Origin of the sequence: Georgenia sp. 311, from assembly GCF_006151955.1 — a bacterium.
Taxonomy (GTDB): Bacteria; Actinomycetota; Actinomycetes; order Actinomycetales; family Actinomycetaceae; genus Oceanitalea; species Oceanitalea wutianyii.
In genome coordinates, this window is the sequence record NZ_VDFS01000018.1 from 11496 (window position 1) to 68232 (window position 56737).

General features: G+C 72.2%; 52 protein-coding genes (1 of these 52 running past the window's edge). 28 read left to right on the forward strand and 24 right to left on the reverse strand.

Translation table 11 applies throughout. The annotated features are described in order from the left end of the window. The 5 genes from FHE66_RS02975 to FHE66_RS02995 all read left to right on the forward strand — a co-directional run. The coding region (locus tag FHE66_RS02975; protein ID WP_176554621.1) for a glutamine synthetase family protein at positions 1–791 on the forward strand (791 nt) is incomplete at its 5' end. Positions 792–798: 7 nt separating this feature from the next. Next, positions 799–3924 carry a bifunctional [glutamine synthetase] adenylyltransferase/[glutamine synthetase]-adenylyl-L-tyrosine phosphorylase gene (locus FHE66_RS02980; protein WP_139071508.1) on the forward strand — a complete coding sequence of 1042 codons (3126 nt, stop codon included), beginning with the start codon at positions 799–801 and terminating at the stop codon, positions 3922–3924. A gap of 224 nt (positions 3925–4148) precedes the next feature. Further along, on the forward strand, positions 4149–4820 hold the full coding sequence (locus FHE66_RS02985) for a histidine phosphatase family protein (RefSeq protein ID WP_139071509.1): 672 nt from the start codon (positions 4149–4151) through the stop codon (positions 4818–4820). A 97-nt stretch (positions 4821–4917) separates the two neighbouring features. After that, complete coding sequence (locus FHE66_RS02990; RefSeq protein ID WP_139071510.1) at positions 4918–5517, forward strand: GNAT family N-acetyltransferase; 600 nt, start codon at positions 4918–4920, stop codon at positions 5515–5517. A gap of 9 nt (positions 5518–5526) precedes the next feature. After that, positions 5527–6042: a metallophosphoesterase gene (locus tag FHE66_RS02995; RefSeq protein ID WP_139071511.1), complete on the forward strand. Its 516-nt coding sequence runs from the start codon at positions 5527–5529 to the stop codon at positions 6040–6042. A 45-nt stretch (positions 6043–6087) separates the two neighbouring features. Here FHE66_RS02995 and glnA read toward each other — a convergent pair whose 3' ends face one another. From glnA to FHE66_RS03010, 3 genes are all read right to left on the reverse strand, one after another. After that, entirely contained in the window at positions 6088–7512 is a 1425-nt protein-coding gene (gene glnA, locus FHE66_RS03000; protein WP_139071512.1) for a type I glutamate--ammonia ligase, read from the reverse strand. A 108-nt stretch (positions 7513–7620) separates the two neighbouring features. Continuing rightward, on the reverse strand, positions 7621–7989 hold the full coding sequence (locus FHE66_RS03005) for an RDD family protein (protein ID WP_139071644.1): 369 nt from the start codon (positions 7987–7989) through the stop codon (positions 7621–7623). Positions 7990–7997: 8 nt separating this feature from the next. Beyond that, positions 7998–8723: a DUF4191 domain-containing protein gene (locus FHE66_RS03010; RefSeq protein WP_139071513.1), complete on the reverse strand. Its 726-nt coding sequence runs from the start codon at positions 8721–8723 to the stop codon at positions 7998–8000. 114 nt (positions 8724–8837) lie between these two features. Between FHE66_RS03010 and FHE66_RS15965 the strand changes: the two genes are divergently transcribed. Then, positions 8838–10310: a protein kinase gene (locus FHE66_RS15965; protein WP_304364096.1), complete on the forward strand. Its 1473-nt coding sequence runs from the start codon at positions 8838–8840 to the stop codon at positions 10308–10310. Positions 10311–10361: 51 nt separating this feature from the next. Here FHE66_RS15965 and sucB read toward each other — a convergent pair whose 3' ends face one another. Together sucB and lpdA are read right to left on the reverse strand one after the other, a co-directional pair. Then, positions 10362–12173, reverse strand: coding sequence for a 2-oxoglutarate dehydrogenase, E2 component, dihydrolipoamide succinyltransferase (sucB, locus tag FHE66_RS03020; protein WP_139071515.1), 1812 nt, complete (start codon positions 12171–12173; stop codon positions 10362–10364). A gap of 27 nt (positions 12174–12200) precedes the next feature. After that, positions 12201–13583, reverse strand: a complete 1383-nt coding sequence (lpdA, locus tag FHE66_RS03025) for a dihydrolipoyl dehydrogenase (RefSeq protein WP_230976378.1) — start codon at positions 13581–13583, stop codon at positions 12201–12203. A 137-nt stretch (positions 13584–13720) separates the two neighbouring features. Here lpdA and FHE66_RS03030 point away from each other — a divergent pair, with 137 nt between their 5' ends. Next, the gene (locus tag FHE66_RS03030; RefSeq protein WP_139071517.1) at positions 13721–14047 is read left to right on the forward strand and encodes an oxidoreductase; all 327 of its coding nucleotides are present in this window, start codon (positions 13721–13723) and stop codon (positions 14045–14047) included. 73 nt (positions 14048–14120) lie between these two features. Here FHE66_RS03030 and FHE66_RS03035 read toward each other — a convergent pair whose 3' ends face one another. After that, positions 14121–15599: a leucyl aminopeptidase gene (locus tag FHE66_RS03035; protein WP_139071518.1), complete on the reverse strand. Its 1479-nt coding sequence runs from the start codon at positions 15597–15599 to the stop codon at positions 14121–14123. Between the two features lie 85 nt (positions 15600–15684). Here FHE66_RS03035 and FHE66_RS03040 point away from each other — a divergent pair, with 85 nt between their 5' ends. After that, positions 15685–16038, forward strand: coding sequence for a hypothetical protein (locus tag FHE66_RS03040; RefSeq protein ID WP_139071519.1), 354 nt, complete (start codon positions 15685–15687; stop codon positions 16036–16038). Continuing rightward, the gene (locus FHE66_RS03045) at positions 16035–16490 is read left to right on the forward strand and encodes a hypothetical protein (RefSeq protein ID WP_139071520.1); all 456 of its coding nucleotides are present in this window, start codon (positions 16035–16037) and stop codon (positions 16488–16490) included. The genes FHE66_RS03040 and FHE66_RS03045 overlap by 4 nt, the downstream gene beginning before the upstream one ends. Position 16491: 1 nt before the next feature. Here the strand turns inward: FHE66_RS03045 and FHE66_RS03050 are convergent, their stop codons facing one another. Next, complete coding sequence (locus tag FHE66_RS03050; RefSeq protein WP_218013601.1) at positions 16492–17514, reverse strand: quinone-dependent dihydroorotate dehydrogenase; 1023 nt, start codon at positions 17512–17514, stop codon at positions 16492–16494. Then, complete coding sequence (locus FHE66_RS03055) at positions 17511–18095, reverse strand: DUF3043 domain-containing protein (RefSeq protein ID WP_139071522.1); 585 nt, start codon at positions 18093–18095, stop codon at positions 17511–17513. The genes FHE66_RS03050 and FHE66_RS03055 overlap by 4 nt, the downstream gene beginning before the upstream one ends. Positions 18096–18208: 113 nt before the next feature. On the opposite strand from FHE66_RS03055, the gene FHE66_RS03060 reads away from it, so the two are divergent. The 9 genes from FHE66_RS03060 (at position 18209) to FHE66_RS03105 (ending at position 26694) form a co-directional block, all read left to right on the forward strand. Next, the gene (locus FHE66_RS03060) at positions 18209–18958 is read left to right on the forward strand and encodes an MBL fold metallo-hydrolase (protein ID WP_139071523.1); all 750 of its coding nucleotides are present in this window, start codon (positions 18209–18211) and stop codon (positions 18956–18958) included. A 38-nt stretch (positions 18959–18996) separates the two neighbouring features. Then, entirely contained in the window at positions 18997–20355 is a 1359-nt protein-coding gene (locus tag FHE66_RS03065) for a dipeptidase (RefSeq protein WP_139071524.1), read from the forward strand. A gap of 67 nt (positions 20356–20422) precedes the next feature. Next, on the forward strand, positions 20423–21595 hold the full coding sequence (locus FHE66_RS03070) for a glycerate kinase (RefSeq protein WP_139071525.1): 1173 nt from the start codon (positions 20423–20425) through the stop codon (positions 21593–21595). Positions 21596–21671: 76 nt separating this feature from the next. Further along, a complete protein-coding gene (gene erpA / locus FHE66_RS03075) occupies positions 21672–22034 on the forward strand; it encodes an iron-sulfur cluster insertion protein ErpA (protein ID WP_139071526.1) in 363 nt (120 codons plus the stop codon). Positions 22035–22264: 230 nt separating this feature from the next. Next, positions 22265–23083: a cytochrome c oxidase subunit II gene (gene coxB, locus FHE66_RS03085; RefSeq protein WP_230976377.1), complete on the forward strand. Its 819-nt coding sequence runs from the start codon at positions 22265–22267 to the stop codon at positions 23081–23083. Next, positions 23083–24900, forward strand: a complete 1818-nt coding sequence (ctaD, locus tag FHE66_RS03090) for a cytochrome c oxidase subunit I (RefSeq protein WP_139071528.1) — start codon at positions 23083–23085, stop codon at positions 24898–24900. Before coxB ends, ctaD begins: the two co-directional genes overlap by 1 nt. Next, positions 24900–25358: a cytochrome c oxidase subunit 4 gene (locus tag FHE66_RS03095; RefSeq protein WP_139071529.1), complete on the forward strand. Its 459-nt coding sequence runs from the start codon at positions 24900–24902 to the stop codon at positions 25356–25358. The genes ctaD and FHE66_RS03095 overlap by 1 nt, the downstream gene beginning before the upstream one ends. 218 nt (positions 25359–25576) lie before the next feature. Next, on the forward strand, positions 25577–26146 hold the full coding sequence (locus FHE66_RS03100; RefSeq protein ID WP_139071530.1) for a hypothetical protein: 570 nt from the start codon (positions 25577–25579) through the stop codon (positions 26144–26146). After that, the gene (locus FHE66_RS03105) at positions 26143–26694 is read left to right on the forward strand and encodes an OmpA family protein (RefSeq protein WP_176554623.1); all 552 of its coding nucleotides are present in this window, start codon (positions 26143–26145) and stop codon (positions 26692–26694) included. Before FHE66_RS03100 ends, FHE66_RS03105 begins: the two co-directional genes overlap by 4 nt. A gap of 205 nt (positions 26695–26899) precedes the next feature. On the opposite strand, the gene FHE66_RS03110 is transcribed toward FHE66_RS03105, so the two are convergent. The 5 genes from FHE66_RS03110 to FHE66_RS03130 form a co-directional block, all read right to left on the reverse strand. Then, positions 26900–27529: a superoxide dismutase gene (locus tag FHE66_RS03110; RefSeq protein WP_139071532.1), complete on the reverse strand. Its 630-nt coding sequence runs from the start codon at positions 27527–27529 to the stop codon at positions 26900–26902. A 101-nt stretch (positions 27530–27630) separates the two neighbouring features. Further along, a complete protein-coding gene (locus FHE66_RS03115) occupies positions 27631–29397 on the reverse strand; it encodes a cytochrome bc complex cytochrome b subunit (RefSeq protein WP_139071533.1) in 1767 nt (588 codons plus the stop codon). Further along, positions 29394–30467: a ubiquinol-cytochrome c reductase iron-sulfur subunit gene (locus FHE66_RS03120; protein WP_230976376.1), complete on the reverse strand. Its 1074-nt coding sequence runs from the start codon at positions 30465–30467 to the stop codon at positions 29394–29396. Before FHE66_RS03120 ends, FHE66_RS03115 begins: the two co-directional genes overlap by 4 nt. Beyond that, entirely contained in the window at positions 30464–31243 is a 780-nt protein-coding gene (locus tag FHE66_RS03125) for a c-type cytochrome (protein ID WP_139071534.1), read from the reverse strand. Before FHE66_RS03125 ends, FHE66_RS03120 begins: the two co-directional genes overlap by 4 nt. A gap of 55 nt (positions 31244–31298) precedes the next feature. Continuing rightward, positions 31299–31952: a heme-copper oxidase subunit III gene (locus FHE66_RS03130; protein ID WP_139071535.1), complete on the reverse strand. Its 654-nt coding sequence runs from the start codon at positions 31950–31952 to the stop codon at positions 31299–31301. Between the two features lie 277 nt (positions 31953–32229). On the opposite strand from FHE66_RS03130, the gene FHE66_RS03135 reads away from it, so the two are divergent. The 3 genes from FHE66_RS03135 (at position 32230) to FHE66_RS03145 (ending at position 34080) form a co-directional block, all read left to right on the forward strand. Further along, positions 32230–32661, forward strand: a complete 432-nt coding sequence (locus FHE66_RS03135) for a response regulator transcription factor (protein ID WP_139071536.1) — start codon at positions 32230–32232, stop codon at positions 32659–32661. Further along, positions 32658–33734: an anthranilate phosphoribosyltransferase gene (trpD, locus tag FHE66_RS03140; RefSeq protein WP_139071537.1), complete on the forward strand. Its 1077-nt coding sequence runs from the start codon at positions 32658–32660 to the stop codon at positions 33732–33734. The genes FHE66_RS03135 and trpD overlap by 4 nt, the downstream gene beginning before the upstream one ends. Positions 33735–33798: 64 nt before the next feature. Further along, a complete protein-coding gene (locus FHE66_RS03145; protein WP_139071538.1) occupies positions 33799–34080 on the forward strand; it encodes an Lrp/AsnC family transcriptional regulator in 282 nt (93 codons plus the stop codon). 297 nt (positions 34081–34377) lie between these two features. Here FHE66_RS03145 and FHE66_RS03150 read toward each other — a convergent pair whose 3' ends face one another. Beyond that, positions 34378–36147 carry a DEDD exonuclease domain-containing protein gene (locus tag FHE66_RS03150; RefSeq protein ID WP_369692751.1) on the reverse strand — a complete coding sequence of 590 codons (1770 nt, stop codon included), beginning with the start codon at positions 36145–36147 and terminating at the stop codon, positions 34378–34380. 88 nt (positions 36148–36235) lie between these two features. Here FHE66_RS03150 and FHE66_RS03155 point away from each other — a divergent pair, with 88 nt between their 5' ends. Further along, a complete protein-coding gene (locus FHE66_RS03155; protein ID WP_139071540.1) occupies positions 36236–36481 on the forward strand; it encodes a hypothetical protein in 246 nt (81 codons plus the stop codon). Here FHE66_RS03155 and FHE66_RS03160 read toward each other — a convergent pair. Beyond that, positions 36478–38307 carry a long-chain fatty acid--CoA ligase gene (locus FHE66_RS03160; protein ID WP_139071541.1) on the reverse strand — a complete coding sequence of 610 codons (1830 nt, stop codon included), beginning with the start codon at positions 38305–38307 and terminating at the stop codon, positions 36478–36480. The two genes, FHE66_RS03155 and FHE66_RS03160, sit on opposite strands and share 4 nt — an antisense overlap. Before the next feature lie 125 nt (positions 38308–38432). Here FHE66_RS03160 and FHE66_RS03165 point away from each other — a divergent pair, with 125 nt between their 5' ends. Continuing rightward, positions 38433–39371: an ROK family glucokinase gene (locus FHE66_RS03165; RefSeq protein ID WP_139071542.1), complete on the forward strand. Its 939-nt coding sequence runs from the start codon at positions 38433–38435 to the stop codon at positions 39369–39371. Between the two features lie 81 nt (positions 39372–39452). Here the strand turns inward: FHE66_RS03165 and FHE66_RS03170 are convergent, their stop codons facing one another. Further along, positions 39453–39920, reverse strand: a complete 468-nt coding sequence (locus FHE66_RS03170; protein WP_139071543.1) for a hypothetical protein — start codon at positions 39918–39920, stop codon at positions 39453–39455. Between the two features lie 70 nt (positions 39921–39990). Between FHE66_RS03170 and FHE66_RS03175 the strand changes: the two genes are divergently transcribed. From FHE66_RS03175 to FHE66_RS03190, 4 genes are all read left to right on the forward strand, one after another. Beyond that, positions 39991–40854, forward strand: a complete 864-nt coding sequence (locus FHE66_RS03175) for a 1-acyl-sn-glycerol-3-phosphate acyltransferase (RefSeq protein WP_218013597.1) — start codon at positions 39991–39993, stop codon at positions 40852–40854. A 120-nt stretch (positions 40855–40974) separates the two neighbouring features. After that, positions 40975–42204, forward strand: a complete 1230-nt coding sequence (locus FHE66_RS03180; protein WP_139071545.1) for a pyrophosphate--fructose-6-phosphate 1-phosphotransferase — start codon at positions 40975–40977, stop codon at positions 42202–42204. Positions 42205–42301: 97 nt separating this feature from the next. Next, positions 42302–43654 (forward strand): class II 3-deoxy-7-phosphoheptulonate synthase, encoded by a 1353-nt coding sequence (locus FHE66_RS03185; RefSeq protein ID WP_139071546.1) that lies wholly within the window; start codon positions 42302–42304, stop codon positions 43652–43654. A 22-nt stretch (positions 43655–43676) separates the two neighbouring features. Further along, positions 43677–44279, forward strand: a complete 603-nt coding sequence (locus FHE66_RS03190) for a molybdopterin-dependent oxidoreductase (RefSeq protein ID WP_255303586.1) — start codon at positions 43677–43679, stop codon at positions 44277–44279. Between the two features lie 118 nt (positions 44280–44397). Here the strand turns inward: FHE66_RS03190 and FHE66_RS03195 are convergent, their stop codons facing one another. The 8 genes from FHE66_RS03195 to FHE66_RS03230 form a co-directional block, all read right to left on the reverse strand. Beyond that, positions 44398–46086 (reverse strand): FAD-binding oxidoreductase, encoded by a 1689-nt coding sequence (locus FHE66_RS03195; protein WP_255303587.1) that lies wholly within the window; start codon positions 46084–46086, stop codon positions 44398–44400. Continuing rightward, a complete protein-coding gene (locus FHE66_RS03200) occupies positions 46083–46835 on the reverse strand; it encodes a lysophospholipid acyltransferase family protein (RefSeq protein WP_139071548.1) in 753 nt (250 codons plus the stop codon). Before FHE66_RS03200 ends, FHE66_RS03195 begins: the two co-directional genes overlap by 4 nt. Next, a complete protein-coding gene (locus FHE66_RS03205; RefSeq protein WP_139071549.1) occupies positions 46832–47647 on the reverse strand; it encodes an SDR family oxidoreductase in 816 nt (271 codons plus the stop codon). Before FHE66_RS03205 ends, FHE66_RS03200 begins: the two co-directional genes overlap by 4 nt. Beyond that, entirely contained in the window at positions 47644–49911 is a 2268-nt protein-coding gene (locus FHE66_RS03210) for an HAD-IB family hydrolase (RefSeq protein WP_139071550.1), read from the reverse strand. The genes FHE66_RS03205 and FHE66_RS03210 overlap by 4 nt, the downstream gene beginning before the upstream one ends. Positions 49912–49963: 52 nt before the next feature. After that, positions 49964–50725 (reverse strand): anaerobic ribonucleoside-triphosphate reductase activating protein, encoded by a 762-nt coding sequence (locus FHE66_RS03215; protein WP_139071551.1) that lies wholly within the window; start codon positions 50723–50725, stop codon positions 49964–49966. Beyond that, the gene (locus FHE66_RS03220; RefSeq protein WP_139071552.1) at positions 50722–52581 is read right to left on the reverse strand and encodes a ribonucleoside triphosphate reductase; all 1860 of its coding nucleotides are present in this window, start codon (positions 52579–52581) and stop codon (positions 50722–50724) included. Before FHE66_RS03220 ends, FHE66_RS03215 begins: the two co-directional genes overlap by 4 nt. Before the next feature lie 156 nt (positions 52582–52737). Then, positions 52738–54648 (reverse strand): Stk1 family PASTA domain-containing Ser/Thr kinase, encoded by a 1911-nt coding sequence (gene pknB / locus FHE66_RS03225; RefSeq protein ID WP_255303588.1) that lies wholly within the window; start codon positions 54646–54648, stop codon positions 52738–52740. A gap of 348 nt (positions 54649–54996) precedes the next feature. Next, complete coding sequence (locus FHE66_RS03230) at positions 54997–56448, reverse strand: lytic transglycosylase domain-containing protein (protein ID WP_255303589.1); 1452 nt, start codon at positions 56446–56448, stop codon at positions 54997–54999. Between the two features lie 154 nt (positions 56449–56602). Here FHE66_RS03230 and FHE66_RS03235 point away from each other — a divergent pair, with 154 nt between their 5' ends. After that, positions 56603–56737: the 5' end (the start) of an Rv2175c family DNA-binding protein gene (locus FHE66_RS03235; protein ID WP_139071554.1), read on the forward strand. The gene runs 243 nt beyond the window's last position; 135 of the gene's 378 nt are visible here — the first part of the coding sequence; its start codon is at positions 56603–56605; its stop codon lies off the right edge, out of view.

Sequence of the window (56737 nt, forward strand, 5' to 3'; positions counted from 1 at the left end):
ACTCCCACCACGAGGCCGGCCCGGGGCAGAACGAGATCGACCTGCGCTACGCCGACGCGCTGTCCACCGCGGACAACATCATGACCTTCCGCACCGTGGTCAAGGAGGTCGCACTCCAGCAGGGCATCATGGCCACCTTCATGCCCAAGCCGCTCATCGAGGCGCCCGGCTCGGGCATGCACACCCACTTCTCCCTCTTCGAGGGCGACCACAACGCCTTCTACGACCCCGCCGGGCAGTACCAGCTGTCGAGCACCGGGCGGTCCTTCATCGCCGGCCTGCTCCACCACGCCGCGGAGATCACGGCCGTCACCAACCAGTACGTCAACTCCTACAAGCGGCTGTGGGGCGGGGGAGAGGCGCCGAGCTACGTGTGCTGGGGCCACAACAACCGCTCCGCGCTCGTCCGCGTCCCGCGCCACAAGCCGGACAAGGGTCCCTCGACCCGCGCCGAGTACCGCGCGCTCGACTCCGCGGCCAACCCCTACCTCGCCTTCGCCGTCCTCATCTCGGCCGGCCTCAAGGGCATCGAGGAGGGCTACGACCTGCCCGACGGCGCCGAGGACAACGTGTGGGCCCTGTCGGACTCCGAGCGCAAGGCGATGGGCATCAAGCCGCTGCCCGGCAGCCTCGAGCAGGCCGTCGAGGTCATGGAGTCCTCCGAGCTCGTCGCCGAGACCCTCGGCGAGGACGTCTTCGAGTTCTTCGTGCGCAACAAGATCCAGGAGTGGACGGCGTACCGCTCCCAGGTGACCCCCTTCGAGCTGCGTAGCCTGCTGCCCGGCATCTGAGGCGTCCGTGCGCGCGACCCCCACGCAGGAGCTCATCCGCCTCGGGTTCACCGACGCCCGGCGCGCGGAGCGGCTGCTCGCCGACCCGGTGCTGGCCGAGGTCGTCGCGCGCGCCGAGGGGGCGGGCGCGCCGTTGCCCGCCGCGCTCGGCGAGGTCGCCGACCCGGACCTCGCCCTTCTCACGCTCCTGCGCCTCGTCGAGGCCGCCGGCCCTGCTTCCGGCTCCCAGCCGCCCTCCCCGGCCGCCGGAACCCCACCCCCCGGCACCGCGCCCCCCTCCCGCCGAGAGCCGGATCCTGCACAGCCCGGGTCCGCCCTCGTCGACCTCCTCGCCGGTGACACCGCCCACCGCCGCCGCCTGCTCGCCGTGCTCGGCGCCTCGAGCGCGCTCGGCGACATGCTCGTCGCCCGGCCGCAGGACGTCGCGCTGCTCGTGGACGAGAACGTCGAGGGCATCCTCGACCTCACTCCCGAGGACGAGCGCGAGCGGGCGCTGACGGCGGTCGGCGCCGACCCCGCCGACCCGATGCCGGTCGCCACGCTGAGCGGCGTCGAGGGCGTCGAGGCCCTGCGCCGCTGCTACCGCCGTCGGCTGCTCGCGGTGGCCGCCGCGGACCTCACCAGCGCCGACGCCTACGAGGCCTTCCCGCTCGTGGCCGCCGCGCTCTCCGACCTCGCCGCCGGTGCGCTCGACGCCGCCCTCGCCGTCGCCCGCGCCGACCTGCCCGACCACGGCCGCGGCGCCCGCCTCGCCGTCATCGGCATGGGCAAGACCGGCGGCCGGGAGCTCAACTACATCTCCGACGTCGACGTCATCCACGTCGGCGCGCCCGCCGAGGGGGTGGCGGAGGAGGAGGCGATCGAGGTCGCCACCCGCCTGGCCGCCGCCGTCGCGCGCAACGTGTGCGGCGCCGTCGGCACCGAGCCGCCGCTGTGGCCGCTGGACGCGAACCTGCGCCCGGAGGGCAAGGACGGCCCGCTCGTGCGCACCGTCGCCTCCCACGTCGCGTACTACGAGCGGTGGGCCAAGACGTGGGAGTTCCAGGCGCTGCTCAAGGCGCGGCCGGTCGCCGGGGACGCCGCGCTGGGCGCGGAGTACGTCGCGGCCGTCTCACCCTTCGTGTGGTCCGCCGTCGAGCGGGAGAACTTCGTCGAGGACTCCCAGGCGATGCGCCGGCGGGTCGAGGGCGCGATCCCGCCCGCCGAGTCCGAGCGCCAGCTCAAGCTCGGTCGTGGGGGCCTGCGCGACGTGGAGTTCACCGTCCAGCTCCTCCAGCTGGTCCACGGCCGTACCGAGGAGTCGATCCGGGTGGCCGGCACGCTCGAGGCCATCGACCGGCTCGCCGCCACCGGCTACATCGGCCGCGACCCGGCCGAGCGCCTCGACGAGTGCTACCGGTTCCTGCGGGTCCTCGAGCACCGCATGCAGCTCCACCGGCTGCGCCGCACCCACGTCATCCCCAGCGGCGAGGCGGACCTGCGGCGGCTCGCCCGCGCGCTGCCCGAGCGCGGTCTGCGCAGCGCGGAGACCCTCGAGCAGCGGGTGCGGGCCGTGCGACGGGAGGTGCGCGCCCTCCACGAGGACATCTTCTACCGGCCGATGCTGCCGCTCATCGCCCGGCTCAGCGACGAGGACGCCCGGCTGCGGCCCGAAGCCGTGCGCGAGCGGCTCGCCGCGATCGGCTACCGCGACCCGGCCGGCGCCGTGCGCCACCTCGACGCGCTCACCGCCGGCGTCTCGCGGACGGCGGCGATCCAGCGCCAGATCCTGCCCGCGATGCTCGGCCTGTTCGCCCGTGGCGCCGACCCCGACGCCGGCCTGCTCGCCTTCCGCAAGGTCTCCGAGCGGCTCGGCTCCACCCACTGGTACCTGCAGATGCTGCGCGACTCCGGGGTCGCCGCGCCGCGGCTGAGCTACCTGCTCGCGACGAGCCGGTACGTCGCCGAGGGGCTCGAGGCGCTGCCCGAGGCGGCGGCGTGGCTGGGGGAGGACGAGGCGCTCACCCCGCTCGCCCCGGAGCAGCTCGCCCGGGAGGCCCGCGCCCTCGTCGCACGACGCCGCGACCCCGCCGAGGCGGTGCGCGCCGTGCGCTACCTGCGCCGCCGCGAGCTGCTGCGCGCGGGCATCGGCGACGTCCTCGACGCCGTCATCGGGGACCGGGACCACACGATCCTCACCGTCGCCGCCGACCAGGCGCTGACGACGGCGCTGGACGTCGCGCTGCGTCACACGTGCGCCGAGCGCTCGCTCGACGAGCCCCTGGTGCGGTTCGCGATCCTCGCCATGGGCCGCCTCGGCGGCCGCGAGATGGGGTACGGCTCGGACGCCGACGTCCTGTTCGTCCACGAGCCGCTCGACGGCGTCGGGGACGGTGACGCGCAGGCCTTCGCCGTGGCCGTCGCGGGGCACGTGCGCGCACTCCTCGGCGACCCCGGTCCCGAGCCCGCGCTGCCGGTGGACTCCGCCCTGCGCCCCGAGGGGCGCAACGGGCCGATCGTGCGGTCGATCGCCTCCTACGCCCAGTACTACGAGCGGTGGGCCGAGCCGTGGGAGCGCCAGGCGCTGCTGCGTGCCCGCCCGGCGGCCGGCGACGACGGCCTGCTCGCCCGCTTCACCGACCTCGTCGACCCGCTGCGCTACCCGGCTGACGGGCTGGGCGATGCCGAGCTGCGCGAGCTGCGCCGGGTCAAGGCGCGCGTGGAGTCCGAGCGGATGCCGCGCGGCGTGCCGGTGAACCGGCAGCTCAAGCTCGGCCGCGGGGGACTGTCCGACGTCGAGTGGACCGCCCAGCTCCTCCAGCTCCAGCACGCCGGGCGGGTGCCCGAGCTGCGGGTGACCGGGACGCTCGAGGCGCTGCGCGCCGCCCGGGACGCCGACCTGCTCTCCGGGCGCGACGCCCAGCAGCTCGGGGCGGCGTGGACGCTGGCGAGCCGGGTGCGGGCCGCGATCGCGCTCGTCACCGGGCGGGTGACCGGCGCCAAGGTCGACGTCCTGCCGCACGACCCCACCCAGCTCTCCGCCGTCGCCCGGCTGCTCGGTTATCGCCCGGGCGCCGGCGCCGATCTCGAGGAGGACTACCTCCGCACCACCCGCCGCGCCCGCGCCGTCGTCGAGCACGTCTTCTTCGAGTAGCCATCCCCCCGCAAGCCCCCCGCGAGAGCCGACTTGCGCGCGAGAGCCGACTTCCGCGCGAGAGCCGACTTGCGCGCGAGAGCCGACTTGCGCGCGAGAGCCGACTTGCGCGCGAGAGCCGACTTGCGCGCGAGAGCGGACTTCCGCACGAGAGCCGACTTCCGCACGAGAGCCGCGCTGGGCCGCGAGAGCACGGCGTCACACCCGTGGGCGATGATGGACCGATGCGACTCATCCTCATCCGTCACGGACAGACCAGCTCGAACGTCGGGGGCCTGCTCGACACGGGCGAGCCCGGCGCGCACCTCACCGAGCTCGGACGCGAGCAGGCCGCGGCCGTCGCGCGCACCCTGGCCGACGAGCGCATCGATGCCGTCTACGCCTCGACGCTCGTGCGCACCCAGCAGACGGCCGAGCCGCTGCTCGCCGAGCGTGGTCTGGAGCTGCGGGTGCGCGACGGGATCCGCGAGATCAGCGCGGGTGACCTGGAGATGCGCGGGGACGATGAGGCGGTCCGTGCCTACGTCGGCACGATCTTCGGCTGGGCGCAGGACCCCGACCGGCGCCTGCCGGGTGGCGAGAGCGGCCACGAGGTGTGGCAGCGCTACGACGACGTCGTCGCCGAGGCCCACGCCGAGGGTGTCGGCACGGCGGTGATGTTCAGCCACGGGGCGGTTATCCGGTCCTGGACGGCGGTGCGCGCGGAGAACGTCACCGCGGAGCACGCGGCGTACAACCCGCTGAGCAACACCGGCGTCGTCGTCCTCGAGGGGAGTCCGCGCGAGGGCTGGTGGGCCCACCTGTGGGAGGGCGAGCCGCTCGGCGGTGAGCGGGTGGAGGACACGGCGCACGACGGACCGGCCGCCGAGCCGGCGCCGCACGCGGTCGGGCGGTGAGGCCCGTCCCCGTCGCCTGCCGTGACACGGGCCCGATCGGGTGCACGGCCCGGGAAATAGGGGAGCGCCGGCCGCCACGCGCCAGCAGGATGGTGCCATGAACGTCGAGACCGCCGCGGCGCTGCTGCGCCCGGTGCGCACCGAGCGGCTCACCCTGCGCCCTGCGACCCCCGAGGACGCCGACGCGGTCTGGGCCTACCGCCGGCTCGACGAGGTCAACGAGTGGATCACCAGCCGCCCCGGGCCCCTCGAGGAGTACCGCGCGCACTTCGGCGACCCGGCACGGGTGGCGTTCACCGCGGTCATCCAGCTCGGCCACGGTCCCCAGGCGCCGGTCATCGGGGACCTCATGCTCCGCCGTGAGGACGGCTGGGGGCAGACGGAGGTCGAGGACCGGGCGGTCGGGACGCAGGGAGAGGTCGGCTGGGCGCTCGACCCCGCCCACACCGGGCGGGGCTACGCCACGGAGGCCGTCCGCGAGCTGCTGCGCGTGGCCTTCGAGGACCACGGGTTGCGCCGGGTGGTGGCGAACTGCTTCGCGGACAACGAGTCGTCCTGGCGCCTCATGGAGCGCCTCGGCATGCGCCGCGAGACGCACGCCGTCCGCGACTCCCTCCACCGTGACGGTCGCTGGCTCGACTCCTTCGTCTACGCGCTCCTCGCCGAGGAGTGGCGCGCCGGGGCGACGCAGGCGTAGCCGCGAATGATGCGCGTCCTCCTCCTCGCTGACACCCACGTCCCGAAACGGGCCCGTGAGCTGCCAACGCAGGTGTGGCAGGAGGTCGACGCCGCGGACCTCGTCGTCCACGCCGGGGACTGGGTGGTCCCCGAGCTGCTCGACGAGCTCGAGGAGCGCGCCGCCGCCGTGCTCGCCTGCTGGGGCAACAACGACGGCGCCGAGCTGCGCCGTCGTCTCCCCGAGGTGGCACGGGCCGAGCCCGCGGGCGTACGCATCGCCGTCGTCCACGAGACCGGCCAGGCCCGCGGGCGGGAGGAGCGGATGCGCGCCGTCTTCCCGGACACCGACCTGCTCGTCTTCGGGCACAGCCACATCCCGTGGGACACGACGGCCGGCGGCCTGCGCCTGCTCAACCCCGGCTCCCCGACCGACCGGCGCCGCCAGCCGTTCTGCACCTACATGACGCTCACGCTGGACGGCGGTGAGGTCCGCGATGTCGTCATCCACCGGCTGCCCCCACGGGTGAGCACCGCCCGGGCATGACACAGCCCCCGGCGCGACGGACGCGCCGGGGGCTGTACGGCCCGATCAGATGTCGAAGTAGAGCTCGAACTCGTGCGGGTGGGGACGCAGGCGCAGCGGGTCGATCTCCTGGCTGCGCTTGTACTCGATCCACGTCGAGATGAGGTCCGGGGTGAACACGTCGCCCTCGGTGAGGAAGTCGTGGTCGGCCTCGAGGGCGAGGAGCGCACCCTGGAGGGAGTCCGGCACCTGCTCGATCTGGGCGTGCTCCTCCGGCGGCAGCTCGTAGAGGTCCTTGTCGATCGGCTCCGGCGGCTCGATGCGGTTGCGGATGCCGTCGATGCCGGCCATGAGCATCGCGGAGAACGCGAGGTAGGGGTTCGCGGACGGGTCCGGCACGCGGAACTCGATGCGCTTGGCCTTGGGCGAGGTGCCCGTCACGGGGATGCGGATGCACGCGGAGCGGTTGCGCGCCGAGTACACGAGGTTGACCGGCGCCTCGAAGCCCGGCACGAGGCGGTGGAAGGAGTTGACCGACGGGTTGGTGAACGCGAGCAGCGCCGGCGCGTGCTTGAGCAGACCGCCGATGTACCAGCGGGCCAGGTCCGACAGCCCGCCGTAGCCGCGCTCGTCGAAGAACAGCGGCTTGCCGTCCTTCCACAGGCTCTGGTGGGAGTGCATGCCCGAGCCGTTGTCACCGAAGATCGGCTTGGGCATGAAGGTCGCCGTCTTGCCGGCCTCCCACGCCGCGTTCTTGATGACGTACTTGAACTTCATGACGTCGTCCGCGGCGGCGCGCAGCGTGTCGAAGCGGTAGTTGATCTCCTGCTGGCCCGCGGTGCCGACCTCGTGGTGGGCGCGCTCGACCTCGAGGCCCACCTGCTGCAGCAGGGTGACCATGGAGTCGCGCAGGTCGGCCATCTGGTCGTTGGGGGAGACGGGGAAGTAGCCGCCCTTGTAGCGGGTCTTGTACCCGAGGTTCCCGCCCTCCTCCTCGCGGCCGGTGTTCCACGCGGCCTCGTTGGAGTTGATGTGGTAGAAGCTCGAGTGCTGGTTCGTCGCGAAGCGGACGTCGTCGAAGATGTAGAACTCGGCCTCGGCGCCGAAGTACACCGTGTCGGCGATGCCGGTGCTGCGCAGGTACGCCTCCGCCTTGGCGGCGATGTTGCGCGGGTCGCGGGAGTAGGCCTCGTCGGTGAAGGGGTCGACGATGGAGAAGTTGACGACGAGCGTCTTCTCCTTGCGGAACGGGTCGACGAACGCGCTCGTGACGTCCGGGATCAGCTTCATGTCCGACTCGTGGATGGCCTGGAAGCCGCGGATGGAGGATCCGTCGAACATCAGGCCGTCGGTGAAGGCGTCCTCGGTGAAGGCCGCGACCGGGATGTTGAAGTGCTGCATGACACCCGGCAGGTCGCAGAAGCGGACGTCGACGAACTTGACGTCCTCCTCGCGAGTGAAGGCGATGGCCTCCTCGGCGTTCTTGAACATCGACCGCTCCTCTTGCGTGGGGGATTGTTGCTGGACCTCGGCGGTCCCGACGTCCAGGACGCTAACGGTGCCGCGTTTCGCCGGGGTCACCCGAATGTGTCCGGCATGTTACGCAGATGTCGACGACGGTGTGCGGAGGGCCCAGCGTCGGACGATCGTCGTCCCGGCCCAGACGTCGTGCAGACCTCGCCCGTCCAGACCCCACACGACGGCGGGGACGACGACGCACAGGCTCACGGTCCGGATGAGCGCCTGCAGCGGGCTCACCGGCCCGCCGTCGACCGTGCAGACCTGCAGGCCGAGGAGGGTGTGACCGATGGTCGCGCCCCGGGTGGCGAGCAGCAGCCAGGTCATGACCGCGAACACGCCGAGGGTCGCCAGGGGGTCGTTGTCGAGGAAGCCGGCGGAGATCGCGTTCGCGATGGCCCAGTCGACGGCGAGGGCGACGACGCGGCGGCCGAGCCCGGCGCGGGTCATGGTCACGCTCAGCGTCCGCGCATGCCCTTGCGGTCGGGGCGCGCCCGCATCGGGTCCACGCCCTTGGGGATCGGGGGGCGGGAGGACTGCAGGGCGCGCAGACGCTTGGCGACGGCGGCCACCTCGGCCTTGGTCAGGGTCGGCTTGAGGCGCTGGATCTTCTTCGTGAGCTTGGGGAGCGGGACCTGGCCCTCCTCCCGGCCGACCTGGATGAGGTGCACGGTGACGTTCGGCGCGACGCGCGCGACCTTGCGCTTCTCACTCTCCAGGAGCCGCTGCACGCGGTGGCTCGGGCCCTCGCCGATGAGCACGACGCCCGGGCGCCCGACGGCGCGGAAGACGACGTCCTGGGTGCGCGGGTCGACCGCGACCGGCTGCTCCTCGATGTTCCAGCCGCGCCGGATGGTCCCGAGCGCCGAGCCGGCGGCGCCGGGGGTGCCCTCGATGCGCGAGTAGGCGGCGCGCTCGGCGCGCCGCGACAGCAGCATCATGACGACGATGAGCGCGACCGGGAGGCTGAGCAGCGTGACGTAGACGGGGTGGCCGACGGCGAAGCCGATCGCCACGCCCAGCGCGAGGATCCCGAAGAACGAGCCGAGGAGCCACCAGGTGATCGAGGGCTGCGCCTCGCGGGTCATCTGGAAGACTTCCCACAGCTGGTGGTACCAGCGCTTCTTCTTCGGCTTCGGCGCGACGCCCTCGGCGGCGTCCTTCTTCTGTCGTCTCAGGGCCATGATCGTCAATCCTACCGGCCCCCGAGGGGTCCTCAGTGGCGTCCCGCGTCGACTGCGTCACGGGACCTGTGGATGAGCGCAGCGGGCCGCCGCCCGATGCGCTTGGGTGTGCCCATGGCACGACGACGGCCGGTCCCGGCCCCTGCCGCGGCGGGGACCGTGCGTGCCCCCGAGGTGGCCGGGCTCGCGCTGCACGGGCCGGTCGGGCACGGCGCCGGCGGGGCGGTGTGGGCGGCGCGCGACGGCGGCGGGCGTGACGTCGTCGTCAGCGTGCTGTCGCTGCCCGAGGGCGCGGCGGGCACCGCGCAGCTGCGGCGGCTCGCGGCCCTGCGGCACGGGACCCATCCGCACCTCGCGCGGGTCCGCCAGGTCCTCCCGCTGGACGGCGGGCGGTGCGCGGTGGTGAGCGACCGCGTGCCCGGGCCCACGCTCGCGACCGTCCTCGCCGCCCGCGGCTCGCTGGACCCGCCCGAGCTCGCGGCCCTGCTCTCCGCGGTGGGCAGCGGGCTCGGGCACCTGCACGAGCGTGGTGTCGTCCACGGCGACGTGTCGCCCGCGAACGTCGTCGTCAGCGGCGACGGCGTCCCGGTGCTGGTCGACCTCGCGGGCCGCGCCGCTCCGGAGCTCGGGACGCCCGGGTTCGTCCCACCCGAGCGGGACCGGCGCGGCGCGGCCGGGGCACCTGGGGACGTGTGGGCCCTCGCGCGGCTCGTGCTCGCGGCCGCCGGCGGGTCCGCGGGCCCTCGGCTGCCGGAGCTCCTCGCCGGCGCGCTGGACGCCGATCCCTCCCGCCGTCCCGCCGCCCGGGACCTCGCCAGCCGCGCGCCCGAGATCGCCGCTGCCGAGCCGGTCCGCCTCCCGCCTGCCGCCGTCCTCGCCCAGGCGCGGATGCGTGACGACGCCGCGCCCACCCGGCGGCGCCCGGACACCCGCCGTCGCGCCCGCGCCGCAGCCCGGACGATGCCTGCGGGAGCCGGTCGGGCAGTCCCCGCCCGCCGCAGCCGGACGGGTGGGCAGCAGGTGACCGACGGACGGGAGGCCCGGCGGACGCCGCAGGCACGGCACGCAGGCCGCCGCAGCCACATCTCGCCCTGGCCGCGTGCGGGGGCCGTGCTCGGGGCGCTCGGCCTGCTCATCGGCGTCGTCGTCTGGTCCGCGCCGGGGGAGAGAGGCGGCGGCTACGGGCACCGCTCCTCCGCGCCGCCCGCCACGGCACCGGTCACCGACGCCCTCACCGACCTGGTCGCCCGCCGGGACCGTGCCCTCGTCCAGGGCGACACCGGGGCCCTGGCGGCCACCACCGTGCCGGGCGGTCCCGCCGCCCAGGAGGACGAGGCGCTCCTCGACCTGCTCGAGGGCAGCGCGACCACCCTGGAGGACCTGCGCACCGAGGTCGTCGCCGTGGAGCACGTGACCCCGGCGCCCGGGGGCACGGCCCTGGACGCCGTCCTCGTCCAGCACCCCCACGAGCGACGGGTCGGCGGGGCGACGGTCGACGTCGCGGCGCAGGAGCCCCGCTGCACCAGGCTCGTCCTCACCGCCGACTCCGGGCAGTGGCGCATCCTGCGCACCGAGCCGTGCCCGTGAACGGCGACGGGGCCCGCACCAGTGGTGCGGGCCCCGTCGGGGAAGGGGGACTCAGAGACCGAGCTCGGCCTCGAAGGCGCCCTCCTCCAGACGCTTCTTGATCGTCTGCATGAAGCGGCCCGCGTCCGCACCGTCGACCAGGCGGTGGTCGTAGGTGAGGGGCAGGTAGACCATGGAGCGGATGCCGATCGTCTCGTTGCCGTCGGTGTCGGTGACGACGACGGGACGCTTGACGATCGCGCCCACGCCGAGGATCGCGACCTCGGGCTGGTTGATGATCGGGGTGTCGAACAGGGCGCCGTTGGAGCCGAGGTTCGTGATGGTGAACGTCGAGCCACCGAGCTCGTCCGGCTTGACCTTGTTGTCCCGCGTGCGGGCGGCGAGGTCGGCGACCCGCTTGGAGATGCCCGCGATCGTGAGGTCGCCGGCCTCCTTGATCACCGGGACGAGCAGGCCGCGCGGGGTGTCGACCGCGATGCCGATGTTCTCCTCGCCGTGGTAGACGACCTGGTCGCCGTCGATCGAGGCGTTGAGGGCCGGGTGGGCCTTGAGCGCCTCGGTGGCGGCCTTGATGAAGAACGGCAGGTAGGTGAGCTTGACGCCCTCCCGCTCCTGGAAGCTGTTCTTCGCCCGGGCGCGGAGCTTGGCGATCCGCGTGACGTCCACCTCGATGACCGTGGTGAGCTGGGCGGAGGTGTCGAGGGACTCGACCATGCGCTTGGCGATGACCTTGCGCAGGCGCGACATCTTCTCGGTGGTGCCGCGCAGCGGGGAGACCTCCGGGACGGTCGTCGGCGCCTTGGGGGCGGACGACGGCGCGGCAGCGGCGGCGGGGGCGGCGGCCTGGGCAGCCTTCTCCGCGGCGGCGAGGACGTCCTCCTTGCGGACACGTCCGCCGACGCCGGTGCCCTGGAGGGAGTCGAGGTCGACCCCCTTCTCCTTGGCGAGCTTGCGGACGATCGGCGTCACGTAGGACGCCTTCGCCGTCTCGGCAGCGCTCGGGCGCGAGGGCGCCGGGGTGGTGGACGCCTCCTGCGCCGGGGCCTTCGGCTGCTCGGGCTCGGCCTGCGGGGCGGCCTCCTCGGCGGGAGCCGTCGAGGTCGCTGCGTCCTGGTGCTGCTCGGCGCGCTCCTCGGACGGCTCCTCGGTCTGCTGCTGCTCGGCCTGCGGGGTCTCCTCCGCGGCCGGAGCCGACTCACCGGAGTCCGAGCCGCCGGACTCCCCGCCGATGATGGCGAGGTCGGTGCCGACGTCGACGGTCTCGTCCTCCTGGACGAGGATCTTGCTCAGCACGCCGGCGTAGGGCGAGGGCACCTCGGTGTCGACCTTGTCGGTCGAGACCTCGAGCAGCGGCTCGTCCACCTCGACCTGCTCACCCTCGCTCTTGAGCCAGCGGGTGACGGTGCCCTCGGTGACGGACTCGCCGAGGGCCGGCATCTGCACGGCCTGGCCCTCACCGGAGCCGGAGGAGCCGGAGGAGGCCTGCGACTTGGCCTCCTGGGCGACCTCCTGCTCGGAGGGCTGCTCGTCCTGCGCGGGCTGCTCCTGCTGCTCGGGCTCGGCGGGCTGCTCCTCCTGCGCGGCGGGCTGCTCGGCCTCGGCCGGGGCGGCGTCGCCGCCACCCTCACCGGAGCCGATGACGGCGAGCTCGGTGCCGACGTCGACCGTCTCGTCCTCCTGGACGAGGATCTTCTCCAGCACGCCGGCGAACGGCGAGGGCACCTCGGTGTCGACCTTGTCGGTCGACACCTCGAGCAGGGGCTCGTCGACCTCGACGCGGTCCCCCTCGTTCTTCAGCCAGCGGGTGACGGTTCCCTCGGTGACGGACTCGCCCAGGGCGGGCATCTGCACGGAGTCGGACATGACCTGGTGTCTCCTTGGATCGAGGGATCAGTTGTGGGAGTGCAGCGGCTTGCCGGCGAGCGCGAGCGCCGCCTCGCCGATGGCCTCGTTCTGCGTCGGGTGGGCGTGGACGAGGGAGGCGACGTCCTCAGGGTAGGCCTCCCAGTTGACCATGAGCTGGCCCTCGCCGATGAGCTCACCGACGCGGGCGCCGATCATGTGCACCCCGACGATGGGGCCGTCCTTCTGCCGGACGAGCTTGACGAAGCCGGTGGTCTTGAGGATCTGGCTCTTGCCGTTGCCGGCCAGGTTGAACTCGACGGTCTCGACCTCGCCGTGCTGCTCCTTGGCCTGCGCCTCGGTGAGGCCGACGGAGGCGACCTCGGGCTCGCAGTAGGTCACGCGCGGGATGCCGGACTCGACGATCGCCGGCGGGTTGAGGCCGGCGATCTCCTCGGCGACGAAGATGCCCTGCTGGAAGCCGCGGTGGGCGAGCTGCAGGCCGGGGACGATGTCGCCGACGGCGTAGATGTTGGCGACGCCGGTGTGGAGGCGCTCGTTGGTGAGGACGAAGCCGCGCTCCATGGGCACGCCCTGCTCCTCGTAGCCGAGGTTGGCGGTCGCCGGGCCGCGGCCGACGGCGACGAGCAGGAGGTCGGCCTCGAGGGTCTTGCCGTCCTCGGTGGAGACGACGACGCCGGAGTCGGTCTGCTTGACGCCGGAGAAGCGGGTGCCGGTGTGGAAGGCGATCTTCCGCTTGCGGAAGGCGCGCTCGAGGGCCTTGGACAGCGCCACGTCCTCGTTCGGCACGAGGTTGGGCAGCGCCTCGATGATCGTCACGTCGGCCCCGAAGGACTTCCACACGGAGGCGAACTCCACGCCGATGACGCCGCCGCCGAGGACGATGACGCTCTTCGGGACGGACTCGAGCTGGAGGGCCTGCTCGCTCGTGATGACGCGGCCGCCGATCTCCAGGCCGGGCAGCGAGCGGGCGTAGGAGCCGGAGGCGAGCAGCACGTTGCGCCCGCGGTAGGGGGTGCCGTCGACCTCGACGGTGTCCTTCGCGGTGAGGCGGCCCCAGCCGGTGATGTAGTCGATCTTGCCGGCCTTCACCAGGCCCTGGAGGCCCTTGTACAGGCGCCCGACGACGGCGTCCTTGTAGCTGTTGACCGTGGCCATGTCGATGCCCTGGAAGGAGCTGTTGACGCCGACCGCGGCGCTCTCGTGGATCGTGTCGGCGACCTCGGCGCTGTGGAGCAGGGCCTTGGTGGGGATGCAGCCGCGGTGCAGGCAGGTGCCACCGAGCTTGTCGGCCTCGATGAGGGCGATGGACAGGCCGAGCTGGGCGCCGCGCAGCGCAGCCGCGTAGCCTCCGCTTCCAGCTCCCAGGATGACCAGGTCGTAGACGTTGTCTTCAGGGCTGGCGGTCACAAACTTCTCCTCGAGCGGGGAACGGGAGCCCGGGCACGACACCCAGGCCTTGAGTCCCATCTTGTCATCGCCGGAGGTGTGGGGACCACCGGACACGGTGTCCGTCGGGTCACAGCGGAGAGCCGTACGCTGGGGCCATGCGGCTGTTCCCACGACGACGGACGACGGGCTCGTCCGTGCCCGACGTCTCGCCCGCGCAGCGCCGCGCGGAGGTCACGGCGCACTTCCGTGACTTCGTCGCCACGCGCGCCGGCGTCGAGGCCTACATCGAGCCCCCGACGGCGAACGACCCGACGACGATGGTCCTCGTCGCCCGCACGGGGGAGTGGACGCGCCGGCGCATCCCGGACCAGAAGGCCGCCTGGGCGCTGGCCCGCGAGCTGGAGATCCCGGTCTACGACGTCAACCTCACCGGCTACCCGTCGAGCATGCGGCGCTGGAGCGCCGCCCAGCGCCGCAAGTAGCACGCGAGCCCGCCCCCGCGACGGCCCCGAGGGGCGTGGTCGGCGGGGACGGGCTCGGCCGTGCGTGGTCGCGTCAGCGGGTGGCGGCGCGCTCGAGGAAGGTGAGCAGGGTGCGCAGCCCGGTGCCCGTGCCGCCCTCGGGGGTGTAGCCGCGCGGCTTGCCCTCGTTGAACGCCGGCCCGGCGATGTCGAGGTGCGCCCACGGCGTCGCGCCGACGAACTCCTTGAGGAACAGGCCCGCGACGAGCATGCCGCCGAACCGGTCGCCCATGTTGGCGATGTCGGCGACCTGCGACTTCATGGACTCGGCGAGCTCGGCGGGCAGCGGCATCGGCCAGAAGTCCTCCCCGGCGGCACCGGCTGCGGCGATGACCTCCTCGCGCACGTCCTCGGTGCCCATGACGGCGCCGACCTGCGAGCCGAGCGCGACCATCTGGGCGCCGGTGAGCGTGGCGATGTCGACGATGACGTCCGGGTTCTCCTCGCCGGCGGCGACGAGGGCGTCGGCCATGACGAGGCGGCCCTCGGCGTCGGTGTTGAGCACCTCGACCGTCTTCCCGCCGCGGATCGTGATGACGTCCGAGGGGCGCTGGGCGCTGCCGGAGGGCATGTTCTCGGCGAGCGCGAGCCAGCCGGTCACCTTGACGGGCAGGTCGAGCGCGGCGGCGGCCATGACGGCGTGGAGCACGGTGGCGGCGCCGGCCATGTCCATCTTCATCGTCTCCATGCCCTTGGCGGGCTTGATGGACAGGCCGCCGGAGTCGAACGTGATGCCCTTGCCGACGAGGCCGATGTGGGCCTTCGCGCGGACGGGGGAGTAGCTGACCCTGACGAGCCGCGGCGGGCGCTGGGAGCCCTGACCGACGCCGATCAGGCCGCCGTAGCCGCCGGCGAGGAGCGCCTTCTCGTCGAGCACCTTGACCTTGACCTTGGTGCCCTTCGCGGCGGCGGCCGCCTCCTCGGCGAAGGACTCGGGGTACAGGTCGGCGGGGGAGGCGTTGACGAGGTCGCGGACCCCGGCGACGGCCTCCGCCACGACGACGGCGCGGGCGTGGGCGGCCTTGGCCTCCTTGGAGCGGGCGAGGTCGGTGACGAGCTCGAGGCGGGCCACCGGCGCGCGGTGCTCGGTGCGGTAGCGGTCGTAGCTGTAGGTGCCGAGCAGGGCGCCCTCGGCGACGGCGCCGACCCGCTCGGCGGTGTCGGCGGGCAGGGCGAGGGCGACGTCGGCGGTGCCCGCGAGGCTGCGGGTCGCGGCGCCGGCGGCACGGCGCAGGGTCTCCAGGGTCGGGCCGTCCTCGCCGACCTCACCGACGCCGGTGAGCACGACGACGGTGGCTGCGAGCTCCTTGCCGACGGCGACGCGGACGACCTCGTCGGCCTTGCCGCTCACGCCGAGCGCGGGCAGGAGCGTCGTCAGCGTGGAGGTCACCGCCGACGGCAGCGCCGCTCCGGGCACGAGCAGGGGCTGTCCGTCCCGTCGGCCGACGGCGACGACGACGGCGTCGGCCGGGATGCGTGCAACGTTCTTCGTGGTCAGCGTCAGTTCAGTCACGCTCCCGATGGTATCCGTCACGGAACGGGTGGGGGTGGCGCCCGGGGGGACCAGGGTCCTGCTCGCCCGCGGCTACGATGTCGCGGTGCTTCCCGTCGTCCTCATCGTCTCGGTGCTCGCCGCCGTGCTCGGCCTGTGGGCTCTGGGCTTCACGATCGCGAACCGTCCCGTCGTCCTCCGTCAGCTCATCGCCGGCGGGGTCGTCGAGGTGGCGCTGATCGTCCAGGGCTTCGTCCTGGCGGCCCACCAGCTCGGGGGCACGGAGCTCACCGACCCGGTGACGCTCTGGGGCTACCTCCTCGTCGCCCTTCTCATCCTTCCCGGGGCCGCCGTCGTCGCTTTCGTCGAGCGCACGCGGTGGAGCTCGGTCGTCCTGACGGTCGCGGCCGTCACCGTCATCATCATGGAGCTGCGGATGTGGCAGTTGTGGCAGGCATGAGCCAGGAACCGTTGCGCACGGCCCCGGCGACCGACGACCGCCCCCCGGCGCGCGGGGCGGGCCTGCTCGTCGTCGCCGTCTACGTGATCTTCGCGCTGGCCGCGACGGCGCGGGCGAGCGTCCAGCTCGTCCGGGACGCCGCCGAGGCACCCCTGGCCTACGGGCTGTCGGGGTTCGCGGCGGTCGTCTACGTCGTCGCCGCCGTCGCCCTGGCGCACAACGGCCGGCGGATGCGACGCATGGCGTGGGTGGCGGTGAGCATCGAGATGCTCGGCGTCCTCGTCGTCGGGACGCTGAGCTTCCTCACCCCCGAGCTCTTCCCGCGCGACACCGTCTGGTCCCACTTCGGCAGCGGGTACGGCTTCGTCCCGCTCGTGCTCCCGGCGCTCGGCCTGTTCTGGCTGTGGCGCTCCAGCCCCGGGCGGGTCGCCCGGGCCAGCGAGAGCCACTGACTCAGCGCGCGAGCTCGCGGTTGAGGGCTCCGGGCCACGCGGGCCCGTTGTAGACGAACGCCGTGTAGGCCTGGAGGAGGTCGGCCCCCGCCGCGAGCATGCGGCGGGCGCCCGCGGCGTCCTCGATGCCCCCGACGCCGATGACGACGGCGTCGGGACCCAGCCGCTCGCGCAGCAGCCGCACGACCTGGACCGCGCGGGTGTGCAACGGGCGCCCGGACAGGCCGCCCGGGCCGTGCTCGTGGGCGATCGTCGTGTTCGTCGCGACGACGCCGGCCAGGCCGGTGGCGTTGACGAGATCAGCCACCGCGGCGACGTCGTCGTCGCTGAGGTCGGGGGCGACCTTGACGAGGACGGGCACGCGGCGGTCCGCGGCGGCGTCGGCCTCGCGCTGGACGGCCTCGAGGATGGGCCGCAGCGCGTCGACGGCCTGCAGGTCACGCAGCCCGGGGGTGTTGGGGGAGGAGACGTTGACCGTGAGGTAGTCGGCCCAGCGGGCGAGCAGGCGCGCGCTCGTCGCGTAGTCCTCGACGGCGTCCTCGACCGGGGTGACCCGCGACTTGCCGATGTTCACGCCGACGACGACGCCCCGGCCGCGGCGCGTGGAGCGCAGCCGGCGCAGCCGCTCGGCGGCGGCGTGGGCGCCCTCGTTGTTGAAGCCCATCCGGTTGACGAGCGCGTGCTCCTGCGGGTGGCGCCACAGCCGCGGGCGGTCGTTGCCCGGCTGCGGGTGGGCCGTGACCGTGCCGACCTCGACGTGCCCGAAGCCGAGCATGTCCATCCCGAGGACGGTCGCGGCGTTCTTGTCCATGCCGGCCGCCAGGCCGAGGACGCCGGGCACCGGCCGGCCGAGCGGGGTGTGCACGCGCCGGCGGGGGCGCCGGCCGAGCGTGGCGCGGACGGCGTGCGACAGGCCCGGCGTGGCGGCGACACCACGGATGAGCCCGAGCGCGAGCTCGTGGGCCCGCTCCGGATCGGTACGGACGAGGACGGTGCGGAAGAGCAGGCCGTAGAGCACCGTCAGGCGATCTTCTCGCCGCGCCGCACCTGGGGCTTGGGCGCGCGCAGGAAACGCGGCTGGAAGAGCCGGGAGAAGGCGTAGATGCCGGTGAACCGCGGGATCTGGTCCTCGCCGAAACGGGCCTTGAGCTTGCGCTTGATGATGACCGAGTAGCCGATGGCGAACGCGAGGGCGATGCCGAAGGCGATGTACATCACGGCCATGCCGATGATCGCGACGTCGGGGAACCGGGTGGCGAAGAACAGCAGGACGATCGAGGCCATCGCGAGCGGCAGGAAGTACTCGCTCGGGCTGAAGTGCGCGTCGACGTAGTCGCGCACCCAGCGGCGCACCGGGCCCTTGTCCCGCGCGGGGAGGTAGCGATCGTCGCCCGTGCGCATCGCCTCCTGCTGCTTGGCGTACAGCTCGTTGCGGCGCCGACGCGCCTCCTGCTTGGCGAGCTTGCGGTCCGTGGGGACGAGCGGACGCTGGTTGCGGGCCTGCGCCTCCTTGCGCTTGGGCGTGGGGCGTCCCTTGCCCACCGCGGGCTGCTCCTCGGGCGCGGGGGCCGGCGGCGGGGTCTGCTTCTTGCTGCGTCCGATCACGCACTAGAGGGTAGTCGACGCCCATGCCCCGAGGGTGCGGCCTTCCGGCCCGCGTGCGCGCCGTCACGCCCCGCGTGAGGATGTGAGACCGACCACCCTGGAAAGGCTCCGGCATGAGCGCCACCGTCCGCGAGGTCGCGCCCGGCGTGCACCTCGTCTCCCACTCCTACGTCAACTGCTACCTCGTCGAGGACGACGACGGCGTCACGCTCGTCGACGCCGGCCTGCCCCGGGTCTGGTACCCGCTCGGGTACGCGCTGCGCCTCCTCGGGCACCGCCCGAGCGACCTGCGCGCCCTCGTCCTCACCCACGCGCACTTCGACCACGTCGGGGTGGCCCGCCGGCTGCAGGACCGGTTCGAGGTGCCGGTGTGGGCGACCGCGGAGGAGCACGAGCTCGCCACCCACCCCTACCGCTACGCCCACGAGAACCCGCGGGCGACCTACCCGCTCGCCCACCCGGCCGCCGTGCCGATCCTCCTGCGGATGGCCCTGTCCGGGGCGCTGCGGGTGAGGGGCACCCGGGCGGCGCGGGTGCTGGAGACCGGCAAGGTCCTCGACGTGCCCGGCCGACCGTACGTCCTGCCCACCCCCGGGCACACGTGGGGGCACGTGGCGCTGCACCTGCCCGACCGTGACGTCGTTCTCACCGGCGACGCGCTCGTCACGCTCGACCCGTACACCGGGGCGACCGGTCCGCGGATCGTCGCGGGCGCGGCGACGGCCGACTCGGCCCTCAACCTCGCCACCCTGGACGCGGTCGCCGCCACCGGCGCACGCACCGTGCTCCCCGGTCACGGCGAGCCGTGGACGCAGGGCGCGCGGCTCGCCGTCGAGCTCGCCCGGGCCGCGGGACCCGCCTGACCCGGCGGCCGCAGGGGGTACGCGGTTAGGCTCTCCCTGTGACCATCGAGGACCTCACCGCCCGTACCGCCGCCGAGTTCCCCCGGATCCGCAGCGACCTCGAGTCGCTCGTGCGCATCCCCAGCATCTCGGCGCCCGCCTTCGACCCCCAGCACCTGGAGGACAGCGCCGCCGCCGTGGCCGAGCTCTTCCGCGGCGCGGGGATGCCCGAGGTGGAGGTCGTCCGCGTCACCGGCCCCGACGGGCGCGCCGGCGCGCCCGCGGTCCTCGCGCACAAGCCCGGCCCGCCCGGGGCCCCGACCGTGCTGCTCTACGCCCACCACGACGTCCAGCCCCCGGGTGAGGCCGCCGGCTGGTCCTCCCCGCCCTTCGAGCCCACCCAGCGGGGGGAGCGGCTCTACGGCCGCGGCGCCGCCGACGACAAGGCCGGGATCATGGCCCACGTCGGTGCGCTGCGCGTCCTCGGGGACGAGCTCGGCGTCGGCGTCACCGTCTTCAGCGAGGGGGAGGAGGAGGTCGGCTCCCCGACCTTCCGCACCTTCCTCGAGACCTACCGCGACCGGCTCGCGGCCGACGTCATCGTCGTCGCGGACTCCACGAACTGGAAGGTCGGTGTCCCCGGCCTCACGACCTCCCTGCGCGGCCTCGTCGACTGCACGGTCGAGCTGTCCGTCCTCGACCACGCCGTGCACTCCGGCATGTTCGGCGGGCCGGTCCTCGACGCGCTCACGCTCATGTCCCGGCTCATCGCCACCCTCCACGACGAGGACGGGAACGTCGCCGTGGCCGGGCTCGTCGCCAGCGACCACGCCGACGTCGACTACCCCGAGGAGGACGTGCGCGCCGACGCCGGCGTGCTCGACGGCGTCCGCCTCGCCGGCACCGGCCCGCTCGCCGCGCGGCTGTGGACCAAGCCGGCACTGTCGGTGATCGGGCTCGACGCGACGAGCGTCGACCACGCCTCCAACACGATCATCCCCTCGGCCCGCGCCAAGCTCTCCATGCGCATCGCACCGGGACAGGACCCGGCGGCCGCCGAGCGCGCCCTGCACGACCACCTCGTGGCGAACGCGCCCTTCGGCGCCCGGGTCGAGGTCCTGCCGGGGGAGACCGGCCAGGCCTTCCAGGCGCCGGAGGACTCCCCGGTCATGCAGGCGGCCCGGTGGGCGTTCGCGACGGCGTGGGGCACCGACCCGGTCGACCTCGGCGTCGGCGGGTCGATCCCGTTCATCGCCGACCTCGCCGAGGTCTACCCCGACGCGGCGATCCTCGTCACCGGCGTGGAGGACCCGGACTCCCGCGCCCACTCCGAGGACGAGTCGGTCCACCTCGGGGAGCTGGAGAAGGTCGTCCTCGCCGAGGCACTCCTCCTCGCCCGCCTGGCCGACACGCTGTGACCCACCCCGCCACCCGTCGGCACCGCCGGCGGGGCGCTGCGGCACGCCCGAGCAGGGAGGGACGCGCGTGCGCCTCCTCGTGAGCCCGGACCGCTTCACCGGCGCCCTCAGCGCCCTGCACGTGGCCGGCGCGCTCGAACGCGGCTGGCTGCGCACCTCGCCGGACGACACCGTGCGGCTCGTGCCGATGTCCGACGGCACCGCGGGCCTGCTCGAGGCCGTCCACGCCGCGCGCGGCGGGCGGCTCGTCTCCGTCACGGTCCGCGGCCCGCTCGGGGAACCGGTGCCCGCGAGCCTCCTCCACGTGTCCGGCGACGCCGGGGGGACCGTCTACGTCGAGGGCTCCCAGGTGCTGGGGCGCCAGCTCACTCCCCCCGGGCAGGAGCTGCGTCACGCCGAGAGCGGCAGCAGCGCCGGCCTCGGTGAGCTGCTGCTCACCGCCCGTGAGCTCGGCGCCGGTCGCGTCGTCGTCGGCCTGGGGGAGGCCGCCACCCACGACGGCGGTGCGGGCCTGGTCCGCGCCCTCGCCGGCGTGCCGGAGGACGCCGACCTCGACGAGCCCGTCGTCGCCGCCGCGCACGCCGCGCTCGACGGCGCGGACGTCGTCGTCGCCGCAGCCTCCCAGGTGCCGCTGCTCGGGCTGCACGGCGCCGGCGCACTGCTCGGCGAGCGGATCGGTCCCGAGCACGCCCAGCGGCTGGACACCGCCCTCGGCGAGCTCGTCGCACGCCTCGACCGCAGCGCCCGGGCGCTGCCCAGGCGCACCTCGCTGCTGCCGGCTCCCGCGGTCGCCCACGGGCACGCCCACGCCGGCGACTCCCACGCCGGGCACTCCCACGGGGGCGGGGGCGCCGCCCGCCCCGGGCGCGCCGACGGGACCGGCACCGGGGGAGGGGCGGCCTACGCCCTCTCCGTCCTCGGCGCGCGGCTGCTGCCCGGACCGGACGTCGTCGCCTCCGCCGTGGGGCTGGCCGAGGAGGTCGCCGACGCCGACCTCGTGCTCACCGGGGCGCCCGTCCTGGACGCCCGCGCGCTCGACTTCTCCGTCGTCGCGACCGTCGGGCGGACCGCGATGGAGCTCGGGCTGCCCGTCGTCGTCCTCGCCGAGGAGGTCCACACCTCCCGGCGGGAGGTTGCCCGGGCCGGTGTCAGCGGGACGTACGAGACCGGTCCGGCCGACCTCGACACGCTGGCGGAATGGGCCTTTCGTCTGGCTCGCACCTGGGCACGCGGAGCGTAGTGTTGACTGGGAACAACCGCGGATCCCTCGTGGTTGAACCAGTTGTACCTGACACCCACCTGCGGAGATCAAGCACATGAGCGAGACGGCCACCACGTCCACCGACGCCGCGACCCACGAGGTCGAACTCACGGACGTCGCAGCGCAGAAGGTCAAGACGCTCCTCGCCCAGGAGGGACGCGACGACCTGCGGCTGCGCATCGCCGTGCAGCCCGGCGGCTGCTCCGGCCTCATCTACCAGCTGTACTTCGACGAGCGGGTCCTCGACGGCGACGCCGTCCGCGACTTCGGTGGCGTCGAGGTCATCGTGGACAAGATGAGCGTCCCGTACCTGTCCGGCGCGACGATCGACTTCGCCGACACGATCGAGAAGCAGGGCTTCACGATCGACAACCCGAACGCCGTCGGCTCCTGCGCCTGCGGCGACTCCTTCCACTGACAGACCGCGCCGGTCCACCGGCGCCCGAGACGGCCCGACCGGGGTGTGCGCGCCACGCGCCCGGCGGGCCGTTTGGCGTCCAAGGGCGGCGTTCGCGGTAGGGTGGCGGTCGGGACGTTGGTCCTGTCTGAAATGCCCTAAAACGCGTCATGTCGGAAGGTTTTCACGTGCGATCACCGTCCACCGGTAACCGCTCGCCCCGCGGTTGGCGACTGGTAGCCCTGGGTCTTGTGGCGGCCCTCACCCTCGCTGGTTGTGCCGAGCTCGGAGCTCCGGAGAACGGGTTCCTCCCGTCCCGGCCCGGGCTGACCGACAAGACCGAGTCGATGATCAACCACTGGAACGGCGCGTGGGTGGCTGCCCTCGCCGTCGCCGTCCTCGTGTGGGGCCTGCTCATCTGGTGCGTCATCGCCTACCGGAAGCGCAAGAACGACAACGCGCTGCCCGTCCAGCTGCGGTACCACATCCCGCTCGAGCTCATGTACACCGTCGTGCCGATCCTCATGATCGGGGTGCTGTACTTCTACACGGTGCAGGTCACGGAGGACTTCACCGAGACCTCCGCCGAGCCGGACCTGCAGATCCAGGCCTACGGCAAGCAGTGGAGCTGGGACTTCAACTACCTCACCGACGGCGTGTACTACGAGGGCGGCCGCGTCCAGCTCACCGGTGAGGAGGGCGTGGAGGAGACCCTGCCGACGCTCTACCTGCCGGTCGGGGAGACCGTGGAGTTCATCGTCGACTCCCGGGACGTCATCCACTCCTTCTGGATCCCCGCCTTCCTCTTCAAGATCGACATGATCCCCGGGAACACGAACGTCTTCCAGGTGACGCCGCAGGAGATCGGCAGCTACCAGGGCAAGTGCGCCGAGCTGTGCGGTGAGTTCCACTCCGAGATGCTCTTCAACGTCGAGGTCGTCGACCGCGAGACCTACGACGCCGAGATGGACGCCCTGCGCGAGGCCGGCTTCGTCGGTGAGCGCGGCGCGGAGTACAACCGCGTGTACGACCAGCGCGGATACCTGCAGGACGGGACGGGAAACAACTGATGGCGACGACCACGAACGAGGCACAGCCGAAGCTCGTCCCCGGCCTGCGGCCCGACCGTCAGAGCCTGGGCCGCACGGTGGTCAGCTGGGTGACCTCCACCGACCACAAGGTCATCGGGTACCTCTACCTCATCACCGCCTTCGTCTTCTTCATCATCGGCGGTCTGCTCGCGCTGGCGATGCGACTGGAGCTCTTCGAGCCCGGCATGGCGCTGTTCCAGTCCAAGGAGCAGTACAACCAGTTCTTCACCATGCACGGCACGATCATGCTGTTCCTCTTCGCGACGCCGCTGTTCACCGGTTTCGGCAACGTGTTCGTGCCCCTGCAGATCGGTGCGCCGGACGTCGCCTTCCCGCGCCTGAACATGTTCAGCTACTGGCTGTTCACCTTCGGTGGGCTCATCGCCGTCGCCGGCTTCCTCACCCCGAAGGGTGCCGCGAGCTTCGGCTGGACCGCCTACACGCCGCTGTCGCTCGAGCCGTTCAGCCCGGGACTCGGTGGCGACCTGTGGGTCGTGGGCATCGCGCTCACCGGTTTCGGCACGATCTTCGGCGCGGTGAACTTCATCGCCACGATCATCACCATGCGCATGCCCGGCATGACGATGTTCCGGATGCCGGTGTTCACCTGGAACATCCTCATCACCTCGCTGCTCGTGCTCATGGCCTTCCCGGTGCTCGCCGCGGCCCTCTTCGGCCTGGCCTACGACCGGATCCTCGGCGGCCAGATCTTCAACCCGGAGAGCGGCGGCGCGCTGCTGTGGCAGCACCTGTTCTGGTTCTTCGGGCACCCCGAGGTCTACGTCATCGCGCTGCCGTTCTTCGGCATCGTCAGCGAGGTCCTGCCGGTCTTCTCCCGCAAGCCGCTCTTCGGCTACAAGGGCCTGGTCTTCGCGACCATCGCCATCGCCGCCCTGTCGATGACCGTGTGGGCCCACCACATGTACACGACCGGTGGCGTGGCGCTGAACTTCTTCGCCCTCATGACCATGCTCATCGCGGTGCCGACCGGCGTGAAGTTCTTCAACTGGATCGGCACGATGTGGCGCGGCAAGCTCACGTTCCAGACGCCGATGCTCTGGGCGATCGGCTTCATGGCGACGTTCCTCTTCGGTGGCGTCACCGGCGTCATCCTCGCCAGCCCGGCGCTGGACTTCCAGGTCCACGACTCCTACTTCGTCGTCGCGCACTTCCACTACACCGTCTTCGGGACCGTGGTGTTCGCGATGTTCGCCGGCTTCTACTTCTGGTGGCCCAAGATGACCGGCCGGATGCTCAACGAGCGTCTCGGCAAGGTCCACTTCTGGATGCTCTTCTTCGGGTTCCACGGCACGTTCCTCATCCAGCACTGGCTGGGCGCCCAGGGCATGCCGCGTCGCTACGCCGACTACATGGTCGAGGACGGCCTCACCACGATGAACCAGGTGTCGACCATCGGCGCCGTGCTGCTCACGCTGTCCACGCTGCCCTTCCTGTGGAACGTCTACGTGACCTCGCGCGGGCCGCGCACGGTCTTCGTCGACGACCCGTGGGGCTTCGGGAACTCCCTGGAGTGGGCGACGAGCTGCCCGCCCCCGCGGCACAACTTCACCTCCCTGCCCCGGATCCGGTCCGAGCGTCCCGCGTTCGACCTGCACCACCCGGAGGTCGCCGCGATGGACCAGGCCGCCGTTCCCGACCAGGGCATCCTCGAGCAGGTGCTGGGCGACGCCCAGCGCACCGGCGGCCCGGACCCGCAGGCAGCACAGTCCGAGCGCGCGGGGAGCACCACCGCCACGCTCGAGCGTGAGGACGACGACGAGAAGGGCAAGGCCTGATGGCACACGACGAGCACGACCGCGCGCCGGGGGAGCCCTCGGCCGCCGACCCCAAGCCGCTGACCGTCGAGAAGTGGACCTTCTCCGCCGGGATGATCTTCTTCCTCCCGATGGCGCTGATCTACGGGTTCTGGAGCGGCTGGGAGCCCGTCGGCACGGTCGCCCTGTTCCTCCTCGTGGGTCTGTACGGCCTCTCCGGCCTCTACCTGTTCCTCCTCGCCAGCCGGGTCGACCCGCGGCCGGAGGACGACCCGACCAGCGACGTCGCCGACCACGCCGGTGAGATGGGCGTCTTCTCCCCGCACTCGTGGTGGCCGCTCGTCCTCGGCTTCGCCGCGGCGGTGTGCTTCGCCAGCCTCGCGATCGGCTGGTGGCTGCTGTTCATCGGCGTCCTGATCGGCGCCGTCGGCCTCGTCGGACACACCTACGAGTTCTCCCGCGGCCAGCACGCCCACTGACGCAGCTCCTCCAGCACGACCCGGATCCCGTCCCCCGCACCCGCGGAGGGCGGGATCGGTCGTTCCACCCCCACCCGCCTCACTCACGCCGAGCGCCGGATCCCGCACATCTCTTCGTTGACGTGTGTGCTCATCAGCGTCCGTACGGCGACGTCTGCTGCTAATTTGTAGCGGTCCCCGACGGAAAGGCTGCACGACCGATGCGATGGAGACTCCCGGTGAGCGCCGCTGTGCTCGCCCTTGCGCTGGCCGGCTGCGGCGCGGACGACGTCCCCGAGGACGCTCCCGCGACGCAGCAGGCGACCCCGGAGGAGAAGACGACCGAGTCCGCGACGGAGACCCCCAAGCCGACGGACACCGCCGAGGAGGGGGCAGCGACGGACGAGGTCCTCGACGAGGTCACCTACACCCTGCCCGGTACCGAGGACGAGGTGACCGTCGGTGTCCTGCCCCTCGAGGTCGAGGGAGACGTCATGACCCTTCGCCTCGTCTTCACGCCGGACTTCGCCTCCGTCAGCGACGACGAACCCGTCAGTGTGTGGGACATGTACCCGGACAACCTCTACAAGTTCCGTCCGGTGCTCGTCGACCGGGAGAACCTCAAGGAGTACTCGCCGATCAGCGACACGGGGATCGACTGGACGGCGGACGCCGGCCAGCTCAGGGCCGTCAACGGTGAGTCCGTCGTGTGGTGGGGCGTGTACGCCGCCCCCGAGGACGACATCGACACCTTCGACCTACGGCTTCGCGACTCCCTGCCCGAGTACACGGGCATCCCGGTCCCGTGAGCGTCCCCAGCCACCGGGCCGGCCGCAGCGCCGCCTGCGCCTTCGCCGCCGTCGCCCTCGCGCTCACCGTCGCTGTCCCGGCGGCCGCCGTGGATGCCCCCGAGGACCTGCCGGCACCCACCCGGCAGCAGCTCGCGGCGTCGGTCCGGGTCTGGTCCGTGGAGGGCAGCGTGAGGACCCTGGAGGCCGTGGCGACGGAGGGCGACCAGACCACGATCTCGCTCGCCAGCGACATCCTCTTCGCCTCGCAGAGCTTCGAGCTGCCGCCCGCTGCCGCCCCGCGCATCGGCGAGCTCCTGGCCGACGTCCCCGAGGGCGCGGCCGTCCAGGTGCACGGGCACACCGACTCCCTCGTCGGCCCGATCCCCAACGACGAGCTCTCCCGCAACCGCGCCCAGGCGGTCGCGGACGTCATCGCCGCCGAGCGGCCCGATCTCGTCCTCGAGGTGGCGGGCTTCGCGGACACCGAGCCCGTCGAGCGGGAGAACCCGGACGACCCGGCCACGTACGCCGCCAACCGGCGCGTGGAGATCGTCTACAGCGGCTGATCCCTGCCCCGGTGCCGGCCCACCGGCACTGTGCCCCACGGCCCGCAGCCCGCAGCCGGTGTGTGCAGGATCCAGCACTCGGCGAGATGGGGTGCGGGCCCATGGCGGTGCGGTGGCCCAGGACGCACGGACGCGGGGGAGACCGCGTCGGGGAGGTACGACGAAGGGCCCGGCACCGTCGGTGCCGGGCCCTTCGTCGTACGTCTCAGACGGCGGGGACGATGAGACCCGAGGTCTGCGTGCGGGCGCGCTCGAGGCGAGCCGCGACGTCCTGCCAGTTGACGATGTTCCAGAACGCCTTGACGTAGTCCGCCTTGACGTTGAGGTAGTCGAGGTAGAAGGCGTGCTCCCACATGTCGAGCATGAGCACGGGGGTCAGACCGAGCGGCACGTTGCCCTGCTGGTCGAACAGCTGGAAGATCGAGAGCTTCTGGCCGATGCTGTCCCACGCGAGGACGGACCAGCCGGAGCCCTGGATGCTCGTGGCGTTGGCGGCGAACTGCGCCTTGAAGCCCTCGAAGGAGCCGAGCTGGTCCTTGATGGCCTCGGCGAGCTCACCCTCGGGCTCACCGCCGCCCTCCGGGGAGAGGTTGTTCCAGAAGACGGTGTGGTTGACGTGGCCGCCGAGGTTGAACGCGAGGTTCTTCTCGTAGAGGTTGATCGCGGCGTTGTCCCCGGACTCGCGGGCCTCGGCGAGCTTGTCCAGCGCGGTGTTCGCACCGTCGACGTACGTCTTGTGGTGACGGTCGTGGTGCAGCTCCATGATCTTGCCGCTGATGTGCGGCTCGAGGGCGCTGTAGTCGTACGGGAGATCCGGCAGGGTGTACACGGGCATAGATCCTCCTCATCTGGTCCCGGTGCGGGATGCACCGGGTCGACACACGACATGTGCCCGGCGCGGGCGCCGGGCACATGTCGAGCTCATATCAGTCCAACCTACGACGACGCCGGGGTGTTCCGCTCGTCACGGCCGCTCGTGATCGCAGCGGGCTCGTCCTGCTCCGGACGGTCGAACGCCGCGCGCAGACCGCCGTCCTCCTCGATCGCCGTCTCCTCGCCGTCGTGACCGCCGTGGGCGGCCATCTCCTCGGCGAGCTCGACCGGGGTGACCGGCTCGATGCGGTCCTCGTAGAAGAAGCGGGACAGGCGCTGACGCTGCTTGTCCTTCTCGTACCCGGGGCGGCGGACACCGTTCTCGTCCTCCGCCGGGTCGATCTCGACCATGCGGTCCGCGTCGTAGGAGACGAGCACCCAGCGCTCGTCGTCGTCCAGCGGCTGGTGCACCTCGAGGTACTGACCCGAGGGCATCCGCACGATGCGGCCGGTCTCGTGGCCGTGCAGCGCGAGCTCGCGGTCACGGCGCTGCAGCGACAGGCAGATCCGCTTGGTGATCCAGAACGCGAACACCGGGGCGACGAAGAACATGATCCGCAGGAACCACGTGATCCCGTTGAGCGACAGCTCGAAGTGCGTGGCGAGGATGTCGTTCGCGCCGGCGACGTTGAGCACCATGAAGGCGGTGATGACGGCGACGCCGGTGGCGGTCCGGACCGGGGCGTTGCGGGGACGGTCCAGGACGTGGTGCTCGCCGCGGTCCTTGGTCACGGCCGCCTCGACGAAGGGCCAGACGGCGAGGAGCGTGAAGAGGACGCCGGGGATGACCACACCGGGGATGAGGATGTTCAGCGACAGCGTGTAGCCGCCGATGACGAACTCCGGCCATCCCGGCATGAGCCGCAGGCCACCCTCGAGGAAGAGCATGTACCAGTCGGGCTGGGCACCGGCACCCACCGGGCTCGGGTCGTACGGGCCGTGGATCCACACCGGGTTGATCGACACGAGGGCGCCGAGCAGGGCGATGAAGCCGAAGACGACGAAGAAGAACCCGCCGGCCTTGGCGGCGTAGACCGGGAGAACCGGGTAGCCGACGACGTTCTTCTCGGTGCGGCCCGGTCCGGGGTACTGGGTGTGCTTGTGGACCACCACGAGGACGAGGTGGATCGTCACCAGGGCGACGATGAGCGCCGGCACGAGCAGGATGTGCACAGTGAAGAGCCGCGGGATGATGTCGACGCCCGGGAACTCCCCGCCGAAGAGGGCGAGGGAGACGTAGGAGCCGATGATCGGGATCGAGCGGGCGACGCCGTCGGCGATGCGCAGTCCGTTGCCGGACAGGACGTCGTCGGGCAGGGAGTAGCCGGAGAAGCCGGCGAGCAGCGCGAGGATGAGCAGCGTGAAGCCGATGACCCAGTTGAGCTCGCGAGGCTTGCGGAAGGCGCCGGTGAAGAAGACGCGGAGCATGTGCGCCACGATCGCCGCGACGAACAGCAGTGCGGCCCAGTGGTGGATCTGGCGCATGAGGAGGCCGCCGCGGACCTCGAAGGACAGGCGCAGCGTCGAGGCGAACGCCTCGGACATGCCCACGCCCTGCATGGTGACGGGCAGCTGGTCCTCGGGGTAGGTGACGTGCCCCATGCTCGGCACGAAGTACATCGTGAGGAAGAACCCGCTGAGGACGAGCACGATGAAGCTGTAGAGCGCGATCTCCCCGAGCATGAAGCTCCAGTGGTCCGGGAAGACCTTGCGGGCGAACTCACGCACCACCTTGCCGACGCCGGTGCGGCGGTCGAGGTAGTCGGCGACCGGGGCCGCCTTGTTCAGTGCCTTGCGGGTGTCGGAATGCGTCGGCGTCGCGGTGCTCATCGGTCACGCTCCCAGAAGCTCGGGCCCACCGGTTCGTGGAAGTCGGAGCGGGCGACGAGGTAGCCATCGGTGTCGACGGTGATCGGCAGCTGCGGCAGAGCGCGCTTGGCCGGACCGAAGACGACCTTCGCCTCGTCGGCGAGGTCGAACGTCGACTGGTGGCAGGGGCACAGCAGGTGGTGCGTCTGCTGCTCGTAGAGCGCGACCGGGCACCCGACGTGGGTGCAGACCTTGGAGTACGCGACGATCCCGTCGTAGCTCCAGTCACGCCGCTCGGGGGAGACGGCGAGCTCGTTGGGGTCGATGCGCGTCATGAAGACGACGGCCTTGGCCTTCTCCTCGAGGTAGTGCTCCTCGTCGGGCAGGCCGTGGGGGATGACCGCGAAGGCGGAGCCGATCGTCACGTCGGCAGCCCGGATGGGGCGGTCGTCGGGGTCGGTGGCCAGGCGGCGACCGACGGAGCCGTCGGGCAGGAGCCCGCCGGTGCCCTCGGGCACGTCGCCCCAGGCGGTGTGCCGGAAGCGGTTGACGTCCCAGGTGTTCGACAGGCCGCCGACGAGCGGCACGACGAAGGGCAGCGGAGCGAGAGCGGCGGCACCGACGAGGGCGCCCTTGAGCACCGGACGGCGCCCGATGCGGGACTCCTCGATGCCGGTGGCGATCTGCTCGACGGCCTCCTCGCGGACCTCGGGGGAGGACGGGATGGGCTTGCGCTTCTCGACGCGCTCGGTGTTGTCCATGAGGGCCTTGGCCCAGTGCGCTGCGGCGATACCGATGCCGAGCATCCCCAGGCCCAGGCCCAGGCCGATCACCAGCGTCGAGAGGCGCACGTCCATGAGGGTCGTGCCGACGGGGATCGCGAAGTAGCCGACGACGCCCACGACGGACGCGAGGATCGAGACGAGGAGGATGGCGACGACCTGGCGCTCGACGCGCTTGGCGTTCTTCTCACTGCGGTCGGCGAGCCGGATCTGGTGCGGCTCGAGGCCGGGGTCCTGGAACTGCTCGGGCACGTCGGACGCGTGTGCGCCGCCAGTGGTCAGCTCCCCCGGGGGACGGTTCGTGCTCACGAGGACCTTGCTCCAATCCAGACGGCGAGACCGATGAGGCCGCCGATTCCGACGATCCACACCCAGAAGCCCTCGGAGACGGGGCCGAGGTTGCCCAGGCTGATGCCGCCCGGGTCGACCTCACGCTGCTCCATCACGTAGGCGATGACGTCACGCGCGCCCTGGTCGGTGATGGCCGCCTCGTTGAAGACCGGCATCGACTGCGGGCCCGTGCGCAGGGCCTCCCAGATCTGGGTGGGGGTGGCCTCGTCGAGGGGCGGGGCCACCTTGCCCTCGGTCAGCGCGCCGCCGGCGCCGACGGCGTTGTGGCACATCGAGCAGTTGGCACGGAAGAGCTCCATGCCGGAGGCGGCGTTGCCCTCCTCGGGGTTCACCTGCTGCGCGGAGGGGATGGCCGGACCGGGGCCGAGGGCGGCGACGTACGCGGCGAGCGCGTAGGTCTGCTCCTCGTCCATCATCGGGTCCTTGCGCTCCGCCTGCGGGGAGTTGTTCGCCATGGGCATGCGCCCCGTCGAGACCTGGAAGTGGACCGAGGCGGCGCCCACGCCGACCAGCGACGGCGCGAGGTCGGTCCCCTGGGCGTTGAGTCCGTGGCAGGTCGAGCAGTTCGACCGGAACAGCGCCTCGCCCTCCTCGATCTCCTCCTGGCTGGCCGTCTGCGCTGTGGCCGGCTCGGAGGTGACGGCTGAGTACGCCACCCCCGTCAGGATCAGGGCCAGGAGCAGGAGGATGACCGGCGCGAGCCGGTGCCTCCTGCTGGCGGCGAGTGCCTTCACGGTGTTGTGTCCTTGTCTGACTTCGTGGATGGACGGGGCAGGATCGCGCACGACCTCAGTTGAAGAGCTCGAGGAAGTAGATGATGAAGAACATCGCGACCCAGACGACGTCGACGAAGTGCCAGTAGTACGACACGACGACGGCGCCGGTGGCCTCGAGGTGGCCGAAGCGGTTGGCGGCGAAGGACCGCCCGAGGATGAGGAGGAAGGCGACGAGGCCGCCGATCACGTGCAGGGCGTGGAAGCCGGTCATGATGTAGAAGACCGAGCCGTACGGGCTGGAGGACACGGTGAGGCCGTGGGAGACGAGCTCGGCGTACTCGAACATCTGGCCGGCGACGAAGAAGGCGCCCATGATGAAGGTGAGGATGAACCACTCCTCCATGCCCCACTTGCGCACGTCGAGCAGGGAGCCGGTGCGGCGCGGCTGGAAGCGCTCGGCGGCGAAGACACCCATCTGCGCCGTCACGGAGCTCGCGACGAGGACCGCGGTGATCGTCAGCGCCCACGGGATGTTCAGCAGGACGTAGTTCTCCTGCCAGATGTCCCCAGACACCGACCGGTGCGTGAAGTACATGGCGAAGAGCCCGGCGAAGAACATGAGCTCGCTGGACAGCCAGACGATGGTCCCGACCGACACGGCGTTGGGTCGGTTGACGTTCACGTGGGGGGCGCTCGGAGCAGCCGTAGTAGACGACACAGTCGCCATTATGGCCTGAAACTGGGGACGTTTGACCATTCCGCCACGCTGCGGTTCGCCTCGTCGCCCACCATGAGGCTAGGTCTTCCGCGGCATGCCGCGCCTGAGCCTTTGGTCCCAGGTCCCGCGGGTAGCGACACGCCGGGAACGGGTGTGTCCTATTCGTCCTGATCCTCCCTGGCGCCCCGCCCGGTGGGGCTGTCCGCGTCCGGCGTCCCGCGCGACTACGATGCGGGGAGGCCACCGTGTCCGTCGGTGTGCCCGAAACGATCTTGGAGGACCGACGATGACGCCCGCGCAGCCCGACGCAGCCGCGACCACCGCCACCGACGTCGTGGACGTGCTGCTCTACAGCGACGACGTCACCACGCGTGAGCAGGTGCGCCGGGCCGTCGGGCGCCGGGCGGCGGCGGACCTGCCGCTCATCCGCTGGACCGAGGTGGCCACGCACGAGGCCGCCGTCGCCCAGGCGATGGACGGGGGCTTCGCGCTCCTCGTGCTCGACGGCGAGGCGGCCAAGGCCGGCGGCGTCGCCGTGAGCCGCCAGCTGAAGAACGAGATGTACGAGTGCCCGCCGGTCCTCGTGCTCACCGCGCGCCCGCAGGACGCGTGGCTCGCCACCTGGGCGCAGGCGGACGCCGTCGTCCAGGCGCCCATCGACCCGTTCAAGATCCAGGAGGCTGTCGCCGGGCTGCTGCGCGCTGGCGGCCGGCGGTGACGCCCGAGGGCGGCGAGCCGGCCGGCCTCACCTGGGCCGACCTCATCACCTCCCTCGTCGGGGGCGAGCACCTCACCGCGGAGCAGACCGGCTGGGCGATGGACCAGGTGATGTCCGGGCTCGCCAGCCCGGTCCAGCTCGCCGGGTTCCTCGTGGCGCTGCGCGCGAAGGGGGAGACGGTCGCCGAGCTCACCGGCCTCGCCGACGTCATGCTCGCCCACTCGGTCCCGGTCGACCTGCCCGACGACGTCGTCGACATCGTCGGCACCGGCGGTGACCGCGCCCGCACGGTGAACATCTCGACGATGTCGTCCCTCGTCGTCGCCGGCACCGGGGTGCCCGTGGTCAAGCACGGGAACCGCGCGTCGAGCTCGGCGAGCGGCTCGGCCGACGTCCTCGAGCAGCTCGGGGTGCGCCTGGACATGACCGTGCCCCAGGTGGAGGCGACGTTCCGTGAGGTGGGCATCACCTTCTGCTTCGCCACCGCCTTCCACCCCTCGATGCGCCACGCCGCGATCGCGCGCCGGGAGCTCGCGGTGAGCACGGCCTTCAACGTCCTCGGGCCGCTGACCAACCCCGCGCGGCCACGGGCGGCCGCGATCGGGGTGGCCGACCGGCGCATCGCCCCGCTCGTCGCGGGCGTGCTCGCCGGCCGCGGGGTGCGGGCGCTCGTGTTCCGCGGCGAGGACGGTCTCGACGAGCTGACGACGACGGCGCCCAGCCGGATCTGGGAGGTCGCCGACGGCGAGGTCACCGAGCACCTCCTCGACACCCGCGAGGTCTTCGGGCTGGCGCCCGCGACCATCGAGGACCTGCGCGGCGCGGACGCCACCTTCAACGCCGGCGTCGCGCGCGACCTGCTCGACGGCGCGACCGGCCCCGTGCGTGACGCCGTCGTGCTCAACTCGGCGGCGGCGCTGGTCGCCTACGGCACCCTGCCGGGCACCGGCCCGGAGTCCGGCGACCTGGTCGACCGGCTGCGCGCCGGCATGGTCCTCGCGGAGGCGGCGATCGACGACGGCCGCGCCCGCGCCGCCCTCGACCGGTGGGTGGCGGCCGGCGCTCGGCGCTGAGCAGACCACCACGCCATGATTGAGCCGGCGGGACCCCGCCGGCACAGCGACGAAGGAGACCCCGATGCTCACCGCCATCGTCCTCATCGACACCGACGCGGACCGCGTTCCCGAGGTCGCCCAGGAGGTGGCCGAGCTCGACGGGATCAGTGAGGTCTACTCGGTGACCGGCGACGTCGACCTCATCGCGATCGCCCGGGTGGCGCGCCACGAGGACCTCGCCGACGTCGTCGCCGACCAGGTGGGCAAGGTGCGCGGCGTCAACAACACCCGGACCTACATCGCCTTCCAGTCCTACTCCCGCCACGACCTGGAAGCCGCCTTCTCCATCGGCCTCGGCGACTGACCCACGGCCCCACCCACCCCCCCCTCGCGACAGCCGACTTCTGCGCGAGAGCGGAGTTCCGCGCGAGAGCCGACTTCTGCACGAGAGCGGAGTTCCGCGCGAGAGCCGACTTCTGCACGAGAGCGGAGTTCCGCGCGAGAGCCGACTTGTTCGCGACAGCCGACTTCTGCACGAGCGGACTTCTGCGCGCGACCCGAGCGGTCGCGTGGGCGCCGCCAGGCGGAGCAGCGCTCGGCGTGAGTCCTCACGCGGCGGGCCGGCCCTCGGTCCCCGCCGGTACGCCGTGACCTCGTCGGGTCAGGACGTCGGCGGGACCGGGTACTTCGCCGCGCCGTCGACGGGGTAGGCGAGCGGCTCGGCGGACTCGGCGAGCCGCACGAGACGCGTGTCCGGGTGGTCGATCCAGTCGGCGACGAGCTCGGTCTCCTCCGAGCTCGCGGCCCCCATCGCGGACGTGGGCGGGGGGACGTCCTCACCCGTGGCGACGAGCGCCTCGATGGCCGGCATGGGGTTGACCCCGCGGGGCACGGTCGAGGTTCCCGCGAGGCGTCCGTACCGGACGAGGACGATCTCCCACCCGCCGCTCGGTGCGCGCCGGGCTGCGACGAGCTCGGGGCAGCGCCACAGCGGGCGCAGCCGCTGGGCACGCCGGGCGGCTACGAGGAACGCCCGCAGCCGGTCGCGCTCGGCGGCGGCCTCCTCGTAGCGCTGCTGGGCGGCGAGGTTACCGATGCGCGAGCGCAGTGCCGTGACGACCGGCCCGGCGGCGGTGGTGAGCCCGCTGCGCACGTCGCCGACGATCCCGGCGTACGCCTCGACGCTCTGCCCGCCGGTGCACGGCGCGCCGCAGCGCCCCATCTCGGCGAGGGCGCAGGCGCGCGCGTCCACCCGGGCGAGGGCGGGGAGCCGTTGGGTGCACCGCCGCAGCGCGAAGGCCTCCTGCAGCGCCTCGAGGGCGGACTGCGCGGCGGCGCGCGAGTGGAACGGGCCCAGGGCGTCGCTGGTGCCCGCCGGCACCGAGCGGACGATGGACAGCCGGGGGAAGGGCTCGTCGGTGAGCCGGATCCAGGGGCGTCGGTCCGGGCGACGCGACCGGCGGTTGTACGGGGGGTCGAGCTCGGCGATGAGACGGAGCTCGCGCACGGAGGCCTCGAGGTCGGTGGCGCACGGGATCGTGCGCACCTCCTGGGTGAGGTCGAGCATCTCCCCGATGCGCTTGCGCTTCTCCGCAGCCGTGAAGTACGACCGCACCCGGCGGCGCAGGTTGACCGCCTTGCCGACGTACAGCACCTCCTTGCCCGGGCCGATGAACTGGTAGACGCCGGGGCTGCTGGGAAGGCCGTCGGCGAGCGTGGACTTGCGCCGCCGCCGGTGGGGGACGGGGTCCGCGATGGTCGCGAGGTCCTCGAGGTGGGTGGCGCCGAGCGGCGCGAGGCGCCCGAGCAGGCCGTGGAGGACGTCGACGGTGGCGCGCGCGTCGTGGAGCGCGCGGTGGTCGGGGCTGGTGGTCGCTCCGAAGAGCGCGGCGAGGGTGCCGAGCTTGTGGTTGGGTGCCTCGTCCTTCGTGACGACGGTCCGGGCGAGGGCGACCGTGTCGACGATCGTGGGGGAGGGCCAGGTGAGGTCGAGCCGGTTCGCCGCCGCCCGCAGGAACCCGACGTCGAACCGTGCGTTGTGGGCGACGAGCACGGTCGTGGGACCGAAGCCGGCGAACTCGAGGAACGAGGGCAGGACCTCCCCGATGCGCGGGGCGCCGACGAGCATCGCGTCGGTGATGCCGGTGAGCACGGTGATCATCGGGGGGACGGGGGACCCTGGGTCGACGAGGGTCTGGAACTCCCCGAGCACCTCGCCCCCGCGCACCTTGACCGCGCCGACCTCGGTGATCTCGCACTGGGTGGGCGACCCGCCCGTGGTCTCGAGGTCGACGACGACGAAGGTCACCTCGGACAGCGGGAGGCCGAGCTCGTCGAAGCCGATCTGGAGCGGCGCGCCGGTTCCCGCGCGGGCGGGTCCGTCGAGCTCGAGGCGGCCGCCGGGGGCGGGAGCGAGGAGGTTCGCGGTCACGACGACGACGCTACGTCGGGCCACCGACATCGCTCCGGCGACGCACCGCCCGGCCGGCGATGTCGGTGGTCGGTCCTACCGTCTGGCCATGATCATCGACTGTGGCACCTGCACGATGAGGAACATCGCCTGCGACGACTGCGTGGTCTCCTTCCTCACCGACCCGGCCCGCGGGCCCCTCCCGGCCCCGCGACACATCGGGGAGGAGGAACGCACCGCCCTCGCCGTCCTGGCCGACGGCGGCCTCGTGCCGCCGCTGCGCCTACGCCGGACCGGCGTCCACGTCCCGAGCAGCCCGCGCCGGTCCGGCGTCCACGTCCCGAGCGGCGGCTAGGAGGCCGGCGTCTTCGCGGGAGCGGACTGCGCGTAGATCTCGTCGATGAGGTCGGCGTAGTCGTTCATGACCGCGTTGCGGCGGACCTTCATCGACGGGGTGAGGTAGCCGTTCTCGATCGTGAAGTCCTGGTCGAGGACGACGAACTTGCGGATGGACTCGGCGCGGGAGACCTTCTTGTTCGTCCGGTCGATCGCCATCTGGATGTGCTCGAGGACCATCGGGTCCTCCTTGGCCTCTGCCACCGTCATCGGCTCGCGGCCGTGTGTCTGCAGCCAGCTCGGCAGCATCTCGACGTCGAGGGTGACGAGCATGCTGACGAAGTGGCGACGGTCCCCGATGGCGAGGCACTGGGAGATGAGCGGGTGCGCTCGGGTGGGGTCCTCGAGCTGGCTCGGCGCGACGTTCTTGCCGGCCGCCGTCACGATGATCTCCTTCTTGCGCCCGGTGATCGTGAGGTAGCCGTCCTCGTCGAGGCTGCCGACGTCGCCGGTGTGGAACCAGCCGTCGGTGAAGGCCTCGGCCGTCGCCTCGGGGTTGTTGTGGTAGCCGCGGAAGACGGGGATGCCCTTGGCGAGGATCTCGCCGTCCTCGGCGATCTTGATCGCGGTGCCCGGCAGCGGCGGGCCGACCGTCCCGATCTTCACCTTCGCGGGACGGTTGACGGCCACCGGGGCGGTCGTCTCGGTGAGGCCGTAGCCCTCGAGGACGACGAGGCCGAGACCGCGGTAGAAGTGCCCGAGCCGCTCACCGAGCGGCGCGCCGCCGGAGATCGCGTAGACGACCCGCCCGCCCATGACGGCGCGGATCTTCTTGAGCACGAGCGCGTCGGCGATCTTGTGCAGCGCCTTGAGCCGCAGGCCCGGGCCGCCCGGCTCGTCCAGCGCGCGGGAGTAGGCGATGTTCACCTTCGTCGCCCAGTGGAAGATCTTCACCTTGCCGCCGGCCGCGGCCTTCTGCTCCGCGGAGTTGTAGACCTTCTCGAACACGCGCGGCACCGAGAGGATGAACGTCGGGGTGAAGGTCCCCATGTCGGCGACGAGGTCCTTGGTGTCCGGCGTGTGGCCGAGGGTGACGCCGCCGGCGATGACGAGCACCTCGACGAAGCGCGCGAAGACGTGCGCGAGCGGCATGAACAGCAGGGTCCGCGCGTCGGGGTAGCTGAGGACCTCGCTGAGGTCCTCGATGGCGTTGCTGCACAGCTCGACGAAGTTCCCGTGGGTGAGCTCGGCGCCCTTGGGCCGCCCGGTCGTGCCCGAGGTGTAGATGAGGGTCGCGGTGTCCTCGAGGCCGACGGCGGCGTGGCGGGCGGCGAGGTCGGCGTCACTGACGCCGCGGCCGCGCTCCACCATCGCCTCGAGTGCGCCCTCCTCGATCGTCCACACGTCGCCCAGCTTCGGCAGGCCGCCGTTCTCCGCGCGGGCCTCGGCGACGATCGCGGCGTGCGCGGGCGTCTCGACGAAGGCGGCGACACAGCCGGAGTCCCCGAGGATCCAGGCGCTCTGGTCGGCGGAGGAGGTCTCGTACACGGGCACCGGAACCGCGCCGGCGTGCCAGATCGCGAAGTCGAGGATCGTCCACTCGAAGCGCGTGCGCGACATGATCGCGACACGGTCACCCTGTTCCACGCCCGCAGCCATGAGGCCCTTGGCGACGCTCTCGACGAGCGCGAGCACCTGGGTCGTGGTGTAGGGGCGCCAGGAGCCGTGCTCCTGCTTCTCGATCAGCACCTTGGACGGGGAGGACGTCACCTGGGCGATGAGGAGGTCGGAGATGCTCGTCGAAGGGGCGGAGGTCACGGCTAGGGGGACATGGAACTCGTCCATACTGACTCCAGTGGCAGCGGTCGGAGGGATGACTACCGGCCACACGATATGGCAGATTCGCACGGTTCGGAGTTCCTCCACACGGGGAGTCGTGCTCCGGGCCCGACCACGTAGGGGATGGATCGATGACCACGATCGGGATCGACATCGGCGGGACGAAGATCGCCGCGGGTGTCGTCGACGAGCACGGGCAGGTGCTCCAGAAGACGCGCAGGGCGACCGACGCCCTGGACCCTGAGGCGATCGAGAGCGCCGTCATCGCCGCGGTGGCCGAGCTGCGGGTGGACCACGACGTCACGGGCGTGGGCGTGGCGGCCGCCGGCTTCGTCAGCCCCAACCGCGACGGGATGGTCTTCGCGCCGAACATCGCGTGGCGTGACTACCCGCTGCGTGAGCGCCTAGCCCGGGGGATCGACGTCCCGATCGTCATCGAGAACGACGCCAACGCCGCCGGCTGGGCCGAGTTCCGCTTCGGCGCGGGCCGCTCGGCACGCTCCATGGTCATGCTCACCCTGGGAACCGGTCTGGGCGGGGCGATCATCATGGACAACCAGCTCGTGCGCGGGGCGTACGGCGCCGCGGCCGAGCTCGGCCACATGCGCGTCGTGCCGCACGGCCACTACTGCGGCTGCGGCCACGAGGGCTGCTGGGAGATGTACGCCTCCGGACGGGCGCTCACCCGCGCGGCCCGGATGGCGCTGGTCACCGACGAGGACCGCGCCGGGCGGCTGCGCGAGCTCGCCGCCGCGGACGGGACCCGCGTCAAGGGTCAGCACGTCACGCAGGCGGCGGCGGAGGGTGACCCGCTCTCGCGCGAGCTCGTCACCCAGCTCGGCCACTGGGTCGGTGCCGGCGCCGCGAACCTCGCGGCCGTCCTCGACCCCGAGCTCTTCGTCATCGGTGGGGGCGTCGCCGACACCGGCGACCTCGTCCTCGAGGCCGCCCGGGCCGCCTTCCGCGCCGAGCTGTCGGCGCGCGGCTACCGCCCCGAGGCGACGATCCTCCTCGCCGAGATGGGCGGCGATGCCGGCATCGTCGGCGCCGCGGACCTCGTCCGGTACTGACGCCCTCGCGGGCCGGGCGCCGACGTGCGCCCGGTCCGCGCCGGACGCCTCAGCCGTGCCCGCGAGACGGAGCGGTTCGGCTCAGACGACCGCGCCGTCGTCGTAGTCGTCGGCGTCCCGACGCGCGGGCATCCGCCACAGGAGCAGGCCGATGCCGGTCGCGAGCGCGCCCACGGCCACCAGCCAGACCATCCCCGGGGCGCCGCGCCAGGCGAGCACGCACACGACCATGAGCGCGAGCCCGCCGAGGAGGGCGACCCACCCGACGACGACGACCGGCTCGGCCCGGGAGAACGGGTCCGGGTCGGGCTGGACGAAACCGTCGACGACGTCACGCTCCGGGTCGTCGTCCTCCGTCTCGGGCTCCGGGCTGTAGTCACGCGGCCCCACGACGGGAGGTGCCGCCCGGGGAGCGGCCTCCGGCGCCGGTTCGGGGTCGTCCTCGGCAGGGGGCAGACGCAGCTCCCCGAGCCGCGAGGTGAGCTCGGCCCACCGTGCCTCGAAGTCGTCGGGAACGTCGCCTCCGGGCTCCCGGGTAGGACCAGCCATGAGGAGCACTCTAGAGTGCAAAGGAGCGCACGGCCGTCCCGATGCCGGCGCGAGAAGGAAAGGGGACCTCGTGTTCTACGGCCTCGTGAAGGCGACGCTCGGCACCACGCTGCGGGTCTTCTACCAGCCGTGGATCAGAGGCGCCGAGCACGTGCCCGACCATGGCGCCGCGATCCTCGCGAGCAATCACCTCGCCGTCATCGACTCCTTCTTCCTGCCGCTCATGCTGCGCAGGTCGGTCGTCTTCCTCGGCAAGCAGGACTACTTCACCGGCAGCGGCGTCAAGGGCAAGCTCGTCGCCGGGTTCATGCGCGGGGTCGGCACCATCCCGGTGGACCGCAGCGGCGGCAAGGCGAGCGAGGCGGCGCTCAACACCGGCCTGCGCAGGCTGCAGGACGGGGAGCTGTTCGGCATCTACCCCGAGGGCACCCGCAGCCCCGACGGGCGGCTCTACCGGGGCAAGACCGGTGTGGCACGTCTCGCACTGCAGTCCGGGGCGCCGGTGATCCCGGTGGCGATGATCGGCACGAACATCGCCCAGCCCATCGGCACCCGCATCCCGCGACTGCGCCCGATCGGCGTCGTCATCGGTGAGCCGCTCGACTTCAGCCGCTACGCAGGGCTCGAGGACGACCGGTTCGTCCTGCGCTCGGTGACCGACGAGATCATGTACGAGATCATGCGGCTCTCCGGCCAGGAGTACGTCGACCAGTACGCGGCGACGGTCAAGGCCAAGGCCAAGGCTGCGGCCGGGCGGCCGAGCGGCGGCCCGGCGGCACCGGGCGGGCGGCGGGTCCCCGCGACCGGGGTCCCCGAGCCCACCGAGCAGGAGCTCGTGCACGGCAAGGAGCTGCTCGAGGCCGCGGCGCAGGAGGCGGACGAGGGCGAGGACCACGGCCCCACCGGCGACCAGCCGCCGTCGTCCGCCGGGTAGACGGTCCGCCGGGTAGACGGTCCCGGCCGCCTCGCCCCCACGCAACTACACTGGACGGAGCGCGCGAGCACCCGCTCGCCGGCCGCCCGAGCGGCCGCCCTCGACCCGAAAGGTTCCGCGATGTCCGTTCGCCGTGTCGCCCTGCTCACCGCGGGAGGCTTCGCCCCCTGCCTGTCCTCCGCCGTCGGAGGCCTGATCGAGCGCTACACCGAGGTGGCGCCGGACGTGGAGATCATCGCCTACGAGTACGGCTACCACGGCCTGCTCACCGGCACGAAGATCGTCATCGACGAGGAGGCGCGCGCCCACGCGCACGTCCTGCACAAGTTCGGTGGCAGCCCCATCGGCAACAGCCGCGTCAAGCTCACCAACGTGAAGAACCTCGTCGACCGCGGGCTCGTCAAGGAGGGTGACGACCCGCTCAAGGTCGCCGCCGAGCAGCTGCGCGCCGACGGCGTCGACGTCCTGCACACCATCGGTGGCGACGACACCAACACCACCGCCGCGGACCTCGCCGCCTACCTCGAGGACAACGGCTACCACATGGCGGTGGTCGGCCTGCCGAAGACGATCGACAACGACATCATCCCGATCCGCCAGTCCCTCGGCGCCTACACCGCCGCCGAGCAGGCCAGCCGCTTCGCGCAGAACATCATCGGCGAGCACCGCTCCAACCCGCGCATGCTCATCGTCCACGAGGTCATGGGCCGCCACTGCGGCTGGCTCACCGCCGCCGCGGCGCGTGAGTACCACCAGTGGGTCGCCGAGCAGCCCGAGTGGAACCCGACCGCCGGCCTGGTCAAGGAGCGGTGGGACGTCCACGCCGTCTTCGTGCCCGAGATGAAGCTCGACCTCGAGGGTGAGGCCGCCCGCCTGCGCGGCGTCATGGACGAGCTCGGCAACGTCAACATCTTCCTGTCCGAGGGTGCGGGCGTGCCCGAGATCGTCGCCGAGCTCGAGGCGAAGGGCGAGGAGGTCCAGCGCGACCCGTTCGGCCACGTCAAGCTCGACACCATCAACCCCGGCCAGTGGTTCGCCAAGCAGTTCGCCGAGCTCATCGGCGCAGAGAAGGTCATGGTCCAGAAGTCCGGCTACTTCTCCCGCTCGGCCCCGGCCAACGAGCGCGACCTCGAGCTCATCCGCACGATGGTGCACAAGGCCGTCGACAGCGCCCTCGCGGACGTCTCCGGCGTCATCGGCCACGACGAGGAGAACGACGACGAGCTGACGACGATCCCGTTCCCGCGGATCGCCGGCGGCAAGGCGTTCGACATCACCCAGCCGTGGTTCACCGAGCTCATGGGCAGCATCGGGCAGTCGGTCGAGGCCGCTCCCGCCGCCGAGCACTGAGCAGCTCGACCCCGGCTGTCCACGCCGCCGGTCCCACCGTTCCCACGGTGCGGACCGGCGGCGTTCCACTTTCCGGACCTCACGTATCCTTGCCCGCGTGACTATCGAGGCTGATCCCGCGGTCCTTCGTGGGTTGGACAACTGGCGCGACCTTCCGGCTTCCCAGCAGCCGGAGTGGCGCAGCGCCGAGGAGCTGCGCGCGGTCACCGAGGAGCTGGCGACCTATCCGCCGCTCGTCTTCGCCGGCGAGGCGGACAAGCTCCGCGAGGAGCTGGCCAAGGCCTCGCGCGGTGAGGCGTTCCTCCTCCAGGGTGGCGACTGCGCCGAGACCTTCGCGGAGTCGACGGCGGACAACATCCGCAACAAGATCCGCACCATCCTGCAGATGGCGGTCGTCCTCACCTACGGCGCCAGCCTCCCGATCATCAAGATGGGCCGCATGGCCGGGCAGTACGCCAAGCCGCGCAGCAACACGATGGAGGAGCGCGACGGCGTCGAGCTGCCCGCCTACCGGGGCGACGCCGTCAACGGCCACGCCTTCACGCCGGAGTCGCGGGTGCCCGACCCCAACCGGCTGCTCAGCTCCTACCACCGCTCGGCGACGACGCTCAACCTCATCCGGGCGTTCACCTGGGGTGGCTTCGCCGACCTGCGCCGCGTCCACGAGTGGAACCGCGGCTTCACCTCCAACCCGGCCTACAAGCGCTACGAGGCGCTGGCCGCCGAGATCGACCGGGCGGTGCGCTTCATGGCGGCTGCCGGCGCCGACTTCGACGCGCTGAAGACCGTCGACTTCTACTCCAGCCACGAGGCGCTGCTGCTCGACTACGAGCGGGCGATGACGCGCATCGACTCGCGCACCGGCCTGCCGTACAACACCTCGGCGCACTTCCTGTGGATCGGGGAGCGCACGCGCGAGATCGACGGCGCGCACGTGGACCTCCTCTCCCGGGTGCGCAACCCGATCGGCGTCAAGCTCGGCCCGACGACGACGCCGGAGACCGCCCTCGCGCTGCAGGAGCGGCTCAACCCCGACGGCGAGCCCGGCCGGCTCACGTTCATCACCCGCATGGGCGCCGGTCGCATCCGCGAGGTGCTGCCTGACCTGCTGTCCGCCGTCGCCCGCGAGGGCAGCCCGGTGACGTGGGTGTGCGACCCGATGCACGGCAACACCTTCGCCTCGCCGAGCGGGTACAAGACCCGCCGCTTCGACGTCGTCCTGGACGAGGTCCGCGGCTTCTTCGAGTCCCACGAGCAGGCCGGCACCGTGCCCGGCGGGCTCCACGTCGAGCTCACCGGTGACGACGTCACCGAGATTCTCGGCGGTGGCGAGGACATCGACGAGGGCGCGCTCAGCCGTCGTTACGAGACGCTCGTCGACCCTCGGCTCAACCACCAGCAGTCGCTCGAGATGGCGTTCGCCGTCGCGGAGATGCTGCGGGGCTCCTGAGGGACACCGGACGGGGGGCATGATGAGCACCGCAGGGGCGATCGACGTGCCGCCGGAGCGCAGCCTGCCTCCGGGGCAGCACCTCCTGGCGCAGGCGCCGGTCATGCACTACGGACCGGTGCCCCGTCCGCGGCCCGACCGGTGGGACCTCACGGTCGGGGGGATGACCCGCGAGAACCGCGAGCACCGCTTCTCGCTCGAGGAGGTGCTCGGGCTCCCGCGGCTCGAGGTCGTCGCCGACCTCCACTGCTCCTCGCGGTGGAGCACGCTCGACGAGAGCTGGTCGGGTGTCTCGGCCCGTGCCCTCGTCGAGGCCGCGCCGCCCGCCGACGGCGTGGACGAGGTCCTCGTCTTCGCGGAGTTCGGCTACAGCGCGAGCATCCGGCTCGAGGACCTCATGTCGGCGCGGGCCGTGCTCGCCACCCACCACGCCGGCGAGCCGCTGACCCAGGAGCGCGGTGCGCCGCTGCGGCTGATCCTGCCCCACCTGTACTCGTGGAAGGGCCCGAAGTGGGTCCGCGGGTGGAACTACACCCTCGAGCCCGAGCGCGGCTTCTGGGAATCGCGCGGCTACCACCTGCGCGGTGACGCCTGGCGCGAGGAGCGCTACGGCTACCAGGAGTAGCCCGCGGAGGCACGCAGCGGCGCCCCGCGTGCGACGCACCCCTTCCGCCGAGCGCTGGATCGTGCACGTCGCGTGCAGGATCCAGCGCTCGAGGATGAAGGGGGCGCCGGGGGCTAGCTCACCACTCGCGGTGGGCGGGCAGGATCGTGCCGGGGTTGAGGTTGCGGCCCGGGTCGGTGCCCTGGAAGAGCGCGACCTGGAGGTCGACGCCCGCGGGGGAGATGTCCTCCTCCAGCCAGTGCGCGTGGTCGGTGCCCACCCCGTGGTGGTGGGAGATCGTCCCGCCGTGGTCGACGAACGACTGCTGGATCGCCTTCTTCACCGTCCAGTACTGGCGCAGCTGCTCGTCCATGTCAGAGCTGCTCGCGACGAGGGCGAACGTGAAGTACAGGCACGCACCCGCGTGGTAGCTGTGCGACAGGTGGCACATGATGTACCCGCGGACGCCGAGGGAGTCGAACGCGTCCCGGGCGGCGCGGGTCGTGTGGTGGTAGACCTCCATGATCCGCGACCACGGCATGGCGGTCTCGGAGACGTCGGCGAGGGCGCCGATGTCGAGCAGGAAGTCACGGATGTAGGGCGTGTCGAACTTCTTCTGGTCGTACAGCGCGCCGGGGCCCTTGCCGAGCTTGATCCCGCCGTGCTCGCGCACGATCCTGCCGACGACGGCCTTGTCCGCCTTCACCCGGGCAGCGCCGCCCTCGTAGCCGACGTAGCTGAGGCAGACCTTGTCCATGTCCCAGCCGCGCTTCTCGAGGAAGCCGAACAGCCCGTCCTGGACGATCTTCTTGGTGCCGGTCGAGGCCTTCTGGGTGGAGAAGGAGAAGGCGGTCTCGTTGCCGTCGGAGACGCGGGTGACCGAGGGCTGGGCGTCGGAGACGGAGATCGCGTGCATCGCCTGGATGGCACTGCCCCAGTTCGGGAAGAGGTAGGCGATGATCTCGCGGTTCTCCGGCAGACGGTGGACCTGGACCCACGCCTCGGTGATGACCCCGAGACGACCCTCGGAGCCGATGATCATCTCGCGCACGCTCGGCCCGGAGGAGGTGCTGGGCAGCGGACGCAGGACCACGACCTTGCCGGGCAGGACCACGCGCAGGCCGCGCGTGATGTCGGCGATGTCCCCGTACTTGTCGGACTGCATGCCCGAGGAGCGCGTGGCGATCCAGCCGCCGAGCGTCGAGTGCTTGAAGGAGTCGGGCTGGTGGCCCATCGTCCAGCCGCGCGCGTTGAGCTGCTCCTCGAGGTCCGGTCCGAGGCCGCCGGCCTCGATCCGGGCCAGGCCCGCGTCCTCGTCGACCTCGAGCACGCGGTTGAGGCGGCCGAGGTCGAGGGAGACGATCGGCCGGGTCTCGTCCGCTGACGGGGTGAGCGAGCCGGTGATGTTCGACCCGCCGCCGAAGGGGATGAGCACGGCGTCCGCGGCGACGACGGCGTCGACGACGGCGCGCACCTCGTCCTCGCTGCCCGGGTAGACGACGACGTCGGGCACGCGCGGGAGGTGGCCCGCGCGGATCTTCACGAGGTCGACCAGGCCCTTGCCGTACGTGTGGACGACGCGGTCGAAGTCCTCGGTGACGACGTGGTCCTCGCCGAGCGCACCGCGCAGCTCACCGGCGAGCTCCTCGGGCAGCCGCGGCGCGGGGACGGTGAGGTCCTCGAAGCTCGGGGGCGGGGTGCCGGGCGCGGACAGGTCGATGCCGATCCTGTCGAGGACGAAGGGCGCCATCTTCGGCTTGTTGCTGTGGTCGAACGCGACTCCGTCGACTCCCCAGCCCCACCACTTCTGGTGCGTCACACCCGTCACGAAGCCTCCTCCTGGGACCGGCGACCGTGGCCGTCCCGTCTCGCATCGCCGACGACGTACGGCGTCTGCATGGTCTGCATGGTGCTGATCCGCTGGGCGAGCCGGTCGCTGAACTCGCGCACCGACTCCCCGGCCTGCGGGCGCATCGGGCGCCCGACGAGGATGCGCACGCGCGGGCGGCCCGGCACCGGCCAGAAACGGCCGACGGGCATCGCCTCGTGCGTGCCGATGAGCGCGACCGGCAGGCACGGGACCCCGGTGCTCGTGCTCAGGGCAGCCGCGCCCGGCTTGAACCGGCGCATGACGCCGTCGCGGGAGCGGGTGCCCTCGGGGAACAGGAGGATCGGCAGGCCGCTCTTGAGCAGCCGCTGGGACATGCCCTTCGCCTTGCCGGTGCCCCCGGTGCGTTCGATCGGGTAGGTGTTGAAGAAGAGCGAGGTCATCGCCTTGACCCACCAGCGCGCGTAGAAGTAGTCCGCCGCCGCGCCCACGGTGAGGCGCTTGGTCAGTCGGTAGGGCAGCTGGGAGATGAGGACGCCGGTGTCCAGGTGGCTGCAGTGGTTGGCGACGAGGATGAACGGACCCTTGAGGCCGTCGACGTTGTCGGTGCCCTCGACGGTCGTCGTCGTCACCGCCGAGACGACGGGGCGCAGGAGCATGCGCTGCGCGACGAACCGCAGGCCGCGGTGCCAGCGGGCGTGGTAGCGGCGCAGGCGCGGGGGGTGTTCGGCTGTGGCGTCCTCGCTCACGAGCGTCCTCCTCTGATCACTGCGGTGGCCCGCCGGATGAGCGGGCGCGGGGCGTGGCGCGCGAGGAAGGCGATCGCGCGGAAGCGTCGGGAGGGGATGGTCTTGACCTTGCCGCGCTCGACGTCGGCGAGGGCGTCGGCGACGACCCGGTCGGCCTCGAGCCACAGGGCGTCGGGGATGGCACTCGTGCGGATCCGGGCCCGCTCGTGGAACTCGGTGCGCACCCAGCCCGGCAGGAGCGCCGTCGCCTGGACGCCGGTCCCGGCGAGCTCGAGCGACAGGGACTCCGAGTAGGTCTCCACCCACGACTTGATCGCCGAGTAGGCCCCCATGGGGACGAGCCCGGCGACCGAGGCGACGTTGATGATGGCGCCGTGCCCGCGGGCGACCATCGCCCGCCCGGCCGCGCCGCCGAGGACCATGACCGAGCGGACCATGACCTCCAGGGAGCGGTCGAGCTCGGTGAGGTCGGCGGAGAGCAACGGGGTGTGGACGCCGTGGCCGGCGTTGTTGACGAGGACGTCGACGGGGGAGTCGGCGTCCTCGAGCCGCGCGGCGACGGCGTCGACGTCGTCGCGCGCGGAGAGGTCGGCCGCCAGCGTCTCCACCTCGACACCGTAGCGCCAGCGCAGCTGCTCGGCCGTCTTCTCGAGCCGCTGCTCGTCACGTGCGACGAGGACGACCGCGAGACCGCGAGCGGCCAGCGCCCGGGCGAACTCGAGCCCGAGGCCGGAGGTGCCCCCGGTGACGAGCGCGCGGCCGCGCAGGACCGAGGGCTCGGGAGCTGACAGGGACCGGCGGGTGGTGCTCATCGGCGCACCGCCTCCTTCAGACTACGCAGGACGGGTGTCACCCGGCCCTCGACGGTCGTCGTCCACGAGTGCACGGGCCAGCGCTGAGCGCGAGCGTACCGGTAGAGCTGCGCGTCGGGGTTGACGACGCTCGGGTTGCCGACGACCTCGAGCCACGGCCGGTCGGCGTAGCTGTCCCCATAGGCGTAGGACCCGGTGAGGTCGATGCCCTCGTCGCGCGCGTAGCGGGTCAGCCAGGTCGCGCGCGACTCCCCGACGAGCGGGGAGGTGGCGAGGTGGCCGGTCCAGCGGCCGTCGTCGTCCTTCTCCATCTTCCCGGCGACGACGACGTCGAAGAGCGAGGCGAGCGGCTCGACGAAGACGTCGATCTCGCCCGTGACGAGGACCGTGCGGTGCCCGGCGGCGCGGTGGCGTCGGATCTGGGCGACGGCCTCGTGAAGGACGTCCCGGCGCAGCGACTCCTGGACGCGGTCGGCGATCGCCGCGCGCAGCTCCGCCTCGTGCGTGCCGGCGTAGCGACGCATGAACGTGCGGATGAAGTCACCGCGGTCGCGCTGCTCGGCCTGGAGGTAGCGCGGCCCGAGGGCCACGAGGTTGCCCAGCGCCCGCGGCCAGCGCGAGGGCGGGCGGGTGGCGAGCTCGACCCACAGGTACTGCTCGACGAGCGTCGCGGCGATGACCGTGCGCTGCAGGTCGAAGACGGCGACGACGTCGCTGCGCTGGGGCAGCTCGGCGTCCGTGGGGGCCTTCTCCTTGGGGCGGTCCCCGCGGGTGAGCCCGGGCACGCCGGGGATGTGGATCTCCTGGAGGTAGGTCTTCCAGTCGATCTCGGTGGTGTCGAAGCCGTGCTCCAGGCGCCGCTCGGCGGGCAGGGAGTCGTGCAGCGCGCGGGTGCGCGCGTCGTCGAAGATCACCTCGATCTCGGTGTACGGCTGGTAGAGCGAGGTGAACTTGCGCAGCGTCGTGAGGTCGCGACGCGCCTTGTAGAGCGTGGACATCCACTTGCGGGTGGCCGGCCGGGCGGGCATCTGCGCGAGCGCGCGGTCGGCGACGTCGACGACGCGCTCCCGGCGGCGCAGCGCGCGCTCGACCGCGCCGCGGTGGGGGAAGGACCACGCGGGCACGGACACGTGCGAGCCGCTGGAGTCGCGCATCGGGTTGGCGGAGAAGTACTCGCGCACGTACTCGTAGAGCTTGCCGAAGCGCAGCGGGTTCGTGATGCCCGAGGAGACCTGGTAGTAGGCGGCCTCGCCGGCTGCGGGCGGGACGGCGGCGGCCGCGAGGATCGCGTTGACGACGAAGTCGACGGGGATGACGTCGAGCACGGTGTCGGCCAGCGCCGGGAACTCCGGCAGCAGGCCGCGCCCGTAGGCGGCGATGAGCGGGTCGGCGACCTTGAAGCCGTCGATCCAGCCGGGGAAGGGGTGGCGCAGCGAGGACTCGATGATCGTCGGGCGGACGACCGAGAGGCGGTGGCCGTTGCCCTGCCACAGCTCCTCGGCGACGCGCTCGCCCATGGCCTTGGTGAAGGTGTAGACGTCGGGCCAGCCGAGGGACAGTGCCCGGGTGCGGGCGTGGGAGACGAGCTCGTCGCGCACCCACGCCTCGCGGGCTGCCTCGGCGGCGGCTGCCACGGCGCGCGGACCGGCGCGGCGGTGGTCGACCTCCGCCTGGCGGAGCAGCTCCTGGAGCACCTCGGGGCGGCGTGAGGCGCGCTCGGCCTCCTCCCGCGCGGCGAGCGCGGACCGCAGCTCGGCGCGGTGGTCGACGTCGTGACCGAGGCTGCGCTCCTCGGCCACGCCCTTGCGCAGCCCGGCGACGTAGCTCGTCGAGACGTGGACGACGTGCGGGTCGGTCCCGGTGGCGAGCAGTCGCTCGTAGAGGTTGACCGGGCCGGCGACGTTCGCGGTGAAGGCCTCGTCGATCGGCAGGTCGAAGGAGACGCTCGAGGCGGAGTGGACGACGACGTCGAGGTCCGTGGGCAGCTCGGGGACGTCCTCGAGGTCGCCGGGGATGACGGTGACCCGCTCGGTGAACGCGGCGAGGGCGTTCTCCTCGCCGACCGACTCGCGCCAGCCACGGAAGACGGGCTTGCGCAGCAGCTTCTCCGCCCTGCGCTGGGCGGTGAGGTCCCCGCGGGGTCGGACGAGGATGCTGATCCGCGTCGTGGGGTAGGCGGACAGGAGCTTCTCGACGACGGCCTGTCCGACGAAGCCGGTGGCGCCCGTGACGAGGACGTGCGCGTGCTCCAACGGTGAGTGCATTTGCCGAACTCTAGCGGCCGGCCGCCCTCGACCAGAACATCCCGCGCCGTGCTCAGGCCTCGCGCAGGGTGTAGTCGGGCAGGCCGAGCGCGCGGATCTGCGCGTCGAGCCGGGCGACCTCCTCGCGCCAGGCGGCGCGGTCGGCGGCGTCGTGGGAGGCGGTGAACTCCGCGCGGGTCCCCGTGGTGCGGGCGACCTGCAGGGCGAAGGACTGCGCCCCCGCGTCGCGCACCCGCCGGGCGATCTCGACGGCGTGGCGCGCCGCGGGGGAGCCGGGGGCGATCGTCGTTCGCACCTCGTGGGCGACGCCCGAGGCGACGAGGACGTCGAGGCAGTCCCAGGCGAGGTGGGAGGCGCCGGGCCGGCCCACGACGTCGTCGTAGTCCTCGGGCAGCGCCTTGACGTCCAGGCCGACCCAGTCGACGTCCTCGAGCACGGCCGCGAGCCGGCGGGGGTAGGGGCCGGCCGTGTGGAGCCCGACGGCGAAGCCGAGTTCGCGCACGGCGCGCACGGCGGGCAGGAGCGCGGCCTGCCGCGTCGCCTCACCGCCGGAGAAGACGACGCCGTCGAGCAGGCGCCGACGCCGGTGGAGGAAGGCGAGGACGTCGTCCCACGCCAGCTGCCCGGGGGTGCGTGGCGGGATGAGGCCCGGGTTGTGGCAGTAGGAGCAGTCCCAGGGACAGCCCTGGCAGAACACCGTCGCGACGAGCCGCCCCGGCCAGTCGACCGTGGACAGCGGGGTCATCCCCGCCACCTGGAGGTCGGTGGCCGAGACGGTGGCCCTGGCCGGGGCGGCCGCCGCGACGGACGTCATGCCGGCTGCCCGGCGAGGCGCTCGGCGGTGGGGGAGGACGCGGCGGCGCTCTCGGTGAACATCTCCCGCTCGGCGTACTCGCCCTTCTTGCCGATGTTGAACGAGCTCACCGGCCGGAAGTAGCCCATGACCCGGGTCCACACCTCGCACGCGACCTCCTCGGAGCGCTCCTCGGCGCACTGCGGGCAGGTGAAGTGCTCACCGGAGAGGTAGCCGTGGTTCGGGCAGATGGAGAAGGTCGGGGTGATGGTCACGTAGGGCAGGCGGAAGTTCTCCAGCGCGCGCCGCACGAGCTGCTTGCACGCCTCGGGGGAGGAGACTCGCTCGTTCATGTACAGGTGGAGCACCGTGCCGCCGGTGTACTTCGACTGCAGCTCCTCCTGGCGCTCCAGGGCCTCGAACGGGTCGTCGGTGAAGCCGACGGGGAGCTGGGAGGAGTTCGTGTAGTACGGGTTGGTGTCGGTGCCCGCCTGGATGATGCCGGGGAACCGCTTGCGGTCCTCCTTGGCGAAGCGGTACGTCGTGCCCTCGGCGGGGGTGGCCTCGAGGTTGTACAGGTGGCCGGTGGCCTCCTGGTACTCCACCATCCGGTCGCGGACGTGGTCGAGGATGCGGGCGCACAGGGCGTGGCCGCGGGGGTCGGTGATGTCGTACTCCCCAAGGCTGAAGTTGCGCACCATCTCGTTCATCCCGTTGACGCCGATGGTCGAGAAGTGGTTGTCCAGGGTGCCGAGGTAGCGCTTGGTGAAGGGGAACAGGCCGCCGTCGATGTGCTCCTGGATGACGACCCGCTTGAGCTCCAGGGTGTCCCGGGCGATGTTCATGAGCTCGTCCAGCCGGCGCACGAGGCCGTCCTCGTCGAGCGCGTGGAGGTAGCCGAGGCGGGCCATGTTGACCGTGACGACGCCCAGGGAGCCGGTCTGCTCCGCGGAGCCGAACAGGCCGTTGCCGCGCTTGAGGAGCTCGCGCAGGTCGAGCTGCAGGCGGCAGCACATCGAGCGGATCATGCCCGGGTCGAGGTCGGAGTTGACGAAGTTCTGGAAGTAGGGGAGCCCGTACTTTGCCGTCATCGCGAAGAGGCGCTCGGTGTTCTCCGCCTCCCAGTCGAAGTCCTTGGTGATGTTGTACGTGGGGATGGGGAAGGTGAAGACGCGTCCGTTGGCGTCGCCCTCCGTCATCACCTCCATGTACGCGCGGTTGACCATGTCCATCTCCGCCTGGAGGTCCCCGTAGGCGAAGTCGCACGGCTCGCCGCCGATGAGCGGCACCTGCTCGCGCAGGTCCTCCGGGCAGGTCCAGTCGAAGGTGAGGTTGGTGAACGGGGTCTGCGTACCCCAGCGGGAGGGGACGTTGAGGTTGTAGATGAGCTCCTGCATGCACTGCTTGACCTCGCGGTAGGACATCTCGTCCAGGCGCACGAAGGGGGCCATGTAGGTGTCGAAGGAGCTGAACGCCTGGGCGCCGGCCCACTCGTTCTGCAGGGTGCCGAGGAAGTTGACGATCTGCCCGACGGCGGAGGAGAAGTGCTTGGCGGGGCCGGCGCTGATCGCCCCGGGCACCCCGTTGAAGCCCTCCTCGAGCAGCCGGCGCAGCGACCAGCCGGCGCAGTAGCCGGCGAACATGTCGAGGTCGTGGATGTGGATGTCGCCCTCGCGGTGGGCGGTGCCCGCCTCCGGTGCGTACACGGTGCTCAGCCAGTAGTTGGCCACGACCTTGCCGGTCGTGTTGAGCATCATGCCGCCCAGCGAGTAGCCCTGGTTCGCGTTGGCGTTGACCCGCCAGTCGCTTCGGTCGAGGTACTCCTCGATGGTGGTGACGGGGTCGACGGAAACTCGCGGTGTGCGGGCCTCTGACATGGGTCCTCCCTGGTCCGGTAAGTGGTGCGCACCGACGACGCTAGGGCTGGCAGAGACCTCGAAACACAATCAGTAGGGGCGTGTCGCGGCTCCGACCACAACATGTAGTGGTCAAATGGGACGGGCCGGGACCAACGTCCCGGTCCGCGACAGGGGTCAGACGACGGTGAGGGTGACGGTCGACCCGGGCACGGCCAGCTCGCCGGCGGCGGGGGACATGCTGCGGACCGTGCCGAAGATGCCGCCGAGCACCCGCTCCACCTCGACCACGAAACCGGCCCGCTCGAGCTCCGCGGTGGCCGCGCCGAGCTGGCGCCCCACGAGGTCGGGCAGCGCGACCGGCTGCGGACCGAGGGACACGGTGATGGTGACGTCGTCGCCGCGGTAGAGCTGGACGCCGTCGCCCGGGGACGGGGTCTGGGAGATGACGCGGCCGGCGGGGACGCTCGCGTCGTAGGCCTCCTCGACGACGGCACCGAGGCCGGCGTTGTCGAGGTCGGCGACCGCGGTGTCGGCGTCGGCGCCGACGACGGAGACGAGCTCGACCGGCTCCCGCCCGGCCGACACGACGAGGTCGACCGGCTGGTTGTACGGGATGACCTCCTCCGGCGCCGGGTTCGCGGCCATCACCTGCCCGGCCGGCACCTCGTCGTTCCACGGCGTCTCGACCTGGCCGAGGGTGAGCTGCGCGTCGGCGAGCGCCTGCTCGGCCTGTGCCTGCTCCAGTCCGACGACGGCCGGCACGGGGACCATGAGGATGCCCTCCGAGACCCGCAGGAGGACGGTGCCGTCCTTGCGGACCTGGTCCCCGGGAGCGGGTTCGGCCGCGAACACCTCGCTCTGCGGGGCCGTGTCGTGGTTCTCGCGCTCGACCTCCAGGGCGATGCCCGCCTCGGTGAGCACGCCGACCGCCTCGTCCTCACTGAGGCCGACGACCTCGGGCACGGTGACGTAGGCGCCCGGGCCGGCGGTGAACCACCACCACGACCCGCCGCCGGCGACGCCGAGGACGAGCAGGAGCATGACGAAGGCGAAGCCGCGACGCCGGCGCCGCCTGCGGGCCGGACCACCCGGGTGTGCCTCGGGCTCGGCGACCTCCGGGGGGATCGCGCCGATGGGGAGGGCGACGGTGCCCGCGGCGAGCGCGGTGACGTCGGTGGAGGAGGAGTCGGCGGGCTCGCCGTCCTCCTCCGTGGCCGGGGGGACGTCGGCGCGGCGGGCGAGGGTGGCCTCGTCGAGCACGTCGCGGGTGCGGCGCAGGAGGGTGAGGGCGGCGTCGGCGTCGGCCGGGCGGTCGGCGGCGTCGCGGGCGGTGAGCGCGGCGACGAGCTCGTCGACCTCGGCGGGCAGCCACGGCACCCGGGTCGAGGGCAGCGGGACGCCGTCGTTGACGTGCTGGAACGCGACGCGGATGGGCTGGTCGGCGACGAACGGCTGGGAGCCGGTGACGAGCTCGAACAGGACGACACCGAGGGCGTAGACGTCGGCCCGCGCGTCGGCGGTGCCGGACGTGACGATCTCCGGGGCGAGGTAGGCGACCGTCCCGAGGACGGTGCCCGTCGAGGCGGCCGTCACCTCGGTGACGGCGCGGGCGAGGCCGAAGTCGGTGACCTTGGTGCGCCCGTCGGCCTCGAGGAGGATGTTCTCGGGCTTGACGTCGCGGTGGACGACCCCGGCGCGGTGCGCGCAGGCGAGGGCGTCGAGGACACCGTCGGCGACCTCGAGGGCGCGCCCGAGCGGCAGGGCGCCGTGGCGGCGCAGCTCGGCGCGCAGGTTGTGCCCCTCGACGAGCTCCATCGCGAGGTAGGTCGCCTCGTCGGCGTGGCCCTGGTCGTAGATCGCGACGATGCCCGGGTGGTTGAGCCGGGCGGCGGAACGTGCCTCGCGGCGGAAGCGCGCGACGAAGTCGGCGCTGTCCGCGAGGTGCGGGTGCATGACCTTGAGCGCGACGGTCCGGTCCAGACGCCGGTCCAGCGCCCGGTAGACGGTGGCCATGCCGCCGCGCGCGACGCGCGCGTGCACCTCGTAGCGGCCGTCGACGAGACGGCCGATCAGGGGGTCGCTCACGGTGCCTTGCACGGACGTGAGTCTATGGTCGCGCGGCGGCCGAGCCGCACAGGTCCGCCGGTGCGCCGCCTGCGAGGCCCCTCACTGCTCACGCGAGACCCCTCTGGACGGGAGCTGCTGTGCCGACACGCAACCCCGCTCTCGCGACCAGGTCCGCCGACACGCAGAACCCCGCCGTCACGCAGAACCCCGCTCTCACGCAGAACCCCGCTGTCACGCAGAACCCCGCTGTCACGCAGAACCCCGCTGTCGGCGTGAAGGGGACGGGCACCTCACGCCGAGAGCCGACTTCTGCGCGAGAGCTGGATTCTGCGCGAGAGCGGAGTTCTGGGTGACAGCCGGGTGGGCTCAGAACTGGCGCATGAGGGTGCGGATGCCGGCGACGTAGTTCCGGGTGTCCGGGTACATGCCGTTGCGCTTCACCCCGGCGAGGCCCTGGTAGTAGCCCGCGACCGCCTGGTCGAAGTTGTCGGCCGCCCGCACGAGCTGGCGCAGGATCGCGACGCCCGCGGTGACGTTGTCCTGCGGGTCGAGGAGGTTGAGGCGGCGGCCCACGAGGGTCGAGGCCCACTCGCCCGAGCTCGGGATGACCTGCATGACGCCGACGGCGTTGGCGGGGGAGACCGCACGGGCGTCGAAGCCGGACTCCTGCTGGGCGATGGCGAGGGCGAGGGCGGGGTCGACGCCCATGCGCACGGCCGTCTCACGCACCATGGCGCGCATCTGGTCCCGGGAGGGGACCGACATCGACAGGAGCGTCGCCTTGTTCGTGTTCGCGGCGGAGACGACGTTGCTCGCGTAGGTGCGTCCGAGGAAGGTGTCCCCGACGAGCTGCTGGCTCGATCCGCCACCGGAGGCGGAGGCGCCCGGGATGGTGAGCCGCTGGCCGATCTGGATGAGGCCGGCGTTGCCGAGCCGGTTGGCCGAGGTGATCGCCGCCACGGTGGTGCCGTAGCGCTGGGCGATGCCCGAGACGGTCTCCCCGGAGCGCACGACGTGGGTGCCCGCCGCGCTGCTCGCCGGCGTGCTGCTCACCGGGTTGCTCACCTGGGTGGTGGTCGGGGCGGGAGCCGCGGGCGCCGCGCCGCTGCCCGACACCGTGAGCCGCTGGCCGACGTAGATGAGTCCGGCGTTGCTCAGGCCGTTGGCCGAGACGATGCGGGACACGGTGGTGCCGTAGCGCTTGGCCAGGCCCGAGACGGTGTCGCCCGCCTGGACGACGTGCGTGTGAGCCGTCGTCGTGCTCGCGGGGGCCGCGGGGGCGGAGGGCGCGGGCGCGGCGGCGGCGCCCGGGACCGTGAGCCGCTGGCCGATGATGATGAGGGCCCGGTGGTCCAGGCGGTTCGCCGAGACGATCGCCTCGACGGTCGTGCCGTAGCGCTTGGCGAGGCCGGAGACGGTGTCGCCCGCCGCGACGGTGTGCGTCGTTGCTGCAGAGGCGGGGGTGCGCGTCGGGGCCGCGGCCTGGGCGCCGGTGGGCAGTCGCAGGATCTGGCCGATCTTGATGAGGGCGTCGGAGCGCAGGTTGTTCGCCGCGACGATCGCCGAGACGGTCGTGCCGGTCCGCAGCGCGATGGCGCCCACGGTGTCACCCGGCCGCACCTGGTAGGTGGCGGCGACGCGCTGGGGTGCCGTCGGGACCGTGGCGAGGGCCGTGGCCCCGACGGTCTGGGTCGGGTGCGAGAGCCCTGCGGCCCCCGCCGGGACCGTCATCGCCGCGATCGTGGTCGCCGCGAGCGCGAGGCTGACGCCGGTGCGACCGACGGAGCGGGGCGCTCGGGTGCGGGTGTGAGCCTTCATCGATGTCCTCCGCGCACGGCCCGGCGGCGTGTCGCCCCCGGAAACCATAGTGACTGGTGTTAATGCTGTGACTGGTGTGACACTAGCGCTCATTCGTCGCATGCGTAAAGTGCGGGGTTCGTGGGCACCCGGGAGGGGTCAGTAGGCTGCCGGGATGACGATCGACGACTCCACAGGCATGCGTTGGTACTCCCTGCCCGAGGTGGCTGAGCTCCTCGACGTCCGGCTGCGCGACGTCAGGTCGCTGCTTCGCGACCACACCCTCGCGGGATCCCGGCGTGGGCGGGAG

What these genes read in the sequence shown, in the direction of transcription:
- glnA (WP_139071512.1), bottom strand. Translation starts at nt 7,512, where the DNA reads ATGTTCAAGAACGCCGAGGAGGCCATCGCCTTCACTCGCGAGGAGGAC.
- FHE66_RS03045 (WP_139071520.1), top strand. Translation starts at nt 16,035, where the DNA reads ATGAGCCAGGAACCGTTGCGCACGGCCCCGGCGACCGACGACCGCCCC.
- FHE66_RS03160 (WP_139071541.1), bottom strand. Translation starts at nt 38,307, where the DNA reads ATGGACGAGTTCCATGTCCCCCTAGCCGTGACCTCCGCCCCTTCGACG.
- FHE66_RS03060 (WP_139071523.1), top strand. Translation starts at nt 18,209, where the DNA reads ATGAGCGCCACCGTCCGCGAGGTCGCGCCCGGCGTGCACCTCGTCTCC.
- FHE66_RS03130 (WP_139071535.1), bottom strand. Translation starts at nt 31,952, where the DNA reads ATGGCGACTGTGTCGTCTACTACGGCTGCTCCGAGCGCCCCCCACGTG.
- FHE66_RS03180 (WP_139071545.1), top strand. Translation starts at nt 40,975, where the DNA reads ATGTCCGTTCGCCGTGTCGCCCTGCTCACCGCGGGAGGCTTCGCCCCC.
- FHE66_RS03005 (WP_139071644.1), bottom strand. Translation starts at nt 7,989, where the DNA reads ATGACCCGCGCCGGGCTCGGCCGCCGCGTCGTCGCCCTCGCCGTCGAC.
- FHE66_RS03030 (WP_139071517.1), top strand. Translation starts at nt 13,721, where the DNA reads ATGCGGCTGTTCCCACGACGACGGACGACGGGCTCGTCCGTGCCCGAC.
- FHE66_RS02985 (WP_139071509.1), top strand. Translation starts at nt 4,149, where the DNA reads ATGCGACTCATCCTCATCCGTCACGGACAGACCAGCTCGAACGTCGGG.
- FHE66_RS03215 (WP_139071551.1), bottom strand. Translation starts at nt 50,725, where the DNA reads ATGACGTCCGTCGCGGCGGCCGCCCCGGCCAGGGCCACCGTCTCGGCC.
- FHE66_RS03205 (WP_139071549.1), bottom strand. Translation starts at nt 47,647, where the DNA reads ATGAGCACCACCCGCCGGTCCCTGTCAGCTCCCGAGCCCTCGGTCCTG.
- FHE66_RS03220 (WP_139071552.1), bottom strand. Translation starts at nt 52,581, where the DNA reads ATGTCAGAGGCCCGCACACCGCGAGTTTCCGTCGACCCCGTCACCACC.
- sucB (WP_139071515.1), bottom strand. Translation starts at nt 12,173, where the DNA reads ATGTCCGACTCCGTGCAGATGCCCGCCCTGGGCGAGTCCGTCACCGAG.
- FHE66_RS03190 (WP_255303586.1), top strand. Translation starts at nt 43,677, where the DNA reads ATGAGCACCGCAGGGGCGATCGACGTGCCGCCGGAGCGCAGCCTGCCT.
- FHE66_RS03110 (WP_139071532.1), bottom strand. Translation starts at nt 27,529, where the DNA reads ATGCCCGTGTACACCCTGCCGGATCTCCCGTACGACTACAGCGCCCTC.
- FHE66_RS03135 (WP_139071536.1), top strand. Translation starts at nt 32,230, where the DNA reads ATGACGCCCGCGCAGCCCGACGCAGCCGCGACCACCGCCACCGACGTC.
- FHE66_RS03165 (WP_139071542.1), top strand. Translation starts at nt 38,433, where the DNA reads ATGACCACGATCGGGATCGACATCGGCGGGACGAAGATCGCCGCGGGT.
- FHE66_RS15965 (WP_304364096.1), top strand. Translation starts at nt 8,838, where the DNA reads ATGGCACGACGACGGCCGGTCCCGGCCCCTGCCGCGGCGGGGACCGTG.
- FHE66_RS03010 (WP_139071513.1), bottom strand. Translation starts at nt 8,723, where the DNA reads ATGGCCCTGAGACGACAGAAGAAGGACGCCGCCGAGGGCGTCGCGCCG.
- FHE66_RS02995 (WP_139071511.1), top strand. Translation starts at nt 5,527, where the DNA reads ATGCGCGTCCTCCTCCTCGCTGACACCCACGTCCCGAAACGGGCCCGT.
- FHE66_RS03155 (WP_139071540.1), top strand. Translation starts at nt 36,236, where the DNA reads ATGATCATCGACTGTGGCACCTGCACGATGAGGAACATCGCCTGCGAC.
- ctaD (WP_139071528.1), top strand. Translation starts at nt 23,083, where the DNA reads ATGGCGACGACCACGAACGAGGCACAGCCGAAGCTCGTCCCCGGCCTG.
- FHE66_RS03210 (WP_139071550.1), bottom strand. Translation starts at nt 49,911, where the DNA reads ATGCACTCACCGTTGGAGCACGCGCACGTCCTCGTCACGGGCGCCACC.
- FHE66_RS02990 (WP_139071510.1), top strand. Translation starts at nt 4,918, where the DNA reads ATGAACGTCGAGACCGCCGCGGCGCTGCTGCGCCCGGTGCGCACCGAG.
- FHE66_RS03095 (WP_139071529.1), top strand. Translation starts at nt 24,900, where the DNA reads ATGGCACACGACGAGCACGACCGCGCGCCGGGGGAGCCCTCGGCCGCC.
- FHE66_RS03230 (WP_255303589.1), bottom strand. Translation starts at nt 56,448, where the DNA reads ATGAAGGCTCACACCCGCACCCGAGCGCCCCGCTCCGTCGGTCGCACC.
- FHE66_RS03115 (WP_139071533.1), bottom strand. Translation starts at nt 29,397, where the DNA reads ATGAGCACCGCGACGCCGACGCATTCCGACACCCGCAAGGCACTGAAC.
- FHE66_RS03145 (WP_139071538.1), top strand. Translation starts at nt 33,799, where the DNA reads ATGCTCACCGCCATCGTCCTCATCGACACCGACGCGGACCGCGTTCCC.
- erpA (WP_139071526.1), top strand. Translation starts at nt 21,672, where the DNA reads ATGAGCGAGACGGCCACCACGTCCACCGACGCCGCGACCCACGAGGTC.
- FHE66_RS03170 (WP_139071543.1), bottom strand. Translation starts at nt 39,920, where the DNA reads ATGGCTGGTCCTACCCGGGAGCCCGGAGGCGACGTTCCCGACGACTTC.